This is a genomic window from Myxococcus hansupus (genome assembly GCF_000280925.3).
GTDB lineage: Bacteria > Myxococcota > Myxococcia > Myxococcales > Myxococcaceae > Myxococcus > Myxococcus hansupus.
Genome location: NZ_CP012109.1, coordinates 286,750 through 342,622 on the forward strand (window position 1 = coordinate 286,750; position 55,873 = coordinate 342,622).

Here is a 55,873-nt window from a genome sequence, read left to right on the forward strand (position 1 = left end):
CGAGCCACAGGATGGCGTGGACCTGGGGTGGCGTGAACTGGAGCTGCTCGCACATGCTGGCGATGGGGTCACGGAGCGAACGGCGCCGGCCCAACGCGAGGAGCAGGCCTTGGAGCTTCTCCAGGTCCTCGGAGACGTCATCATCCTCTTTGTGGAATTTCCGTGACACGGAGTATCCCATAGCGGCCCCGCCAGAGCGGGTCAATCTGTTGTCTGGACGTCCGCAGACCTGACGACAATGCGGCGCGGATTGTCGGGATATGCGAGGAGCTACGCCATGCGTCATCTGACCCTGCTCTGTGCCGTCGTCACGTTGTTGGCGGGCTCGCTCGCTCGGGCCGACAAGGCGCTGGTGTTCGCGGCCGTGAGCACCACCGACGCGCTCCAGGAGTTGGCTCCGGCCTTCACGAAGGCCACGGGGCACACGGTGGAATTCTCGCTGGGGGCCTCCAGTGACCTGGCGCGTCAGGTCATCGCGGGGGCCCCGGCGGATGTCTTCCTCTCCGCGGACGAAGCGCAGATGGATGCGGTGGAGAAGGCGGGGCTCATCGCGCCAGCGACCCGCGTGGACCTGTTGTCCAACCGGCTGGTGGTGGTGGTGCCGGCGGATGCGAAGACGAAGCTGTCCACACCCTCCGCGTTGCGAGGGCTCAAGCGGCTGTCGCTGGCGGACCCGGAGGCGGTGCCCGCGGGCGTGTACGCGAAGGCCTGGCTGGTGAAGGTGGGGCTCTGGAAGGAGCTGGCGCCGAAGGTCATCCCGGCGTTGGACGTGCGCGCGGCGCTGGCGGCGGTGGAGACGGGGCGCGTGGACGCGGGCGTGGTGTATTCCACGGACGCGGCGCATTCGAAGCGCGTGCGCGTGGCCTTCCAGGTGCCCGAGCAAGACGTGCCGCGCATCGCGTATCCCGCCGCCGTGCTGACGCGCGGTGACGCGACGGAGGCGGGCCGCGCCTTCGTGCGCTTCCTTCAGTCCGACGCGGCCCGGAAGGTCTTCGCGCGGCATGGCTTCGGTACTCCCGCCGTGGCGCCGGGGACGCGGGCTCCTTGATGGAGGGCGTCACCGAGCTGGTGCTGTTCACGGTGTGGGTGGCGGTGCTGGCCACGCTGCTCATCCTTCCGTTCGGTGTGGCGGCGGCGTACGCCCTGGCGCGGTGGGACGGTCCAGGCAAGGGCGTGGTGGAGACGGTGCTCACCCTGCCGTTGGTGCTGCCGCCCACGGCGGTGGGCCTGGTGCTGTTGGAGTTACTCGGCCGCCATGGCCCCGTGGGGCGTGTGTTGGATGCGTGGGACGTGGAGGTCGTCTTCACGCCCAGGGCGGTGGTGCTGGCGAGCGCGGTGATGGCGTTCCCGTTGCTGGTGCGCTCCGCCCGCTCCGGCTTCGAGGAGGTGGACCCCCGGCTGGTCGCGGTGGCGCGCACGCTGGGCGATTCACGCATGCGGGCCTTCTTCCGCGTGACGCTGCCGCTGGCGTGGCGCGGGGTGCTGGTGGGCGCGCTGCTGGCATTCTCGCGCGCGCTCGGTGAGTTCGGCGCCACGGTGCTGGTGGCGGGCAACATCCCGGGCCGCACGCAGACGTTGTCGCTGGCCATCTTCCAGCGCACGCAGTTGGGGCGGGACGCGGAGGCGTTGCAGTTGGCGGGCGTGGCCGCGTTGCTCGCGTTCGTGGCGGTGTTCGCGACCGAGGCCGTGACGCGGCGGCGCGGGCGGCGGGTGCGCGCGTGAGCCTGGACCTGGACCTCCGGCTGCCGCTGGCGCGCTTCACGTTGGAGGTGAAGACGCGGCTGGAGGGCACCTCCGTGGCGGTGATGGGCCGCTCGGGCTCCGGCAAGACGTCGCTGTTGGAGGTGCTCGCGGGCCTGCGGCGCGGCGCGCGCGGCCGGGTGGAGGTGAAGGGACGCGTGTTGTTGGACAGCGCGGCCCGGCGCGACGTGCCCCCCGAGCAACGCCGCATGGGCTACGTGCCGCAGGACGCGCTGCTCTTCCCGCACCTCACGGCGGCGCAGAACGTGCGCTTCGGGGTGCGGCCGGGACGTGCATCTCGCGTGGATGAAGCCGTGGAGATTCTGGAGCTGTCGCCGCTGCTGCACCGCTATCCCGCCACGCTGTCCGGCGGCGAGAAGCAGCGCGTGGCCCTGGCGCGCGCGCTGGCCACGGACCCGGCGCTGTTGCTGCTGGACGAGCCGCTCGCGGCGCTGGATGTGGCGCTGAAGGAGCGGGTGCTGCCGTACCTGCTGCGCGTGCGCGACGAGGCCCGCGTGCCGATGCTGTACGTGACGCACCAACTGGGCGAGGCGCGCGTGCTGGCCCAGGAGGCGCTGCTGCTGGAGCAGGGCCAGATTCGCGCGGCGGGGCCCGCGGCCGAGGTGCTGGGCACGGCGGCGCGAGGGCTGCTCGGGGCCGGCGAGGAAGGCGAGGAGAACATCCTCGAAGGGGTCCTGGACCGGCCCGAAGGCGGCGGCCTGCGGCTGACGCTGACGGGGGGCCTCTCGCTGTGGGTGCCGGACGCGCCGGAGCTGGCCACGGGCCTGCGCGCGGCCTACGCGGTGCCCGCCTCTGACATCCTGCTGTCCATCCACGCGCTGACGGGCATCTCCGCCCGGAACGTCATGGCGGGCACGGTGGTGAAGGTGGAGCCGCTGCCCGTGGGTGAGGCCGCGGCCACGGTGGAGGTGGACGGCGTGCGCTGGGTGGTGTGGCTCACGTCCGCGTCGGTGCGGGAGCTGGGCGTGGTGCCCGGTGCGCGCGTGTTCCTGGCGGTGAAGTCCTCCGCGTGCCGGCGGCTGCGCTGACGACGCCTCAGAGGCCGCGCTTGCCGTCGGCCCAGTAGGCCTTGCTGCGCACGTCTCGCTTCGCGAAGCCCCGTCGCTCGAGCAGCTCCTTGCGCAGCATGACGATGGAGCCCGCATGGCCCGACAGGTACGCCGTGGTGCCGGTGCTGCCCTCGAGGCCGCTCGACTCCAGCCAGGTCAGCAGCGCCATGCCGCGCGGCGTGGGACCCGTGCGCGGGACGGCGGTCAACGGAAGGCCCACCAGCCCGGGCCAGTCCTCGGCGCCGGGTGACACCTCGACGGCGCCGCTCACGTTCGCGGATGGGGGCAACGCCCGCAGCAGCGCGACGAACAGCCCCAGGCAGGTCTCGTCACCCAGGAGCACATGGTGCTGGGCCTCGCGGTTGAGCACGAAGCGTCCACCAGGGCCCAGGATGTCCACCAGGGCGCCGGGTTGGAGCGCCTCCGCCCACGCGCTGCCAGGCCCCTGGCCATGCAGGAAGAAGACGACCTCCAGGGCGCCGGTCGCCACGTCCACATGCGTGGGCGTGTAGTGCCGGAACGCGGTGGGGCCGACGCGAAACTCCACCTCATGGCCGGGCTCGAAGTGCGCGCCCTTGAGTGCGTCGCCCACGAAGCGCACGCGACGAAGTCGAGGGGCCAGCGACTCGATGGTGGTGACGCGCGTGGGCTTCGCGAACCACGGCACCAACGTGTTTGCGAGGAGTGCGGGCATTTCCGGCATGGGGCGTCCTTCGAATGACGATTCCAAAGGTCAAAGTATTGAATATGAGAATCGTTATCAACTAGGGTGCGCGGCGTGGAAGCCGGAAGGGCACAACGCCGTGCGCGTCCTGCCCTGGCCGTGGGTGGCCACCGGCTCCGCATCCTCCGAGGGAGAGCTGCTGATGAAGAGTCACGCCGAACAAGTGATGCAGAGGGACGCCGGGAAGCAGGGACTTTGGGTGCTGGCCGCCGTGGCCATGGCGCTGGTCCTGCTGGTGAACTGTGGTTCGTCCGAAGAGGACCCCACCCCGGTGCCTGACGCGGGCCAGACGGATTCGGGGACTCCGCCGGCTGACTCGGGCACGGATCCGGTCCCGGACTCTGGAACCGACCCGGAGCCGGACGCTGGCACGGAGCCCGAGCCGGACGCGGGGACGGAGCCTGAGCCGGACGCGGGCACGGAGCCTGAGCCGGACGCGGGGACGGACCCGGAGCCCGCGTGCACCAACGCGGTGCCGTGCAGCGAGCAGAGCATCGACCGGCTGAACCTGCTCACGACGCCGTCGACGACGGAGATGTACGAGGAGGAGGCGCCGGCGGGCGAGTTCCATTCGTACGTCGACGCCCGGGCGGGTGGCCTGAACGTGAACCAGTCCTACACCTACGCTCGCTTCACGCAGACCGGTCTGTCCCGCGTCAGCATCGATGACCAGAGCGCGCTGGGCGCGCATGACTGGGACATCGCCTTCCGCCGTTACTACATCCGGGTGAACAGCGGCACGTCCGGCCCGTCCTGCGTCACCGTGGCGCGGCTGCCCGAGGGCACCCGCTTCGAGGACGTGACGTCCGTGGCCGAGGGCCTGAGCTTCCAGAAGGACGCCTGGTACACCGAGACGTGTGAGTTCATCCCGGACAACTCCGGCCTGTCCGGTCCGACGATGGCGCTCAGCGGCTTCTGGAGCTACACGGGCTGCATCAAGATGTCGGGCGACGTCTACGTCATCCGCCTGGCGGACGGGCGTCACGTGAAGTTCGAGGTGACGTCGTACTACGACCTGCCGGTGCAGCAGCACTGCAACGCGAACGACAGCCTGCCGTCGGGTGTTCCGAGCGGCGCGGCGCAGCTCCGCGTGAAGTGGGCCTTCCTGCCATGAGGCTCCGGGCGCTGCTCCTGCTCCTCCCTTTCGGGTGTGGACCTGTCCAGCAGGCTCCGCGTGAACCGCACGAGCGGCACGATGCGTTCGTGACGTGGGAAGCGGGACTGCAAGCGGGAGTGCGCCCCACCTCGCCCTCGTCGATGCCACCGCGCTTCGACGAGGGTGAGGCCGTGGAGTCGGTCGCGTCCCCTGGGGGGCGCTTCCGAATCCACTTCTCCCGTGCCGGGTCCAACGCGGTGCCGCCGGCGGACGCGGATGGCAATGGCGTGCCGGACGCGGTGGACACCGTCGCGGCCGCGTATGACCGCGTCGCGGACTTCTACGAAAGCCTGGGCTTCCGCCTGCCGCCGGATGACGGCTGGGTGGCGGGCGACAACGGCGGTGATGACCGCTTCGACGTGTACCTGGTGGACTTCGGCGGCGTCGCGGACGGCGCGTTCCGGCTGGACGGCTGCCTGGAGGAGACGTCGCGCTGCACCGGGCACATGCTCCAGGAGAACGACTTCGCGGGGTACAACTACCCCTCCTATGGCGAGGCGGTGGACATCCTCGCCAGCCACGAGTTCTTCCACGCGGTGCAGGCCGCCTATCACCCCGGGCTGGGCAGCGTGGCGTCCGAGGGCACCGCGGTCTGGGCCAGCGAGCGCTACCGGCCCGCGCTGGATGACCTGGAGCGCTTCACCGCCGCGTACCTGTCGCGTCCGGACCGCACCCTGGTGCTGGACCCGGAGGGGCCGGCGGTGTCCTTCAGCTACGGCACGAGCATCTACTTCCAGTTCCTGGGCGAGCGCTTCGGGGACGAGGTGGTGCGCGCGCTGTGGGAAGAGAGCGTGGTGACGCCGTCGGTCCGCTGGCCGGTGCTGGTGGAGACGGTGCTGCGGCGTGACTGGGGCGCGGACTTCAACACCGCCTTCGCCGAGTTCGCCCTGTGGAACATGGCCACCGGGCCGCGCCGGGCGCTGGACGCGGGCTATGCGCGCGGCGAGGGCTACGCGCGACTGACGGTCGCTCCGCGCACCCTGCCGGTGTCGGAGCCGTCCGTCCGGGTGGCCGTCGCGTCGACGCGCTACTTCGAGGTGGAGGGGGGCACGCCTTTCGTCACGGCGTCCTTCACGCCCGCCGAGGGGGAGGCTTCCCCCGCCCTGCATCTGCTGGTGGCCGCGGTGACGCCGACGCAGATGCTGCGCGTGGCCCGCGCGGAGGGAACCGGCACGCTGTCCGCGCAGGTGGCGGCGTCGGACGCCAGCCACGTCATCGTCGCCGTGGTGGACGGGCGGCTCGAGGGCGTCGGCCGGTACGGGCGGCTGTGCGTTTCGGGGGAGGACTCCGGGGCGCCCTGCCTCGACGTGCCACCTCCCGGCCCCGATGGTGGCACCGGGGGCGACCCGGACGGTGGGGCGGATGGTGGCACCGGCACCGACCCTGACGGTGGCGTGGACGCGGGCACCGGGAGCGACCCGGACGGTGGCGTGGACGCCGGAACCGACGCGGGAGGTCCGAGCGAACCTGCGCCGCCGCGTGACGAGGGCGGCTGTTCGTCGGCGCCGGGCGGGTTGACCTGGGCGGTCCTCCTGCTGCTCGTGGGCGTGTTCCTCCGGCGCTGAGGAAGGTTCGTTCAACCCTTGTGCAGGGGCGCGGGCGGCTTTCCTCGACAGGGGGGCCGCCCGTGTGCGTCATCCGCGTGACACTCCCGTGCGCGCGGTGTGCGGGCAACACTCCAGCAGGCACATCCCAGATCGCGTTGGACGCTGTCTCCGATTAAGCGTCAACTCTGGACCGACGCGAATGCCCCGGGAATGCCATGCACAGTGCCACAGGCCAGGACCGCTCGCCGTTCATTCGTACGGTGGGACGTGCGCTTCCGCCGCACTACGCCAGTCAGGAGCAGCTCATCGCCGCGTTTCGCGAGCTGTGGGCGACACGCCACTTCAACCTGGAGCGCTTGGAGGACCTCCACCGCGCGGTGCAGGTTGGCGGCCGACACCTGGCGCTGCCGTTGGAGGACTATCCGCCGCTGGTGACGTTCCAGCAGCGCAACGACGCCTGGATTCGCTCGGCCACGGCGCTGAGTGAGACGGTGGTGCGCCAGTCGTTGGACGCGGCGGGGCTCACGCCCTCGGACGTGGACCACGTCTTCTTCGTCACCGTGACGGGCATCGCCACGCCCAGCATCGACGCGCGGCTGGCCAACCGGGTGCGCTTCCGCGAGGACATCAAGCGCACGCCGCTCTTCGGGCTCGGCTGCGTGGCGGGCGCGGCGGGGGTGGCGCGCGCGGCGGATTACCTGCGGGGCTTCCCCACGCACACGGCGCTGCTCATCGCCGTGGAGCTGTGCTCGCTGACGTTGCAGCGCGAGGACCTGTCCATCCCCAACATCATCGCCTCCGGCCTCTTTGGTGACGGCGCCGCCTGCGCGGTGCTCCGAGGCGCGGAGGTGCCCGGCGCGAAGGGGCCTCGCGTGGTGGCGTCGCGCGCGGTGTTCTACCCGGACACCGAGCGCATCATGGGGTGGGACGTGGTGGACTCCGGCTTCAAGGTGGTGCTGTCCGCCAAGGTGCCCGGGTTGGTGAAGGACCACATCCGGGGCAACGTGGATGGCTTCCTCGCGCAGCATGGGCTCACGCGCGGGGACATCCGGCACTGGGTGGCGCACACCGGCGGGCCCAAGGTGCTGGAGGCCTTCGAGGAGGCGCTGGAGCTGCCGGCCGCGTCGCTGGAGCGCTCGTGGGCGTCGCTGCGCGAGGTGGGCAACCTCTCCTCCGCGTCGGTGCTCTTCGTGCTGGGCGAGACGCTGGAGCAGGTCGACGCGCGGCCCGGGGACTGGGGTGTGATGATGGCCATGGGTCCGGGCTTCGGCGCGGAGATGGTGCTGCTGCGATGGTGACCTTCACGCAGGCCGTGTTCCTGGCCTTCATGGGCGTGCTCGTCGCCGAGCGCGTGTTGGAGTTGGCGCTCTCCAAGCGCAACGCCGCGCTGGCCTTCGCGCAAGGCGGCGTGGAGACGGGGCAGAAGCACTACCGCTTCATGGTGGTGTTCCACACGCTCTTCCTGGGCGCGTGCGTAGCGGAGGTGTTCCTGCTCCAGCGCGCGTTTCCGGGCGTCTGGGGTTGGGTGGCGCTCTGCGGCGCGGTGTTGGCGCAGGGGCTGCGGTACTGGGCCATCATCACCCTGGGGAACCGGTGGAACTCGCGCATCATCGTGGTGCCGAAGCTGGCGCCGGTGACGGGCGGTCCCTATCGCTTCCTGCGCCACCCCAACTACGTCGCGGTGGTGTTGGAGCTGGCGTGTGTGCCGCTCATCCACGGAGCCTGGTGGACGGCGGTGGTCTTCACGGTGGGCAATGCGGCGCTGCTCTACGTACGAATCCGCGCGGAGGAAGCGGCGTTGGGTGAGGTGTACGCGCGGGAGTTCTCTCACCGTCCCCGCTTCATTCCGGAGGTGCCACGTGGTTGAGCGCGAATTGGAGGTCATTACCGAGATTCACCGCATCGTCGCCGATGAGCTGGAGTGGAAGGGCACCGTGGAGCCCGCGCAGGATTTGGTGCGCGACCTCCAGTTGGACAGCCTGGGGCTCACGGTGCTCGCGGTGGGGCTGGAGAACCGCTTCCGCATCCGCCTGTCCGAAGAGGACGCGCAAGGCGTGCGCACGGTGGGAGACCTGGCGAAGCTGGTGGCCCGGCGAGTCGCGGCGCCCCCGGACGCGGTGACCGAGGTCGGCACGTGAAAGGCCCCGCGTTGCCCGCGTCGAGACACCCGACGGTGAACGCGGCGCTCGCGGCGACCGCGCGCTCCTCGCCGCTGGGGCTCACCTTCGTGGACGCGGCCGAGCGTGAAGTGACGATGCCCTGGTCGGAGGTGTACGCCCGCGCGAAGCGCACCGCCGCGGGGCTGGGGAGATTGGGCGTGAGCGAAGGGGACCGGGTGGCCTTGCTGCTGCCCACGTCGCCCGCCTTCATGGATGCCTTCTTCGGCACGCTGCTCGCGGGCGCGGTGCCGGTGCCGCTGTACCCGCCGGTGCGGCTGGGGCGGCTGGAGGAGTATCACCGGTCCACCTCACGGATGCTCCAGGTCACCGGCGCGGTGATGGTGCTGACGGACGCCAAGGTGCGGCTGCTCCTGGGCCCGAGCGTGGAGAAGGCGCGTCCCCGGCTGGGCTGTCACACGGTGGAAGCCGTCTCTCGGGGCGAGGACACGCGGGAGGTCGCCGTGCGGCCCGATGCCCTGGGGCTCATTCAGTTTTCGTCTGGCTCCACGGTGGACCCGAAGCCGGTGGCGCTCACGCACGAGGCGCTGCTCGCGCAGGTGTCGGCGCTGGAGCTGGCCATGCCCCTGGGGGACGGCGTGCCGCGCGTGGGCGTGAGCTGGCTGCCGCTGTACCACGACATGGGGCTCATCGGCTGTCTGCTGTCGGCCATGTACTACCCGGGGCACCTGGTGCTGATTCCCCCCGAGGTCTTCCTCGCGAGGCCCGCGCTGTGGCTGCGCGCGTTGTCCCGGCACCAGGCCTACATCTCGCCCGCGCCCAACTTCGCCTATGGGCTGTGCTTGAAGCGGGTGAAGGACGAGGACCTGGGCGGCGTGGACCTGTCCGCCTGGAAGCACGCGCTCAACGGCGCGGAGCCCGTGTCCTCGGACACGCTGCACCGCTTCGCCCAGCGCTTCGAGCGGTGGGGCTTCTCCGCGCGGGCACTTCGTCCGGTGTATGGCCTGTCCGAGGCGTCGCTCGCCGTCACCTTCCCGCCGGAGGGCCGAGGTCCCCGCGTGCTGGGCGTGGACGCGGGCCTGCTCGCGCGCGAGGGGCGGGTCGAGGCGGGCTCGCGTGAGCTGGTGAGCGTGGGCCAGCCCGTGGCGGGCTTCGAGGTGGAGGTGCGCGGCGAGACCGGCGAGGTGCTCCTGGAGCGTCAGGTGGGCCGGGTCTTCGCGCGGGGGCCTTCGCTGATGTCTGGCTATTTCGCGGACGCGCAGGCCACCCACCGGGTGCTGACGCCGGAGGGCTGGTTGGACACGGGAGACCTGGGCTTCCTCGCGGACGGCGAGCTGTACCTCACCGGCCGCGCGAAGGACGTGGTCATCATCCGCGGCGCCAACCACGCGCCACAGGCCTTCGAGGACCCCCTCCAAGGCGTGGACGGCGTGCGCACGGGTTGCGCGGTGGCGTTGGGCTTCACCCCGGAGGGGGGCGGGGACGAGGCGCTGCTCATCCTCGCCGAGCGCGCGGGGTCGGAGGCGGACGCCGGCGTCGAGGAGCGCATCCGCACCGTGGTGGTGGAGGCCACGGGCGTGCGTCCGCACACGGTGCGTCTGTTGGAGCCAGGGACGTTGCCGCGGACCTCGAGCGGCAAGCTGCGCCGCGCCGAGGCCCTGCGGCGGTTCCTCGCGGAAGAGCTGGCGCCGCCCAAGCGCGTGGGCCCGGTGGGGCTCGCCGTGGAGATGGCCAAGAGCGCGCTAGCGATGGTGCGCGCGGAGAGTGATTCGTGAGGCGTTCCCCGCGCGCGCAATGGCTTGCGCGACCCAGGTGCCGGAATACCCAGACCTTCCTGGGGGGCGGCGTCGAGTGTTATGGGGTTGAAAGGCATTGAGCGCCGGGGAGGGGTCCACGCCGTGAAGCGGTACGACGTTGCCGTGGTCGGGGGCGGACCCGCTGGGCTCTCGGTGGCCATCACCACCACGCTGCGTGGGTTGAACACCGTGGTGCTGGAGCGCGCCAGCGCGCCCGTGGACAAGGCCTGCGGCGAAGGCTTGCTGCCCGCGGGGCTGGCCGTCCTGGAGCGGCTGGGCGTGCGGCCACTCCTGGATGACGAAGGGAGCTTTCCCTTCAAGGGGGTCCGCTACGTCCAGGAGGACGGCAGCACGGCGGAGGGCCTCTTTCCTGGCGGTGGCGCGCTGGGCGTGCGGCGTGTGGCGTTGGCCTCGGCGCTGGTGTCGCGGGCGCGCGCGGTGGGCGCGGAGCTCCGTGAGCGCACGCAGGTGTTGTCGCACCAGCGCAGCGGTGACGGCGTGGTGCTGCACACGGCCGAAGGCCCCGTGGAGGCCGCGATGTTGGTGGCGGCGGACGGTCTGGCTTCGCCGCTGCGCCACGCCGAAGGGCTGGATGTGGAGCCCGTGGGGCCGCGCCGCTTCGGGCTGCGTCGGCACTTCCAGCTCGCGCCGTGGACGCCCTATGTGGAGATCTACTTCGCGCCGGGTGTGGAGGCGTACGTGACGCCCACGGGCGTGAAGCGCGTGGGGCTGGCCTTTCTGTGGGAAGACGGCCGGGTGGACGGGCGAGTGAGCTTCGAGTCGCTGCTGTCCCGCTTCCCTGTGTTGGAGGCGCGTTTGTCGGGCGCGGCGCCGGACTCCCAGCCACGCGGCGCGGGGCCGCTGGCGCGTGTGTCACGGGCGCGAATCGCGGACCGCTTCGCGCTGGTGGGCGACGCGGCGGGCTACGTGGACGCCATCACGGGCGAAGGCATGTCGCTGGCCTTCGTGTGCGCGGAGGCGTTGGGCAACCTGCTCCCGGATGCGCTCGCCCGAGGCGCTACGCGCGAGTCCCTGGCGCCATACGAGGACTGCTTCCAGCGCGTCTTCCGCAAGTACTCCTGGTCCACGGGCGCGCTGCTCATGCTGGCGCGTCGTCCCTGGCTCCGCCGCCCCGTGGTGCGGCTGCTGGGCAAGACGCCTTGGGCGTTCGAGCGCATCCTGCACGGCATCGTGACGTGAGCGCGCGGGCGTTTGCGCCGCCCGTCACCGGGGTGTGACACCCGCCGTGCAGAGTGAGGGCCCGAAGTGCGTTCCCGGTTGCCGGGCGGGCGCAAACCCGGTCCACTCTCACGCCGAGACAAGGACTCCGGGCCCGGGCCGAGCGGGCGTCTTCACCGTCCTGTCTGGATGGAGCGCCACACCCATGTCCCTGGACCGACCTTCTCGGCCCGTGTCGAAGCTTTTGTCGCTGGTGTTGTTGATGGCGGCGCCGTGGCTCGGAGGCTGTCTCTTCGCGGGGCCCCGCCATCAAGGGCCGGTGACGGACCACTTCGATGGTGAGCGCTTCGAGAACCTGGAGCCCGTCAAACGCCTGAGCGCGGACGAGGTCTACAAGGCGCTGAGCAAGGGGTATCGCGGCCCGTGGCGGGACTACGAGGAGACGCCTCCAGGCAATCCGCCGCCGGAGCGCGTGGGGCCAGGAAAGCTCCGAGTGACGTTCATCAACCACGCCACCGTGCTCATCCAGGCGGACGGGCTCAACGTGCTGACGGACCCCATCTATTCGGACCGTCCCAGCCCGGTGCCCTTTGTCGGCCCCAAGCGCGTGCGGCCCCCGGGCATTCGCTTCGAGGACCTGCCGCCCATCGACGTGGTGGTGGTGAGCCACAACCACTACGACCACATGGACATGCCGACGCTGCGGCGGCTGGAGGAGGCGCACCACCCGCGCTTCATCGTGGGGTTGGGCAACAAGGCCCTGCTGGAGGGCGAGGGCTTCCAGCGCGTGGTGGAACTGGACTGGTGGCAGTCCACGGAGGTGGCGCCCGGCCAGACGGTGACGGCGGTCCCCGCGCAGCACCGCTCCAACCGAGGGCTCACGGATGTCTCGGCGACGCTCTGGGCGGGCTACGTCGTCTCCACGTCCGGCGGCCCCGTGCTCTTCGCGGGGGACACGGGCTTTGGTCCCCACTTCGCGATGATGGCCGAGCGCTTCGGGCCCATGCGGCTGTCGGTGCTGCCCATTGGCGCGTACCGGCCCACGGCGTTCAGGCCGGTGCACATGGGGCCGGTGGAGGCCCTCCAGGCGCACAAGGTGCTGCGCTCCTCCACGTCGGTGGCCATGCACTACGGCACCTTCGCGCTCGCGCTGGATGGCCAGGACGAGGCGAAGTACCACCTGCTGTGGCTGCTCGCGCGTGAGCCCCAGCGCCCGCGCTTCTGGGCCCTGGGCTTTGGTGAGGGCCGCGACGTGCCCGTGCTCGACGTGAAGTCCGGACGGTAGGGCGGGCCCGCCAGCGTGGCTCGGCCCCACCCACGGGTCCGGCTCCAGCCGCGCTCCAGGTTCGCGGTCAGACGTTCTTGAAGAGCGCGTGCGCCAGCGCCGCGGCGCCGAAGCACAGCAGTCCGAAGATGGAGGTGATGATGGGGCCAGCCCATGGTCCCAGCCCGGCGAAGTGCACCTTCCGCGTGCGGGGGTCCATTCGCAGTTCCACGGCCTCTCCCTGCCGGTCCTGGACGCTCGTCCGGTCCATCTCCACCGGCGCCTCATGCGAGACACCGTCGGCTTCGTACCGGACCAGGTACTGGTAGCAGGTGTAGGAGGTGGACCGTTTCTTGTCGTCCGTCTTGCTGCACTGCTGTGGCAGGTGGCCGATGATGACACCGGATACGTCCACCGCGTGCGAGTCGAAGTCATAGGCCGACCGCGCCAGGAACGCGGTGAGGGCGAACAGCGCCACCCCGAACGACCCGAAAACCGCCAATGGCCCGAACAGCTTGGACCTCACCCAACGCATGCCGGCTCCCGTTTCGACTGTCACGTGCCGGGCAAGCCTACTTCGGACCGTGGGGGACTGAACCCTTCATGCCGCCCGCTTCCAGCCTGGAGGCGGCGTAAGCGCAGGATGCGCGCCGGTTCTCTCCACCGAGGTCACGACCATGGGCGACGCGAAGTTCGAACTGTTCTACTGGCCCGGCATCCCCGGCCGGGGCGAGTTCGTGCGGTTGGTGTTGGAAGAGGCGGGCGCGGACTGGGTGGACGTGGGCCTGCTGCCCGAAGGGAAGGGCGGCGGCGCCAAGGCCGTGATGCAACTGCTGGGCAAGGGGCCCGTGCCCGCGTACGCGCCCCCCGTGCTCAAGGTGGGCGACGTCGTCATCTCCCAGGCGTCCAACATCTGCTCGTACCTGGGAGAGCGCTTCGGCCTCGTGCCCCAGGATGAAGCCTCGCGCCTGCATGCCCGCCAATTCCAGCTCACCGTCGCGGACGTGGTGGCGGAAGCCCATGACACGCACCACCCCGTCGCCGTGATGAAGTACTTCGAGGACCAGAAGGACGCGGCGAAGCAGCGCGCGGAGGACTTCCGCGCCACCCGCATCCCCAAGTACCTGGGCTACTTCGAGAGCGTCCTCAAGGCCAACCCACACGGCGGCGGCACGTTCCTGCTGGGCAAGGACTTCAGCTACCCGGAGCTGGCGCTCTACCAGTTGGTGAATGGCCTGCGGTATGCCTTCCCCAATGCCATGCGCCGCATCGCCCCCCAGGTGCCGGGCGTGATGGCGCTGCGCCAGCGCATCTCGGAGCGCCCGCGCATCGCCGCGTATGCGCGCTCACCGCGCGCCCAGCCCTTCAACGAGCAGGGCATCTTCCGCCACTACCCGGAGCTGGACGACCTGAAGTCCGCGTAGCGGGCCTGGGGCACCCGCCACCACCCCCGGTGCTGGCTGCGCCGAGGCGCGCGCTCAGAGCTTCATGCGCTTGAACACCGTCTCCGGAATGGTCCGGATGATGAGCATGATGATCGCCCAGATGCCGGGGACGTAGACCTCGTTCTTCCGAGCGTCCGCGGCGCTCAGCAGGCCGCGCGCCACCTTCTCCGGTGAGGCGAAGAGCTTGTTCTTCGGCAGGTGCGCCGTCATCGGCGTGTCGACGAAGCCCGGCTTCACCGTCACCACCGCCACGTTGGACTTCGCCAGGCGGTTGCGCAGGCCCTGGAGGAACACGTTGAGCGCGCCCTTCGACGCGCCGTACACGTAGTTGCTCTGCCGGCCGCGGTCACCCGCCACCGACGAAATCACCACCAGCGTGCCAGCCTTCTGCGCCTCGAAGCGGTTGGCCAGCACCGTCAGCAGCGACACCGCGCTCAGGAAGTTGGTGCGCAGCACCGCCTCCGTGGCCTCCCAGGAGCGCTGCGCCTCCGCCTGGTCTCCCAGCACGCCGTGCGCCAGCACCACGCCGTCCAGCCCGCCCAGCGCCGTGTACGCGGCCTCCACGAGGCCCTCGTGGCTGTTGAAGTCGTTCAGGTCCACCACCTGCGACTCCACCTTCGCCGAGCCCCTCGTGGCGGCGTCCTTCGTCACCGCCTCGAGGTTCGCCGCGTTGCGGCCAGTCAGGTACAGCGAGGCGCCGCGCGCGGCCAAGAGCCGCACCGTCGCCTGGGCAATGGCGCTGGTGGCGCCGAGGACGAGCACTTTCTTCATGGGGAGCGAATCTCGGAAAGAAGGTCAGCGGATGGCAAGCAGGGACTGCGGCGGGGGCGCCGCCGACGCACCTCGCTCCGCGGCCAGGGAGAAGGGCAGGGACACCGGGTTCACCCGCCGCCAGAACGACGAGGAGAACGACGGGTCCACGTACGGCATGAAGCGCTCGCGCTGCGGGAAGTACGCCGCGAAGTTCTCCGGACTCATCCGCGCGTCCTTCGCTGGGTACACCGCGCCGCCCGCCTGTCGCGTCAGCCGGTCCAGGTCCTCCACCAGCTTCCACGTCTTCTCGCCGCGGTTGGCGAAGTCCATGGCCAGTGTCACGCCCTCGCGCGGGAAGGACAGCCAGCCCGGAGAGGGGATGTCACCGAAAGTCTTGAGCACGGAGAGGAAGCTGGGCAGGCCGCCGCGCGAGCTGCGCTCCAGGATTTCCTTCAGCGCGTCGCGCGCCGTCGAATAGGGCACCACGCACTGGAACTGGAGGAAGCCGCGCCGGCCATAGATGCGGTTCCACGCGTAGATGGCGTCCAGCGGATAGAAGAACGGGTCGTAGTGCGTGAGCCGCTGCTTCGGCTTGCCGTTCTGCCGGTGGTAGTAGAGCCAGTTGAAGGCGGACACCGACAGCCGGTTGAGGCAGAAGGCCGGCATGTCCATGGGCACCGCCAGCCCCACGCCATGGGACAGGTGGCTCTTGGCCAGCGGCAGCCCGTCGAACTGCGGCGGCGCGAAGTTGCCCCGGTACAGCAGGCCGCGCCCCAGCTTCTTGCCCCGGGCCAGGCAGTCCACCCAGGCCATGGTGAACTCGTAGTCCTTCTCGGACGCGCGGGCCACCTCGAGGAACCCGTCCAGGTTCCCGAAGGGCACCGTCTCCTGGAGCACGTACGGGTTGCTGATGGGCTTGAGCTGCACCTCCGCCCAGGTGACGAGCCCGGTGAGGCCCAGGCCGCCAATGGTGGCGCCGTACCAGTCCGGGTTCTCATCCGGCGCGCACACGCGGCGGCTGCCGTCCGAGCGCAGCAGCTCGAAGCGCCGCACGAAGCGGCCGAAGGTGCCGCCGCGGTGGTGGTTCTTCCCGTGGACGTCGTTGGCGATGGCGCCGCCCACCGTCACGAACTTGGTGCCCGGCGTCACCGGCAGGAACCAGCCGCGCGGGGCCGCCAGCCGCAGAATCGTGTCCAGCGACACGCCCGCTTCGCAGCGCACCACGCCGGTGGCCGGGTCGAAGGCGATGAAGCGGTCCAGCCCGGAGGTGAGCAGCAGCGTGCCCCCGGCGTTCAGGCACGAATCCCCGTAGCTGCGCCCCAGCCCGTGGGGCAGCACGCTGCCGTCCTTCGACGGCAATCCGTCCGTGCGCCACACCAGCGTGTGCGCCTGCTGTTCGACTTGGGGATAGCGCCCCCAGGACTCCCATGCCTTCATCGCGCCAGACCTCTCACGTGGCGGCCCATAGCACCAACGCGCACACGAGGCCCACTGCGTAGCTCACCCGGTCCCTCAGGGCGAAGACGAGCGGATCCTCGTTCACCAGCCCGCGGTGGGCCAGCAGCCACACCCGGCCGACCCAGTACAGCATCACCGGGCAGATGAGCCACAGCCGCTCCGGATGTGAGTACAGCGCCGTCACCTCGTCGGAGGTGATGTAGAGCGCCAGCACCAGCACGGACACCTGTCCGGAGGCCGCACCCAGGCTGGCGAGCTGCTCGTAGTCCTGCGCCAGGTAGCCGCGCCCGTGGGCGGACGTCTCGTTGGAGAGCCGCAGCCGCCGCACCTCGCTCAGCCGCTTCACCAGCGCGAGCGAGAGGAAGATGAACATGCTGAACATCATCAGCCAGCTCGACGTGGGCACGTTCACCGCCAACGCGCCGCCGAAAATGCGCACCGTGTACAGCCCGGCCAGCACCAGCACGTCCAGCATCACCACCTGCTTGAGCCGCAGCGAGTAGGCGAGCGTCAGCACGTAGTAGGCGGTCAGCAGGGCGGCGAAGGCGGGCGGCAGCAGCAGGCACACCGCCGCGCCCGCCAGCAGCAGCACGGGCGCCAGCACCACGCCGGTGCTCACCGGCAGCGTGCAGGCCGCGAAGGGCCGCTTCTTCTTCGTCGGGTGTCGCCGGTCCGAGTCCAGGTCCAGCAAGTCATTCAGCACGTACACGCTGGAGGCGCACAGGCTGAAGGCCGCGAAGCCCAGCACCGCCTGGACCATCATGGCGGTGTCGGTGGCCTTGTGCGCCGCGAAGAGCGGCACGAAGACGAGCGCGTTCTTCGCCCACTGGTGGACGCGCAGCGCCTTCACCCAGACGCGGAGGCTGGTGGCCGGGCGCTCGAAGACGCGGTGGACGTCGCGGCCCAGGCCCTGGGCCTGCTTCAGCACGCCAGCGGGCGCGTGGACCACGACGATGCGGCGGCACTCGCGCCACAAGGGCAGGTCCACCGTGTCGTTGCCCGCGTAGTCGAAGGTGCCCAGCAGCTCCTTCAGCTTCGCCAGCTTGCGCGCGCCGGACAGGTTCACCGTCGCCTCGCTGGCGACGACGTCGGAGAAGATTCCCAGGTGCGCGGCCACCGCGTCGGCGATGCGCCGGTCCGCGGCGGTAGCGAGGACGAGGCGGCGGCCCCGGGCCTTCTCCTCGTGGAGCCAGGCCAGGAGCTCCTCGTGGTAGGGCAGGCTCGCCGCGTCCAGGGACGCGCGCCGGGCCACCTCCGCCTTGAAGAAGGCCTTGCCCTTGAGCACCCACAGCGGCGCCAGCAGCAGCAGCCACGGCGCGTGCTTGAAGAGGACGAGCAGGTTCTCGTGCAGCGTGTCCGTGCGCACCAGCGTCCCGTCCAGGTCGACGGCGAGCGGAACGTCCGGGGAATCCTCGGGCAGTGGGGTTTCGGGAAGCATGGGCAGCGAAGTGACGGAGGCCATCGAAAGGCGGGCAGGGTAGCGCAGAGCCGCCCCGCGTGGACACACCACGTCATGGCAGGCACGGCAGGTCAGCGGCCGGGTGGACGACGTTCAGTCCAGCCGGGCCACCAGGAGCGTCTGCAGGGGGAGGTGCCGGATGGGGCGGCTGTGCTCGATGCGGAAGCCCGCGTCGTCGAGGAAGCCCTCGACCTCGGCGGGGGTGTAGGCGGCCGCGCCCGAGGTGAGGAAGTAGTGCAGGCCAATCAGTGGCGCCGCGCTGGCCGGGGCGTCCCGGTCCTCGCGCAGGTACTCCAGCACCGCCAGCGTCCCCTTGGGGGCCAGCGAGCCGCGCACCCGGCGCAGCAGGGCCACGTTCTGCGCGGGCGACAGGTGGTGCATCACCTGGAAGAGCATCACCCCGTCGTACGGGCCGCCCAGCTCCGCGGTGAGGATGTCGCCCTCTCGGTGGGTGACCAGGTGGGTCAGCCCCGCCGAGGCGATGATTTCACGGCCCACGCGGGCGCTGCCCTCCAGGTCCAGCACCGTGGCCTTCAAGCCCTTGTTGCGCAGACACAGCTCGGCGGCGAACCAGCCATGCGCCCCGCCCAGGTCCAACACATGCTTCGCCCCGCGGGGCAGGGGGATGGCCCCCGCGACTTCGGGCGCCGCCAGCCGAGCGAGCTGGTGCATGGCGTGGATGTAGTCGCGCCAGCGCGCGTCGTCCGGCGCGAAGCCGTGGATGTCCACCGCCTCGCCGGTGCGGACGGTGCCCTCCAGCTTGTTCCACCAGTCCCACTGCGCGTAGTTGAACTCGAGGAAGGCGCCCACGTAGTTCGGAGAGCGGGGGTCCAGCCAGCGTCTGGCGCGCGGGGCCAGCCGGTAGCGTCCGCCGCGCTGGCGCTCCACCGCCTCGCAGGCGACCAGCGCCTCCAGCAGCGTGCGCGTGCCTTCCTGGGACAGCTTCAGCCGCGCCGCCAGCGTCTCCGCCGACACGGGGCCGTCCGTCAGCGCTTCGTAGACGCCCAGCCGCACGCCCGCCATCAGCGTGCGCGACGCCATCATCCCGAAGAAGGCATGGGCCACCGGCTGCGGGGCCAGGTTGAGCCAGCCCGCCACGCGCTCCAGCAGATTGTCCGCCTTGAGCCCCAGCCTCATGCGAGTGCTCCTAACGCCTGCGCTTGTACCCACCCACGGCGGCCAGGCCCACGATGACGAGCGCCGCCTCGGCGCCGAGCACGCAGCCTTGCTGGTCCACCTTGCGCACGCCAGTGTACTGGCACAGTCCGTTGTCGCAGGAGAAGCGGGGGGAACAATCCCGGGTGCTGCGACAAGAGGTATTCACCCTGCCTGTACTGTCGTCCCCTTCGGGGTTGTCCCGGTCGGCGCCGCCCTCACCCACGGAGGCGTCGGGGAGGCCGGCGTCGAGCCCTCCATCCGATTGGGCCAGGGCCGCGGCGGGCAACAGAAGAGGAAGGCAGGCCACCAGGCACTGCAGACGGGAACGGAGGACGGAGCGGGAGGGGAACATCGGGGCCATCACCCTAACCGCCTGGAAGGGCGGATGCATCCACGGCGGAGCCAGGAGCACCCGGGGGCAGATTGTCTGACCCTTCCCGTGGCATCTGGTACGGTACGCCCCGCGATGGCACCCCGAATCCTCGTCGTCGATGACAATCAGGAGCTGTTGTCCCTCCTCACGCAGCTCTTCGAGGAGGCGGGCTACGAGGTCATTGGCGCGAACCGCGGCAAGCAAGCGTTGGAAGTGGCGAAGGCGAACGCCCCCGCGGCGGCCGTGCTCGACATCCTGCTGCCCGACATGATGGGTTACCACCTGGCGGACGCGCTGCGGAAGGACAACCCCCAGCTCCCGCTCCTCTTCATCACGGGTGTCTTCAAGGGGGGCAAGCACGCCGTCGAGTCGCGCACCAAGTACCAGGCCGCGGGCTACTTCGAGAAGCCCTTCGAGGCGCAGAAGCTGCTGGAGGCCATGACGAAGGTGCTGCCGCCGGAGAAGCCCCTGGCAGCGGCCGCGTCGCTCCAGGACGCCTTCGAGGTGGAGCTGGACATCGACGTGGAGGAGGAAGGCCCGCAGGACGCCATGGAGCTGACCGGCCGCATCAAGGTGACGGGCGGCGGCAACATCACGGCGGAGATTCGCGGCGCCAACCTCACGGCCAGCCCCATGCAGAAGGTGCCGGCCACGCACGTGCGGCCGCCCACGCCGGGCCGTCCCCCGGACCCGCCTCCCGCGGGCGCGCCCGGCAGCCGCCGCGGCGAACTCAAGGACAACCTCCCCTCGCTGCTCACCGCCTTCTATCTCTCCCGCGAGACGGGCGAGCTGGGCGTGCAGAAGGGCAAGGTGAAGAAGGTCCTCTACTTCGAGAAGGGCACGCCGGTGTTCGCCCTCTCCAACCTGCTCGCGGACCGCTTCGGCCAGTTCCTGGTGCGCGTGGGGAAGATCAAACCCGAGCAGCTCCAGGACGCCTCCGCGGTGGCCGCGCAGAGCAACCGCCGCACCGGTGACGTGCTGGTGGAGCGCGGCCTGCTCAAGGACACCGAGCGCCTGTACTACGTGGGCCAGCAGGTGAAGGCCGTCATCTACTCGCTCTTCGCGTGGGAAGAGGGCTCCTACCTGCTGAGCTTCAAGGAGAAGGCGAGCGCGGAGTCCATCAAGCTGGACGTCCACCCCGCCAACCTCATCGTCCGGGGCATCAAGAAGCTCTACAAGCCGGAGCGCCTGCGCCGCCTGCTCCAGCCGGAGGACCGGCTCATCCCCGCCGTGGCCCCGGCGTACCAGCTCAACGAAGTGGAGCTGGAGCGGTGGGAGGCGGAGCTGCTGCCCAAGGTGGACGGCAACCGCACCGTGGCGGAGCTGCTGGCCTTCGCCAACCGCCCCGAGCACGTCGTCTACGGCTTCCTGGTGTCGATGATGTCGCTGGGCATCCTGGACAAGCGCTCGTAGGCGCTGCGCCCCGCTACCTTGGCGGCGGGGCCACCTGCGTCCGGGGCTATTCGCCCATCAGCCGCGAGCCCATCCAGAACAGGCCCAGCGCGGCGGAGCCCACGGCCACCGTGCGCTGCACCCACAGGGTGATTTGCGCGTTCAGGCGGGCGATGCCCTCCGCGAAAATCAGGCCCACCACGCCCATGCCGATGAGGATGCCCAGCGCGAAGCCGGGCAGGTACATCCACGCGGCCGCGCTCATGCTGCCGCCCACCAGCAGCGGCGGCAGGGCGAGCAACAGGGAGCGCACGCCGCTGACGGCCATCAGCGCGCCCGCGGTGGTGCTCACCGTGTGGACGTGCTGGTGCGGCTCCTGCGTGTGGCCGGGCAGGTGAGGGTGGCCATGGCCCAGGCTGCTGGGGAAGATGAGCGCGGCCACCGCGAGCGCCACCAGCACCGCGCCGCCGAAGATTTCGGCCCAGCGCTCGAAGGTCTCCGACAGGCCCACGCCCGCCAGGATGCAGACCGCGGCGATGCCGCCGAGCATGGCCGCGTGGCCCAAGGCGAAACGCACGGCGGTGGCGATGGCGGCGCGGCGCCGGCCTCCCCCCAGGGTTCCGAGGGTGGCCATGGCGGCGCAGTGGTCGGGCCCCACGGCGTGAAGCATGCCTTGGGACAGGCCGAGCAGGAAGGCGAGGAGAATGGGCTGCACGACGGAACACCCTAGCCGTGCTTCAATCGCGAGGCCAGCAGGAGAGGAGAACCTACCCCGCATGAGGATGACCACCCGACGGCTGTCCGCCGTCATTCCGCTCGCGCTCTGTTTGCTTCTGTCGCCCGGCTGCGACAAGGGGCCCGACCAGCTCCGGGACGCCGAGGCGACGTACCGTGAGCTCATTGACCGCCGCGTCTCACCCATGGATCCGGCGTGGGACCCCGTCATCGCCGCCTTCGATGCGATCGCCAAGGACTCCAAGGCGCGCCCGGCCGCGGACCAGCGCATCGCCGCCATCCGGGGGCTCCGCGGAAAGCTCCCGCCGCGTCCGCTCGCCACGCCAGGTGCCACCGGCGCCGGGACGACGGAGGCGGACGCCAAGCGCGCCGCCTGCGAGGCCCTGGCCATCCGGTTGGGGCAGACGCCGGAGGGCCCCGAGCGCGAGCCCCTGCACGCCGCGCTGGAGACGTGCCACAACGAGCTGGTCCGGTTGGAGGCGCACAGCCATCCGCCGGGCGAGCACGCCCATGACCACGGCGGTGAGCCGGGCCATCCCGCCCCGCAGGGCCAGCCCTGACCTGATGGGTTGGTGACGGAGGCGTTGAGTGGCGAGGGCATGTTGGCTAATGAGCCCGCATGCCCATGCCCCAAGCAGGTGACCAGGCCCCCGCCTTCCAGGTGCCCGACCAGGACGGAAACACGGTGACGCTCGCGCGGTTCGCGGGTCGCAGTGTCGTCCTCTACTTCTATCCGAAGGACAACACGCCCGGATGCACCGTGGAGGCGTGTGACTTCCGGGATGAGCACTCGGCGCTGGAGGCCGCCGGCGCGGTGGTGCTGGGCGTGTCCACCGACAGCACCGCGAGCCACCAGAAGTTCGCGGCCAAGTTCAACCTGCCCTTCCCGCTGCTGGCGGACGTGGACCACGCGCTGTCCGAGGCCTACGGCGTCTGGGGCGAGAAGTCGCTCTATGGTCGCAAGTTCCTGGGCATCACCCGCGCGACCTTCCTCATCGGACCGGACGGCCGCGTGAAGCAGGTGTGGCCCAAGGTGAAGGTGATCGGCCACGTGGCCGAGGTGCTGGCCGCGCTGAAGGGTGGCGATTCGGCCGGAGCCTCGGGGACTCCCGCGGCGAAGAAGGCGTCCGCTGGGAAGAAGGTGGCCGCCGCGAAGAAGGCTCCCGCCGGGAAGAGCGCGGTGGCGAAGTCGTCCGGCGCGCAGGCTGCTCCGGTCGGCAAGAGGGCGCCCGCGTCGAAGAAGGCCCCGGTCGGCAAGAAGGCTCCCGCGTCGAAGAAGGCCCCTGTGAGCAAGGCCGCCCCCGCGTCGAAGAAGGCCGCTGTGAGCAAGGCCGCCTCGGCGTCGAAGAAGGCCCCTGCGAGCAAGGCCGCCCCGGCGTCGAAGAAGGCCGCTGCGGGCAAGAAGCCCACTGCCAAGAAGGCTTCTGCGGCGGCGAAGAAGGCCTCCACGGCGCGGAAGGCCCCGGCGGCGAAGAAGGCTGCTCGCCCTCGCCGCTGAGGCTATAGGGAGAGGCACGGGCGGTTCGTCGTCCTTCGGACGTCGCGCCGCCCGGTGGTCTGTACGACCGGCGTGCCCCATCTTCGGGATGCATCAACAATCAGATTTGAAGGGACCGAAAGGAATCGACATGCGCGAGCGGAATATTCGGTGGTGGGGGACGGCGGTGGCGGTGGTGGCGGGCACGATGGTGAGCGTGGGCTGCGGCCCCCTGCCGGAGACGGGCGGCAGCCAGCCGGATGAGACGCGGGGCAGCTTCGTCGGCCAGCGTGGCGATCAGGCCGAGGCCATGAAGAACATCGAGGGTGGCAACACCAACGCGGCGCTGCCGCCTTGGACGATGCCCTCGAACCGTGGCTACAACGCGACCATCGGCCAGATTGGCTCCAGCATCGACCCGCGCACGCCGCAGAACGACGGTGCGCAGAACAAGTCCATCCAGGACGACGCCGGGAAGATGATGCAGAGCCAGTACGCGGTTCAGGGCGGCGCGGCGTACGCCCCGACGGCCCAGGGTCTGGGCGGTGAGGATGGCGCGGCGCTGGGCGGCAACCGGCGCGGCCACTCCAGTGGCTATGCCCCGTTGGGCTGGCAGGACCGCAGCGGCCCCTACCGCCGCTGAGTCTTGGCAGGGGCATGCATATCTCGCCCCGCTGGGCTGGCAGGACCGCAGCGGCCCCTACCGCCGCTGAGCCTTGGCAGGGGCGTGCTTCGCCCCTCCCACCGCGCCCGGTGGATTCCCCCGGCCGCCCGCGCTTCAGCGGGTGGCCAGCATCACCTCGGTCGGGTCCTTGCCCGTGAAGGTGCTGACGAGCCCCTCGGCGAGCGCGCGGTGTTCGCCGCTGTCCAGCGTGGCGAGCCGGTCCTCCGCCGGGTGCGCGAAGCGGGCGCTGAGCGCGTCGAGCCGGCGGTGGGCCTGGGCAATCCGCTCGCGCGGGACGCGCCCGGACTCCACGGCCTGCACCAGCGCCTCAATGGCCCGGCGCTGCACGTCCGCGTTGTGGCACACCAGGAACAGGTCCACACCCGCGAGCGTGCCCTGCACCGTGGCCTCCTCCACGGAGTAGTGGCCGGCGATGGCCTTCATCTCCAGGTCATCGCTGACGAGCACGCCATCGAAGCCCAGCTCCTCGCGCAGCACGCCCTGGAGCACGCGCGGGCTCATGGTGGCGGGCACGCCCGGGTCCAGCGCGTCGAAGAGCACGTGCGCCGTCATCAACGACGCCAGCCCCGCCTGCGCGAAGGCCCGGAAGGGCACCAGCTCCACGCTGCGCAGCCGCTCCAGCGTGTGCGGCAGCCGCGGCAGCGTCAGGTGGCTGTCGGTGGTGGTGTCGCCGTGCCCCGGGAAGTGCTTGCCACACGAAGCCACGCCGCCCGTCTCCAGCCCCCGCGCGAGCGCCACGCCCAGCCGCGCCACCTCCTCCGCCTCGCGACTGAAGCTGCGGTCACCGATGACGGGGTTGGCCGGGTTGGTGTCCACGTCCAACACGGGCGCGAAGTCCCAGTCGAAGCCCAGCGCGCGCAGCTCGTACGCCAGCAGCCGGCCCACCCGCTCCACCAGGGCGATGTCGCCGCGCTGTCCCAGCTCGCGCATGGGCGGCAGCGCGGTGAAGGGCGCGCCGCGAATCCGGGCCACGCGTCCACCCTCCTGGTCCACCGACAAGATGAAGGGCCGGCCCGCGCGGGTCTTCAAGGCGTGGCACAGCGCGGCCGTGTCCGCGGCGGTGCCCACGTTGCGCTTGAAGAGGATGGCCCCGTAGATGCCGTCATCCATCAGCGAGGCGAGCTCGCGGTCGATGTCGGTGCCGGGGAAGCCCACCATGAAGAGGCGGGCGCAGTCGCGGTAGAGGGCGGAGGTCGTCACGGCGCGCAGTCTGGCAGAAGCCGGGCCGGGGACGCTCGGGCGGCGCGCCGTTTTCACGGGAGCGTCGGCTGCCTGTCAGGCGGTGGGCCGAAGGGGCGCGTTACTGCAGGATGGCGCCCTGGGCGAAGCGCTTCACCACCACCAGCAGGTCATCCAGGGAGAAGGGCTTGGGCAGGAAGGCCGCGCAGCGCAGGTCCTTCCAGTAGTCCGGAGGGCTGGCGCTCATCATCACCACGGGGATGTCCCGCAGCAGGGGGCTGCGCTCCATGGCCTCCAACAGCGCGGGGCCGTTCATGACGGGCATCATGTAGTCGAGCAGCACCATGCAGGGGCGCTCCTCGGCCATGCGCTCCAAGGCCTCCTTGCCGTTGAGGGCGATGGCGGTCCGGTAGCCCTCATCGCTCAGGAGGTCTCGCATGGCTTCGACGATGCCGAATTCGTCATCGACGATGAGGATGGGGCCCATGACTACTTCCCCCGGTGCCCGCTGTCGGGATGTCGGGGCGCGCTCTTCCGCGGCAGGCCGGTCATCATCATCTCGACCTCCGCGAAGGTGCCTGTCACCTCCATGCCCTTGGCGCTGATGTTCAGCTCCCGCAACGCCTGGTCGTGACTGCTGTTGCGCAGCTTCAGCACCGCGATGAAGCGGTGCAGTCGGGCGTCCAATTCGGCGTGGCGCACGTAGAGGACGTTCTCCGCCACCATGGAGATGCCCTTCATCGGGAAGCGCACCTCCGGGCCGAAGGAGGACGTGGATTCGACGGAGTAGAGCAGCGTCACGCCGCGCATGCGGCATTCGTTGACCAGCGCGGCCAGGAAGCGGGCCACCCGGGACTGCCGGACGGCCGCCCTGCGAAGCGCGTCATAGCCGTCCAGGAAGATGCGGCGCACGCCGTGGGTCCGGATGATGTCCAGCAACTGCACGCCGAGCTTGTCCAGCAGGTTCTCGGTGGGCGGCCGGAAGCTGACCTCGAAGTCCCCCCGGTCGATGAAGGGCTTCAAGTCGAGCCCGATGCCCGCCGCTTGCGACACCATCCGCTCCGGCGAGTCATAGAAGGCGAAGTAGTGCACGCGCTCGCCCTGGCGGGCGCCCTCCGCGAGGAAGTTCAGCCCCAGCAGCGTCTTCCCGCTGCCGGACGGCCCCAGCAGGATGGTCGTGGAGCCGCGGGCCACGCCCCCGTTCAACATGGCGTCCAGGCCGGGCACGCCCATCTCGCATTTCGCCGACAAGGGCGGGCTTGGCGGTGGGCCTGACTGCGCGAGCGTCTCCAGGCGGGGATAGATGACGATGCCGTCCTGGGTGATTTCGAAGCTGTGCTTGCCGAGCAGGTAGGGACTGCCCCGGAACTTACGCACGAACAGCTCGCGCACGGCGCGCGCGCCGAACATGCGCTGGCGCAGCAGCAGCAGACCGTCCACCATGGTGTGCTCGGCGCGCAGGCCCTGGCCCCGGCCGGTGGTGAGGATCAGCGTCGTGCAGCCCATCAGGCCCGTGACGACCTGGAGGCCGTGGATGAACTTCTTGATGGCCTGCTGGGAGGACGCCACTTCCTCCGCCGCCACCAGTCCGTCGAGGACGAGCAGCGTGGCCTGATGCGACTTGGTCTCCTTGCGGATGAGGTCCGCCAGGGCGTCCAGCCCGCCCTGCTCGAGCACGGTGAACGCGCTCAGGTAGGTGATGGAGTTGGGCAGCAGGTTGGAGTCGAAGAACGACAGCGAGCTGAGGTTGCCGACGAGCTCCGTGTGCGACTCAGCCAGCAGCGTCATGTACAGCACGCGCCCGCCCTGGTTGCGCGCGTGGTGGAAGCACACCTGGTTGGCGAAGATGGTCTTCCCGGAGCCCGGCAACCCCAGCAACATGTAGGTGCGGGCCTTGCGGAAGCCGCCGTGCAGCACGGTGTCGAGACCAGGGATGCCAGTGGGAATCCGTTCCGCCACGCGTGGAGTGCTATCGGTCATTTCGCGTTCCCTTTCCTGGGCCCCGGCCCGGGGTTGGCCCCGCTGGAATGGAGCAAAGCGCTCGCCTTCATATGGGAACACCTCATGCCGCAGCGCCTCTTCCGAGTTGCCGCTGAAGCGCGGGGCTTCAGCGGCGTGTTCGCGGTAACCCGTGTCAGAAGCTGCGCTGCACGGTGCGCGCGGCGCCACCCGAGGGGCCCGCGTCGTTCGCGATGCGATACCAGCTCACGCCGTCCGTTGAATACCGGAACCCGAATGCATACGCGTTCCACGGCGTATACGCGAGCGGCTCGGACGCGAGGTTCCAGCGGTAGCGGTAGTTGTTGCCCACTCGACCCTGGAAGGCGAGCGGCTTGTGCTGCGTGGCGGCCCCGTCCACGCTGAACTCCACCTGCGCGTGGATGAGCTCGGGCCGCGCGGTGGCGGCGTCCGTCACGCCCGGCACGTACACGTCCGCGTCCACGAACCTGCAGGCGCGCTCCATGACGTAGCTGTCGATGACGATGGGGTCCACCAGTCCGTCGCGGTGCTCGCAGTCGCGCGCGAAGCTGCCGCCCCAGTCACCGGCCCACGCCACCGCGGCCGGCGACTGCGCCTCCACGGGGAAGGCGTAGTTCATGCCGTAGTTGCTGTCGTAGCGCTGCGTGCACGTGCGGCCGGAGGTGAGGAACCACGTCTCCACGCTGGTGGCGTCCGACGGCACTGTGACCTCAAAGGGCTTGCTCACGAACGAGGTGCTGCCCGTGGCCTGCTTCACGCTGCCGCTGAAGAGCTGGCCGCTGGGGAGGAAGCGGACGTAGGCCAGCGTGTCCCAGACCTGCACCCCGTTGTAGGTGCTCAGGTGGCAGTCCGTCATCCGGTACAAGTCATAGTCGACGACGAGCTGGCCGCCGCGGACGATGGCGCCCTGCTGCGAGTGCGTCCAGCCCGTGAGGAAGCGCACGGTGGCCGTGGGCGCGGTGAGCGGCGCCTGCTGCGCCTCCAGGGGCGCGCCGTCCGCAGCGTCGTCCTGCTGCGGAGCGCCGCCACAGGCCGCCAGCAGCGGCAGTGCGAGGGCCAGGGACTTCCAGGCAGACTTCTTCATGCGGGGTATCTCCAGAAGGAGGGGAGCCCGCCACTTACCAGGACTTCCCGACACATGCTCCCTTGCTGGGTTCCCCCGTCTGGAGCCGAGCGCCTTCAGGGCGGGACGCTGCCCGGGCGAGCGGGCTCGGGGGTGGGGAAGGGCAGCCGGGTGGAGGTGGTGGCCATCGCGAGGTTGCCCGCGTCGTCCTTGCCCAGCGCGTAGAGCTTGATGGCGCCGCGCACCGCGGGCATGCGCACCTGCCAGGTGCCCGGCGTGGGCCCGGGGCGCGCGTCCAGCCGGCGCACCTCGTCGCGCTCGTGACGGGTGGCGGCGCCCCGGAAGTTGTAGGCGAAGAAGAGGCCGTGGAGCTTCGGGTCCGTGGCGTCCACGTCCACCTGGACCTGGGCCCAGGTGCTGGGGCCCTCGCGCACCGCGCCCTGCACGGCGACGGCGGCAATCCGGGGCAGGGGCGTGGCGGGCTTCTGTCCCGTGTAGGCCTCGCGCACCGCGTGCCACGCGGGCCGGGTGGACGTGCCCGACAGCATGCCCAGCCAGAGGTTGGTGTGGTCGAACGACGACGAATAGTTGAACACGAACAAGCCCAGGCACCGCCCCTCCTTCACGTGGGGCGCCAGGGCGGTGTTCCAGCCGTCGACGATGGCGGCGTACTTCTCCGCGTCGGTGGGCTCGCGGGGCACGCCGTGGGCGTCCTTGGGTGCGTCCCATTCGCCCTGCGCGCCGAACTCGGTGATGAACCAGGGCTTCTTCACGCCGGCCTTCGCCAGCTCCGCGGGCAGCACGTGGATGCCGCCGCCGTAGACGTTGAGCCCATACGCGTCGAGCGACGGCACGTGTTTCTCCCACCAGGGGACCGCCATCGTCCAGGCGTCCACGGAGATGACGGGGTGGTCCGCGTCCACCTTCTTGACGGCGCGGACGACCTTCTCCAGGAAGCGCGCGTAGGCCTCCTTCGCCGCGTCGTGGGGGCTGTTGAGGATGACCTCGTTGCCCACGCCCCAGGCCAGCACGGCGGGGTGGTCCTTGAAGCCGCGCACGTGCTTCAGCGTTTCCTCGAGCTGCTGCTTCATTCCGCCCGTGTCGCGCGTGTAGTCGAAGTTGTCGTCGCCCTCCATGCCGGGCTGGCCATGCCGCATCCAGAGGCCCACGAGCACCTTCAGGCCATGTTTGTGCGCGGCGTCGAGCAGCAGTCGCGTCTCCGAGTTGATGCCCCACGTGCGCAGGGTGTTCACCCCCAGCGCCGCGAGCCGCGCGCAATCCGCGTCGTAGGCGGTGCTGTTGCTGCTGCCGCTGAAGCCGACGCCTCGGGCGATGTACGCCCGCCCGTCCACCTGCAACTGCCACTGGCCATCCTTCTGGAGGATGGCGGTCCGAGCCGAAGCTGCCGTGGGCAGCAGCACGAGCGCGCCGATGAGGAGCGCGCAGCCGAGGAAGGTGGAGCGGGCGGGGTGCATGGCGAGGCCTTTCTCAGCTAGCTGCAGTCCGCGGCATAGAAGTCAGCCCAGAAGCTCGTCGTCTGGGCGCAACCCTGGCGCGAGGCCGTCACGTCCAGGGTGAACCATCCCACCGAGGTGGCGGAGAGGTTCACGCCCGTGCCCGTGTTCCAGTGCAGGTTCGCGTAGTTGCTCGTCCACGTGTACAGCACCCCGCTTTCGGGGGAGTTGATGTGGTAGCGCCCGAAGGGGTGGCTCGACGGATAGCACACGCCGATGCCCTGCCGGATGGTCCGCACCAGGGGCGCGCAGGAGCACGTCCGCGTCTCGCCATCACACGTGACGGACGTGCTGGTGGAGGAGCAGCTCCCCACGGCGCTCGAGCACTGGAGTGTCGAGCCATTGCCGCAGTCGAGCGTCACGGTGCAGGCGCTGAAGGCCTCCACCTCGCCCCCCACGTCGGAGGACTCGAGCACCGGCGCGGGGCCCTCCTCGGAAAAGGGCTCCTCGGCGCCTCCGCAGGCGGTGACGAGCAGGACGGCGGATAGCAGCGACAGGTGGCGACGGAGTGAAGACATGAGGGCTCCTGGCGTGAGTGGGGTGGTGCTTCCCTGCAAAGCGAGATTTACGCAGAAAATCTGACAGGCAATCCAGTGGGGGCGGCCAGGCGGCGTGCGCGGCTCCACTTGTCCTGGCTTCGCTGGGTGTGACATGGGGCCTGCAGAACCCGAGGCTCCTTCCGTGCCTCCGCTCTTCGAGGCTCTGAATGGAATTTTCCGCGCTCGCGCTATCTCCCCCGCTGCTCCAGGTGTTGGAGGAGCTCGACTTCAAGACGGCCACGCCCATCCAGGCGCAGAGCATCCCGGTATTGCTCCAGGGCAAGGACCTGGTGGGCCAGGCGCAGACGGGAAGCGGCAAGACGGCGGCCTTCGCGCTGCCGCTGCTCCAGAAGGTCCACTTGCCGCACCGCCGGGTGCAGGCGCTGGTGCTGTGTCCCACGCGCGAGCTGTGCGCGCAGGTGGCGGGAGAAATCCGTCGGTTGGGGCGGCGGCTGCCGGGGCTCCAGGTGCTGGTGCTCGCGGGAGGGCAGCCCATCCGGCCGCAGTTGGACGCGCTGGAGAAGGGCGCGCACCTGGCGGTGGGGACGCCGGGCCGGGTGATGGACGTGTTGGACCGGGAGGCGCTGGAGACGCGGCAGCTCAACACCGTGGTGCTGGATGAGGCGGACCGGATGCTCGACATGGGCTTCCGCGAGGACATGGAGCGCATCCTCGGGGCCATGCCGCCCCGGCGGCAGACAGTGCTCTTCTCCGCCACCTTCCCGCCGGACATCGAGGCGCTGAGCCGCGACTTCCAGCGCTCGCCCACGCGGGTGACGGTGGAGGCCGCCAACGCGGGGCCCGACATCCAGCAGGTGCGCTACGACTGCAAGCCCGAGGAGAAGTCGGAGCTGCTCCTGCGCATCCTCCGTCACCACCAGCCCGCGTCCGCCATCGTCTTCTGCAACCTCAAGGCGACGGTGGTGGAGTTGAAGAAGTCGCTCTCCGCGGCGGGCGTCAGCGTGGACGGGCTCCAGGGGGATTTGGAGCAGTTCGAGCGCGACCGGGTGATGGCGAAGTTCCGCAACCAGAGCACGCGGGTGCTCATCGCCACGGACGTGGCGGGGCGGGGCATCGACGTGGAGGCGCTGGACGCGGTGGTGAACTTCGACCTGCCCATGCAGGCCGAGCCCTACGTGCACCGCATTGGCCGCACCGGCCGGGCGGGCCGCGCGGGTCTGGCCATCTCCATCGTCACGCCGCGCGACGGCCGCAAGGTGGACGACATCCAGTTGGCCACCGGCGTGAAGCTGGAGGCGGGCGACGTGGAGGCCCTGCCGTCCGCGGACCCGCGCAACGCGGTGTCGTTGGAGTCCAACTGGGACACGCTCTACATCTCCGCGGGCCGCAAGGACAAGCTGCGGCCCGGCGACGTCCTGGGCGCGCTCACGGGCGAGGCGGGCGGGCTCCAGTCCTCCGACGTGGGGAAGATTGAAATCCAGGACCGTGTGGCCTACGTGGCCGTGGCGCGGCGCGTGTCGCGCGTGGCCTTCCAGCGCTTGAGCGAGGGCCGCATCAAGGGTCGCCGCTACAAAATCGAGCGCGTGAAGTAGCGCGCGGCCTCACGCGGCGCCGCGCAGGGACATCTCCTCGCGGAAGGCCTGGATGACCTCCTCCTCCGTGGGCAGCTCACCGCTGCGCTTCTCCATCAGCTTGGAGAGGACGGCGATGTACGCCTCGCCGAACACCGTGGTGAGCGCGGTGGCGGTGGTGGCGGAGATGAGCGCGCCAATCGCCGTGCCCGGGCCGGGGATGAGCTTCAGCAGCCCGGACACGATGGACTGGCCGGTGAAGGTCGCGCCCAGGCCGGTGATGCTCGCGCCCACCAGCGTGGACAGGAAGGCCTCCGTCATGGGGAGGCCGAAGACGCTACTCACCCCCGCCAGCATTCCGACCTGCGTGGGGACGAGCAGGGCGGCGTCGGCGAAAGGGATGGGGACCGCTCCAATGAGTCCGGCGGCGGCCGCGGCGCTGGCGACGATGCCGTGCGCGCGCTTGCGCTTCTGGCCAATGCTCACGCGCTGGGCGGCGGCGAAGGCGTTGCGCTGGGCTTCGGGGACCAGCTCCATGGTGAGTTCGACCAGCTCCACCAGGCCCTTGGGTTGGAGCGTGTGGCCCTCGTCGTCCGTCTCCTGGAGCGCGCGCACGCGCATGACGTTGCGGGCCAGGGGAAGCAGCTTCTGCACCTCCGCGCGGAAGCCCTGGTCGCTGCGCGCCTTGGTGACCACGACGACCACCGGCATGTGGCGCGCGAGCATTTCCGCCGCCTTCATGTCGCCGTCCTCCACGCGGCGCGAGTCCTCGCTGATGCACAGCCAGGCGCAGTGCAGATGACGGGTGGCGTCGGCCTCCTTCGCGCGCGTGGCGACCAGCTCCTCCAGGAGCTTCAGCGTCTCCGTGAAGGCGCCCATCTCCAGGCCCCGGGTGTCGAGGATGCTGACGGGGATGCCGTCCTTCGTGTACTCGCGCGTCTCCTTCGTGACGGGGCGCCCCTGCCCGGTGTCCGCGATGCGGCCGTGGAACACCGCGTTGACGAGCGTGCTCTTGCCCACGCCGCTGCGCCCCGCGATGACGATGTTGACCCGGCCGCGCTTGCGGAAGGCCTCTTCGACCTGCTTCCGGATTTCGTCCGCCAGTTGGATGTCCATGGGCTGCCGCCGCCTCCGCCGGTGAGACCTCCCGCGTCGTGGGAGGCGTTGTCAGCGTAGCGGAAACACCCACGCGAGGCGGCCACGGACACACCAGGAAGGCCGCTCTCCAGACGAGGGCCGGACGGGCATCCGTGCGAGCGCGCGCTCATCCTCGCCGCGCTCGCATGCGCTCCTCGCACCTGGGCCCAGGGATGGCGCGGAGCACGCGGGCGCGCACTTCACGCACAAGGGCCCTCCGGCGTTCACGGGCAGGACGCGCTTCGGCGCGGGAGGCGCTGAGTCCACCTCCCGCCCGGCTACTTGCGCAGCAGCGTGCCTTCGAAGAAGAACGCCAGACATGCGGCCAGGATGAGCCACGTCCACAGCGGCACGGAGGGCTTGTCCGAGTCCCCCGTGGAGGCCTTCACCGTCTCCTCGCCAAAGTAGGCGGTGAGCGTGTCCATGGGCACGCGGCCCAGGTCGCTCTCGGACGGGTCGAGCACGGCGGCGAAGGAGAGGTCCGGCTGCACCTTCCCATCCGCGCCCAGCACCGAGTACACGCCCGGCTCCATCACGGGGCCCGCCACCAGCGAGCCATCCGGCTGCTCCTTCACCGTGACTTCGGCGCCGTCCGGCGCGCGCACCGCGGACACCTTCTGCGCGCCTTCGGGGCGGAGCGTCGCGCCTTCACCCACGCGAACACGGACCTCCTCGCGCTCGTCCAGCGAGCCGGTGAGGTACGCGGCGAAGCGCTGCATCAGCGGCAGGAAGGACGTGCGGATGGCGAAGTCGCTCCAGTCGCGGTCCACCGTGCTGGTGAGCATCGCCACGCGCCCCTTGCCCTTGCGCGCCACCGCCACCGCGGGCGCGCCGTCCTCGTACGTGGCCAGCACCTGACTGGCGCCAGCGGCCCCGGGGCCGTCCGCCGCCTCCAGCAGCATGTACTTGTAGAAGCGCGCGCCCACGAGCCCTTCCTCCGCCTGCCCCGTGAAGGGCGAGAAGAGGACGTGCTCCACGGACACCTGCGCCAGCCGCGCGCTCTTGGTGTCGGCGTCCGGGTCGTCGCGCTCGGCGCTGGTGCGCACCAGCCGCAGCGGACGCGGCAGCACCGCGCCCAGCCGCTGGTTGTACGTGTCCGGGTTCACCCGGTCGCCCATGCTGATGAAGAGGCCGCCGCCGTTCTCCACGAAGGCCGCCAGCTTCTGCGCTTCTTCCGCGCTGGGCGCGGGCACGTTGAGCAGCAGCACCAGGTCGTAGGTGGCGAAGTCCTCGCGCAGGCCCACCTCCGCGTCGCGCGTGGCCACCTCCACCGGTGAGCCCGGCGCGGTGAGGGCCGCGTCCACGAAGAAGGCCTCGTCCCGGTAGCGCGTCGCGTGGGGCGAGCCATTCACCACCAGCGCCTTCAGCGCGCGCGGCACCGGCAGCACGAACGAGCGCCGGTCATCCTCCACCAACGCGTCTGGCGCCAGCGTCACCTGTCCCAGCACCGTGCCGCCCTGCGGGAAGCGCACCGTGAGCGCCTTCTGCGTCGTGCCGCCGGGCGGAATGTCCACGAAGCCCTTGGCCAGCGTGGACTCGCCCACGCGCACCGCGGCCTCCAGGTCTTTCACCGGCTCGGTGCCGAAGTTGCGCACCGTGAAGGTGAACTGGAACGTGCGCGGGCCGGCCTGGAGCGCGGGCTCCACCTTGAGGTCGACGATGGCGCGGTTGCCCAGCACGTCCTTGCCCTCGGCCGCGTCGCGGAGCACCACCTCCGGCTTCACCGGCGCGCCCGTGAGGCCCTTCACCGTGGGCGGCGGCGCCTCCAGCCGGAAGGCCGAGGACGTCATGTCGGAGACCAGCACCAGCCGCTTGGCTGGCATCGGATTCTCCTCCAGCGCGCGCGCCGCCATGTCCAGGCAGCGTGACAGGTCCGCCGTGCCATAGGTGGCGCGGGCCTCGTCCACCATGGAGCGCAGGCGGCCCCGGTCGAAGCCGGGCGGCGGGGGCGCGACGGGGCTCTGCGTGCAGACGAGCACCGTGGCGGGCTCCTCCGGCAGCAAATCTTTCAGCGCGTCACGGGCCTCGTCGCGGGCGCGCTCGAAGTTGGACGTGCCATCCGACCAACGCATGGACAGGGACGCGTCCAGGATGACGGCGGTGGCCGCGGGGCCCTTCACCACCTGCGCGGCGGCGGCGTCACGGGACAGCTCGGGACGGGCCAGCGCGATGGGGATGGCCAGCAGGATGAGCGTGCGCAGCGCGTACAGCAGCAGGCGCTTGAGCTTGAGGCGGCTGGCGGTGCGCTTCTGGCTGCGCATCACGAAGGCCAACGGCCCGAAGGGGTGCGGCCGGGGACGGCGCCGGTCGAACAGGTGCACCAGCAAGGGGATGAAGGCGCCCAGCGCGCCCAGCAGCATCCACGGATTGCCGAAGGTCACCGGCGCCTCCCGCGCCGCGACAGGTACCGCAGCAGCACGTCATCCAACTTGTCGTCCGTGCGCACCAGGTCGTAGTCCACGTCCGCCTCGGCGCACGCGGCCTTCACGTTCGCCAGGAAGGCGTTGAACTCCTCCAGGTAGCTCTCCTTGATTTCGCGCGGGTTCACCTCGACGCGGCCCTGACCCTCCATGTCGAGGAAGAGCGTGGGGTCGTCGAAGGGGAACGTCAGCTCCGCGGGGTCCACCAGGTGGAACACGGACACGTCGTTCTTCCGCTGCCGCAGCGCGAGGATGCGGCGCAGCGCGTCCTGGTTCTCGTCCAGCAGGTCCGACAGGACGATGACGCTGGAGCGCCGGGGCAGCACCTCCGCCAGGTGGTCCGCCGCGCTGCCCAGGTCCGTGGCGCCGGTGGGCTGGGTGTGCTCCAGCGTGTCCAGCAGCACGTTGAGGTGACCGGCCGACGCGCGCGGCGGCACGTCCTTCCACTTGCCGCCCGCCATCAGCGCCAGGCCCGCCGCGTCCTGCTGGCGCACCAGCAGGTAGCACAGCGCGCCGGCCAGCGTGGTGGCCACGTCCAGCTTGCTAAGCGCGCCGCTGCGGTAGCCCATGGAGGCGGAGGCATCCACCACCATCACCGCGCGCAGGTTCGTCTCGTGCTCGAAGCGCTTGACGTAGTACTTGTCGAACTTGCCGTAGGCCTTCCAGTCCAGGTGGCGGAGCTCGTCGCCGGGGGCGTACTCCTTGTGCTCCGCGAACTCCACGCTCTGCCCCTGATGGGGGCTCTTGTGGAGGCCGGACAGCACGCCCTCCATCACCGCGCGGGCGCGCAGCTTCACTCCCTGGAGGCGGGCCAGTGTCTGGGCGTCGAGCAGCATGCGCGGGCGTTAGCCCTTCACCACCGTGAGGAGCTGGTCGATGAGCTTCACGGAGGTGATGCCCTCGCTCTCCGCGGTGAAGTTGGGCAGCACGCGGTGGCGGAGGACGGGGCGGGCCAGGGCGCGCACGTCCTCGACGGTGGCCACGAAGCGGCCGTGCAGGATGGCGCGCGCCTTCGCGGCCACCACCAGGTACTGGCTGGCGCGAGGGCCCGCGCCCCAGGACGCGTTCTTCGCGATGAACTCCGGCGCGCCCGGCTCCTTGGGACGGGTGTGGCGCACCAGCTCCACCGCGTAGCGCACCACGTGGTCGGGCACCGGCACGCGGCGCACCAGCTCCTGGAGCGCGAGGATGCGCTCGGGGGACAGAATCTTCTCCAGCTTCGGCTGCGGACCGCCGGTGGTGCTCTTGACGATCTGCACCTCTTCCTCGGCGGTGGGGTAGCCCACGTCCACCAGGAACATGAAGCGGTCGAGCTGGGCCTCGGGCAGCGGATAGGTGCCCTCCTGCTCGATGGGGTTCTGTGTGGCGAAGACGAGGAAGGGCAGCTCCAGCGGGTACGTGCGGCCACCGGCGGTGACGCGGTACTCCTGCATGGCCTGGAGCAGCGCGGCCTGCGTCTTCGGCGGCGTGCGGTTCACCTCGTCCGCGAGGATGATGTTCGCGAACAGCGGACCCTGGAGGAAGCGGAAGGTGCGCCGGCCGGTGGTGCGGTCCTCTTCCAGGATGTCCGTGCCGGTGATGTCCGACGGCATCAGGTCCGGCGTGAACTGGATGCGGTTGAAGGACAGGTTGAGGACGTCCGCCAGCGTGGAGATGAGCAGCGTCTTGGCGAGGCCCGGCACGCCCACGAAGAGGCAGTGGCCGCGGCTGAAGAGGGAGATGAGCAGGTGCTCCACCACCTCGCGCTGGCCAACGACGCGCTTTTCAATCTGGGCGACGATTTCGTTGCGGGCCTGGGCGAGCTCCTCGACGGCACGGAGGTCGTCGCTCGAGGCGTCGGGCACGGGCAGAGAGTCGGGGGCGGCGCTTTCCATGGAAGGGTTCTCTTAATTCGTGGGCGGCGCTGGGACCAAAGGATTCCGCCACCCTTGCGCCCGGGCGTGCGCTGCCAACCGTTCGGGGGGTGACCTATTCCGCTGCCACACACCCCGGTACGCTGGGGCACATGTGCGGGCTGATCGGCTGCATGCCCCCCGGCCATGTGACAGTGCCCCCGGGCTAGGGGGGAATGCCGGGGGCTGGACACGCTGCTTAGGTTCCCAGGGCCTCGCTTCCGGTGGACGGGAGCAGGCTCCTTGGAGCGTGTCATGGGGACTTTTCGGCGTGGTGGGCGTGGCAACCTCTGGACGGGGCTTCTTCCGGTGGCCCTGTTGTGGGTCGCGGGTGGGTGCGGCGGAGACGGGGGAGCTCCGTCCGAAGGGCCGCCCACCGGGGACGAAGCCGCACCCAGCGTCTCCGTGGCCCCCACGGCGCCGGAGGTCGTCAGCGGGATTCCGAAGCGGCCCACGCAGGCCGCCTCCCCCTGGAACCAGGTGGCGGGCGGACCTCAGGATGACATCGGGACGGGCGTCTCGGCGGCCCCTTCCGGGGACGTGGCGGTGGTCGTGTACAGCACCCCGCGCCAGGACGAGGACCGGGAGCCGGTGGAGGGCGAGAAGCTCTCGCTGACGCTGGCGCGCTACACGGCGACGGGCGCGCCGCGCTGGTCTCGTGAGTGGGTGCGCAACCGCTTCTCGGATACGCGCGTGGCGGCGGGTGACGCGGCGACGTTCCTGTCGGGCAACGCGTTCCTCTACTCGGCGGACTTCGGACTGGGCGAGGCGCAGGACGGCTTCCTGGTGAAGTTCGACGGGGAGGGCAACCCCGTGTGGCAGCACCGCGTGGGGCAGAAGGTCTACGCCATCGCCGCGGACGCGCGGGGCGGCGTGCTGGCCGCGGGCGAGGAGTGGGAAGGGGAGTTCGTGGAGGACCCCGTGCTCACGCGCTACGCCGCGGATGGCTCCGTGCTTTGGACGCGGCGCTTCGAGGGCGCGAACATGGAATCGGCGCTGCACGCGGCGGCGCTGACGCCGTCGGGTGAGGCGATCCTCGCGGGCCAGCTCGTGGACACGCTGGAGGTGGATGGCCAGACGTTCGGCACGCCCGGTGTCCGCGGCTTCGTGGTGCTCGCGTTCGACACGGCGGGCCGGTTGCTGTGGGGCAAGGAAGTGCCGGGCGCGAAGGGCCGCATCACGTCGGTGACGGTGGGGGCGGATGGCACGGTCGTGGCGGCGGGTGACTTCATCGGCCTGCTGGTGTGGGGCCAGGCGTCGCTGGGGTCGTCGGGCGCCTTCGTGCTGACGGCGGGCCCGGATGGGACGGAGCGTTGGGTCCGGCAGCCCGTCTGCGGGCCGGTGACGGAGCTGGGCGCGTCCGTCGCGGTGGAGGACTCGGGCGCGGTGGCGGTGACGTGTGGCAGCGCACTGACGCGCTACGACGCCTCGGGGGCGCGGCTGGGCGAGCAGACGCTGACCGCGCAGCCGTGCGCCAGTGGGGTGTGCTCGCTCAACACGGCGGGCGTGGCGGCGGTGCCCGGGCGCGGGCTGGCCGTCACGGGCTGGCAGCGCGATGGGGCGGGGGACACCTGGAACCAGGACGCCTTCCTCCGGCTCGTGGTGCCGTAGGCGCGCGGGGCCGCTACAGTGCGCGGCCATGTCCGCTCCTGTCGCCGAGGTTCTTCTCGAGGTGGAGGGTGCCGTCGCCACCCTCACCCTCAACGACACCGCCCGCCGTAACGTGATGACGCCCGAGCTGGGCGACGCGCTCCGTGCGCGGGTCGATGCGTTGAAGGTTCGCGGGGACGTCCGCGCCGTGGTGCTCACCGGCGCGGGCGGGGCCTTCTCCGCGGGCGGCGACTTGAAGATGCTGGAGCGTTTGCGCCAGGCGTCTTTCGAGGAGGCGCGCGTCTTCATGTTGGGCTTCTACGCGCGATATCTCAGCGTGCTGGAGCTCCCGGTGCCGGTCATCGCGGCGGTGGAGGGGCCGGCGATTGGCGCGGGGTTGTGCGTGGCGCTGGCGTGTGACGTGTGCCTCGTGGCCGAGGACTCGAAGCTGGCGCTCAACTTCGTCCAGTTGGGGCTGCACCCGGGCATGGGGGCCACGTATCTGGCGCCGCTCCGGGCCGGGGCGCAGGCGGGCGCGGAGCTGTTGCTCACGGGCCGCCGCTTCGATGGCAAGGAGGCGGTGCGGCTCGGGCTGGCGTTGGAGTCTGCGCCGTCAGGGCAGGTGCTCGCGCGGGCGCGGGAGGTGGCGGGGCGCATCGCCGCGAACGCGCCGCTCGCCGTGCGCGCGTTGAAGACGCGGTTGGGCGTCGACAGGGCGCAGCTTTTGCGGGCGCTGGAGGCCGAGGCGCGCTTCCAGGCGGAGAGCTACGGCAGCGCGGACCTGGGCGAGGGACTGGCGGCGGCGGCCGAGCGTCGCGCGCCGGTGTTCAAGGGGCGCTGAGCCGGGGCGCGGCCGCACTGTCGAAGCGTCGCGGCCGCGGGGCAGGGGCACTGCGCCGATACGCGGCCCTGCGGCCGGTGTCTCGCGCATGGCGGCACTCCGCCTCGTCACTGAAACGGCGCGCCTCGGTGTTCCGAAGCGCGCCGCGTCTTAGCCTCAGTACACGTTGTACTTGCGGCGAAGCGCCTCGTGCTCCTCGGCATTGCGCGAGGGGCGGAGGATGCGCTGCGCGTCGTGCAGGTAGTACCAGTACTCGCTCGGCTTGGGCGCCATCGCGGCCTGGAGCGACGCCACGGTCGGCGCGCCGATGGGGCCGGGAGGCAGGCCCTTCTTGTGCCGGGTGTTGTACGGGTCCTGCGGATCGCGCAGGCGCTTGAGGAAGGCGCCGCGGTCATTCCACTGTGCCAGCTCATACCGGGACGTCGCGTCCACGCCGAGCGGGAAGCCCTTGTCCACGCGCTTCCACAGGATGCCGGCGACGAGGGGGCGCTGATCGGGCAGCGGCTCCTCGCGCTCCAGCATGGAGGCCATCACCACCACCTCGTGCAGCGTCCGTCCGCTCTTCGTGATGCCGTCGCGGTTGGGCGCGTAGAAGCGCTGCGCGAAGGCGTCAATCTGGCGCTGGATGAGCGCCTTCACATCGAACTTGCCCGGAATCACGCCGTAGGTCTCCGGGTACAGGTAGCCCTCCAGCGTGCCCGTGGAGGGCAGGGGGAAGGGCGCGGTGAAGTCCTGGGGCTTGCTGGCCGCGGCGATGTACGCGCCCGCCTTGATGTGGCCCGCCGCCGCGAGCGCCGCGTCCGTGTCGCGCAGGCGCCAGCCCTCGACGACGACGAAGGGGACGTCCTCCGGAATCGGGTTGTCTTCCAGCTCGGTGGCCAGCTCGGCCAGCGTCATGGAGGGGCTGATTTCGTGGCGGCCCGCCTTGGGCGCGAAGCCGCCGCGCCGGAAGAGGTGCCAGCGCCAGACCCGTGCGTCACGGATGAGGCCCTGCGACGCGAGCAGCGTGCCCAGGCCACGCCCGGTGGCGCCCTTGGGCACGGTGAACTCCACCACGTCCGCGCCAGGAGGCGCCGCGGCGGCATGTGCCTGCTGCTCGAACCAGAAGAAGGCGCCCGCGCCGGACGCCGCCAGCAGCACGAAGGCTGCACCCAGGACCCAGAGAATCCGCTTCATTCGCGGCGCACGCTATCACCGGTTTCGGGCCGCGCCTGGGTTCTGACGGTGAGATGTCACCTCCTGGGCGGCAAGCGGGCTGCCGGTCAGGCGGCTGGAGACGTCCCGAGCTTCAAATCCCGGTTCAGCCCCGTATCCCGGCTCACGCGCCAGATTTTTTGATCCAGGTAGTAGTGGTGCAGCGCGAAGCCCCAGATGAAGCACTCCATCAGGTTGCGCAGCGTCAGGCCCGCGCCCAACTGCGCCTTCGCGTCGAACACGCCGCATCCCGGATGCGCACCGAAGCCGCATCCCAGGCCCCGGTACAGCAGCGTGAACACGACGCCGCACGCCGCGTAGATGACGAAGCGCTGGCTCACCTTGGGCGCCCAGCCAAAGGGCGCGGGGTCCACGCCCGCCGCGTGGTAGCGGTTGCGGTGATAGAACCAGACGATGCCGTGGTACTGCACGTTGTGGAACGCGGTCACCGCCACGGCGAACATGATGAAGTCCATGCGCGCGGACAGCGGAGGCCAGAACACCACGGCCGTCAGCGCCAGCGCCGCGCCCATCATCAGCAGCTTGGGGCCATTCACCTTCAAGCCCGCGCGGTGCCGCTGCACCTGCCGGCCCGCGTGGAACACCACCAGCGCGAGCACGACGGTGAAGCACGCGCCCGCCACCACGGGCTCCCACGTGGGCGGGCCCAACAGGCCCAACTGCTTGCGTGCTCCCGGATGCGTCACCGCGAACGCGACGAAGGGCGCGATGAGCCCCGTGTACAACGTCACGCTGTCCAGCCGCCGGTCGAACGGCTGCGTCTCACCGCCCTTGCGCTGATACAGCGTCATGATGCCGTAGTGCTGCCGCACCACGTGCCAGTACGCCCACAAGGCCGCCAGCGTCATGAAGAGGGCGAAGGGCAGCTTCGTCCCCAGCGCCGCCGATAGCGCGAACGACGTAGGACCCGCCGCGAACCAGGCGAGGCTGCCCAGGAGCAGGCGCCGCCGTGACTGCCATTCGCGGGCATCCAGGTAGGTGCGGGACACGGTGGCGAACAGGTGCGGCCCATCCAACGCGAGCACCCAGGCCCACCACAGCACCAGGCTGCTGACGCCACCCCAGACATGGAGTCCGACCAACGACAGGCTCACCGCGAAACCACCCACGGTGGAAAGCAGGTCGTGCCGTCGGTCAACGAGCCAGCCCGCACGCGCGGGGGCGGGAACTGCGAGGGGAATCGCGTTCATGAGGGCTCCCGTTCAGAGGGACACCGCGCGAGGATATAGGAAGGTGCAGGTAGTCAGTCTGCCCACCTGGCGGTGGCCATTCGCCGAGCAGGAAGCCAAGGGGTCAAAACCTACTTGAGCGGCGAGGCGCGTACCGCGATTGTCCTCGCCATGGATCAAGGCAGGCGCACCACGGACAGGAAGGCAGTTGGCCTGCTGGTGAAGCTGAAACATGAGACGGTGGGGAGCTTCGCGGAGGAGTTCGCCACCAACCTGAGCCCGGGTGGGATGTTCATCCGCTCGCGCACCCCACAGCCGGTGGGGACCCCCGTGAAGTTCGAGGTGCAGATCGCCAGTGGCGTGCGCGTGCTCCGTGGCACCGCGATGGTCCGCTGGGTCCGTGAGGTGAATGACCCCGCGGGGCCTCCAGGCATGGGTCTCCAGTTCGAGGAGCTGGACACGGCGAGCCGCGCGCTCGTCGACATGATGATGCTGAGCAAGCCCACCGCGGGCTCCTCGGCGCCTGGCATCCAGCCCCTGCCCGCGATTGCGCCGTCCGTGGCGCCGTCGATTGCGCCGTCCATCGCGCCCGCCGTGGCGCCCGCGATTGCGCCCGCCGTGGCGCCGTTGCACCGTCCGGCGCCCGTTCCTCCCGTGCAGGCCCGTCCCGCGCCCGTGCCGCCTCGGCCCGCCGCGCCGGTCGCGCCCGTTGACGCGGGAGGCATGGCGCTCGACTCCCTGTTCGATGACATCGAGCCCGCGGGAGGCAGCCCGGCGCCGGCGCTGGACGAGCCGTTCGACTTCTCGCTGTCCGTGGACGAACCGAAGACGCCGCCACCCAGCCGGGTGCCGGTGTCGTACTCGCCGCCTCCGCCCTCGGCCTCGGATGACGTGGACATTCCGCTCGACGAGCTCATCGCGAGCACGCCACCTCCGCCCATCGCGGGGCTGGAGGTGGACGAGCCACTTCCTGGCTTCGAATTCGAAATCGAGACCCCATCCACCGATGCCCCCGTGGCCATGGGCTTGCCGCTCGACGAGCCGCCCATCGAGGTCGGCATCTCGCTGGAGGTCGAACCGTCCTCCGGCTCCGTGGGTGGAAGTTCGCTGGAGTTCGAGCTGGACCTGGGCGACGCGGTGGCCCCTCCGCCGCGCGCGCCGGCCCCTCCGCCGCGCGTGGCGCCACCTCCGGCCTCAGCCTCGGGCGGAAGCGCGTTCGATTTCGACCTGGACCTGGGCGACGCGGTGCCCGAGCCGCCGCGTGCGCCACCTCCGCCTCCGCGCGCGCCGCCACCTCCGGCGCCTGCCGCGGGTGGAAGCGCGTTCGATTTCGACCTGGACCTGGGCGATGCGGAACCCGCGGCGCCCATGTCTCCGCCGCCGCAGCGTCGTGCGCCCGCGCCGCCCGCGCCCGCGCCGGTGTCGGGTGGTGCGTTCGAGTTCGACCTGGACCTGAGCGACGCCGAGCCCGCTGCTCCGGTGGCGCCGCCTCCTCCCGCGAGGCCACGTGCTCCCGCGGTGCCGCCGCCGGCACCTGCCAGGCCCCAGTCCGGGGGCGCGTTCGAATTCGACCTGGACCTGTCCGAAGACGTCAGCGATGCGCCGCCGCCTCCTCCTCCGCGAGCCCCCGTCGCGCCGCCGCCCGCCCCGGCCCCTGTCCGAGCACCACCTCCGCCCGCGCGGGGTGGCGCCATCGACGATTTCGACCTGGACCTGAGCGAGGACGTCACCGAAGCGCCGCCTGTCGCGCCTCCGCCTCCGCCGCGCGCGGCACCGATGCCGCCGCCCGCGCCCGTGCCGCCGCCCGCGGCGGTCCGGCCCCCGCCACCTCCGCCCGCCGTCGCGGCGCCGCCGCAGGGACTCCCCCAGGTTCGCCGCGAGGCGCCCCGGGCCCCCGAGCCGGTGGGGACACCCACGGTGCTCGCTCCCGTGGCCGCGAAGGCCGTCGCCCAGGCCCCCGCGCTCGACGCGAACGGTCTGCCCAAGACGGTGTTCCTGCCTCCGCCCGGGCCCCTGAGTGGCACGGGCCCGGTCATCGGCATCGACCTGGGGACCACCAACTCCTGCGTGGCGTTGCTCTCTAACGGCCGGCCGCTCGTGCTGCGCTCGCGCGAGGGCTACAACACCATCCCCTCCGTCATCTCGCTCAACGCGCAGAACAAGCTGCTCGTCAGCCACCGCGCGAAGAACCAGTTGGTGCTGCGTCCCCAGCACACCATCTACGGCGCGAAGCGGCTCGTGGGCCGTCCCTATGACAGCGCGGTGGTGAACCAGGTCCGCGAGCGCTTCCACTACGACATCGTCCCCGACTCCGCGGGCCGCGCGGCCGTGCGTCTGGCGGACACGGCGCTGTCGTTGGAAGAGGTGCAGGCCATCATCCTGCGCGAGTGCAAGGAGATGGCGGAGGCCCACCTCAACCAGAAGGTGGAGCGCGCGGTGGTGACGGTGCCCGCGTACTACTCCGAGCCGCAGCGTGAGGCGGTGCGCAAGTCCGGCGTCCTCGCGGGCCTCAAGGTGGAGCGCATCCTCAACGAGCCCACGTCCGCGGCGCTCGCCTATGGCCTCAACCGCGAGCTGAACAAGAAGGTCCTCGTCTACGACCTGGGCGGCGGTACCTTCGACGCCACGATCCTCAAAATCGAGAAGAACGTCTTCGAGGTGCTCGGCACCGGCGGCGACATCTTCCTGGGCGGTATCGACTTCGACAACCTCATCGTCGACTTCCTGTTGGCGCGCTTCCAGCAGACGGAGGGCATCGCCTTCACGGGAGATGGCATCGCCCTGTCGCGCGTGAGCGACGCGGCCGAGCGCGCGAAGATGGCGCTGTCCGAGCGCAGCACCTTCGAGGTCCACATCCCCATGTTGATGATGGACGACTCGGGCCGACCGCGTGACTTGCGCGTCGTCATGAACCGGCAGGAGCTGGAGAAGATTTGCGAGCCGTTGCTCAGCCGCACCATCGACGTGGTGCGCGACGTGCTCCTGGACGCGAAGCTGAAGGCCGCCGAGGTGGACGACATCATCCTCGTGGGTGGCATGAGCCGCATGCCGCTGGTGCGCGACAAGCTCAAGGCGCTCTTCGGCAAGGGCCCGCAGGCCAGCGTCAACGCGGATGAGGCGGTGGCCCTGGGCGCGGCGCTCTACTCGGGCTCGGTGGACAAGGTGAGCAGCGTGGTGCTCATCGACGTGTTGCCCATGACGGTGGGCGTGGCCATGCCCGGCGGCGTCTTCAAGCGCGTCATCGAGCGCAACAGCCCGTTGCCCGCGCAGCGCTCCTTCGCCATCAACACGACGAAGGACAACGAAGAGGCGCTCGAGCTGTCCGTCTTCCAGGGCGAGGACAACCACATCTCCGCCAACGAGTACCTGGGCACCGTGCGCATCGAGGGCCTGCCCAAGGGGCCCAAGGGGGCCGTGCGCGTGGCGGTGACCCTCAAGCTCGACTCCGAATGCGTGCTGCACGTGGAGGCGCGCGAGTACTCCACGCGCAAGGAAGTGAAGGCCACGCTGGCCACGCGCTACTCGCCCGAGGAGCTCCAGAAGCAGCTCCAGGTCAGCAAGGAGTCCGTGAAGGCCGCCGAGGAGCGCCGTGGCGCCGACCTCAAGGAGCGCGCCGGTGGCTTCTGGGGCTTCGTGAAGAAGGCGCTGGGCCGGAAGTAACGTTCCGCCATGACCGCCACCGCGCCCCGATACATGACGCGCTTCAGGTGCCTCGCGCAGGACTGCGAGGACACCTGCTGCGCGGGGCTCGTGGTGCCGGTCAGCGAGGACCGATTGAAGCGCCTGCGCGACGCGGTGGCCGGTGGTCCGGACGCGGAGCGGGTGGACGCCTTCATTCGCCAAGAGCCCGGCGCCGCGCCCGGAGACGAGGCGGTCATCGCCAAGCGGGAAGACGGGCACTGCGTCTTCCTGGATGCGCGAAAGACGTGCTCCCTGCACCGGGCCTACGGTGAGCCCGCGCTTCCGGACGCCTGCGCCACGTTTCCACGCGTCGCCACGCGCTGGTCGCAAGGCTTGGAGGTGACGGGCTCACTCGCGTGTCCCGAAGTGGCCCGCCTGTGCCTGTTGCCGGAAGACGCCTTGGAGCCGGTGTCTGTCTCGGAGGACCTCGCGCTGAGGCCGGAGCTGGCGCGGCCTGTCGATGGTGACGAGGACAACGCCTGGACGCGGCATGCGCCGGCCGTGCGCGCCACCGCGCTGGCGTTGCTCCAACACCGTGAGCTGCCCTTCGCCGCGCGGCTGTTCGCGCTGGGCCAGTTGGGGCTTCGCCTGGATGGCTTCTACTTCCAGGGCACGGAGGTGTTTCGCGGTGCCGCGCGCGAGGGCGCCGACACGTTGCTGTCGGAGCTGCTGCAGACGTTCTCCTCGCCGGAGACGCTGACCGCGCTGCACGGGGGCTTCTCGTCCCTGGCCTTGCCCGGCGGTCCCTGGGCGGGCATCTGCGCCACCGTGCTCAAGGCGCGGCGGGGCGCGGTCCGGAGCGAACGGTTCCTCACGCTGGTGGACCAGGTGCTCGCGTCCTACGGCGGCGAGGACCTGATTCCCGAAGACGCCTGGCGGATTCACGAGGAGCGTCGCGCGCGGCTGTCGCCCGCCCTGGCCGAGCGGGTGGAGCAGTACTTCCGCCACCACGCGGTGAACCACTGGCTGCGCCACGCCTTCACGGACGCGCCCCGGGTGTTGGACTACGTGTTCCGCATGGTGCTCCGCGAGGCGGTCCTCTGCTGGACGCTCTTCGGCCACCCCACGGTGGTGGCGCTCTGCGCGGAGCCTCCGAGTGACACCGAGGCCGCGCGCTCGCGCTTGGACGCCGCCGCGGTGGAGTGCTTCCAAATCATCGCCAAGCACGTGGAGCAGGCGCCCCAGCTCCACTCCCTCGCGCAGGGGTTGGCGGGGAGTGGGGGCGGCGAGACGCTCGGCCGGATGCTCGTGTTGCTCAAGGGGCTCTGAGCCCCCTGGGCCTGCTGCTCAGGGCTGTGCGCGAGGCGTCGCGCCCAGGCGCCGCATGGCCTCCTGGAACACGGGGTACTCCTGCGCGCCCTGGAGGCCGAAGCGCTCCCCGAGGACGAAGGTGGGCACCGCGCTGACGCCCATGGCGCGCGCCTCCTGGATGGAGTCCTCCACGACTTGCGTGTAGCGGCCGCCCTCCACGGCGCGTTGCAGTGCGTCCGGGTCCAGGCCCGCTTCCTGCGCGGCGCCTCGGAGCGTGTCCCACTGCCAGAGGTCCTGGCCCTCAATCCAGTAGCGGCGCAGCACGGCGGCGTGGAACGGCTCCTGCCGGCCCTGCTCCCGGGCGAACTCGGTCGCCTCGTGGGCGCGGCGGGTGGAGGGGATGACGTCCCGCATCACCAGGGCGAGCCCGGCTGCCTGGGCCCGGAGCTTCAGCGGGTTGTTCGGGTCCTTCATCTTCTCGCGGACGTAGTCGGGCAGGGGCAGGCCCTCGGGGGGCGTCTCCGGGCGGAGGTAGAAGGGACGCCAGTCCACTTGGACGTCGTACTCCTTCTTCAGCTTCTGGACCTCGACCTGACCGACGTAGCACCAGGGACAGACGTAATCGGACCAGACGCGGAGGGTGATGGGCTCGCTCATGGGCCCGTGTCTAACCGCGTCGAAGCGCCGCGTCATGCCGGAGTGCGCCTCAGGATGCGTGTGGAGGGCACCCCGGGTACGCGAGGGTGGACAGGGCGGGCCGTAGCAGGCAGCGTCCACCCCCGACAACCCAGCCCGTGACGCACCCCGCAGGTGGGGTGACGGCGGTGCGACTGAACCAGGAGACTCCCTTGTCGCTGTCGCTACTCGCGGCCCTTGCCCTGAGCGCCACTCCGGCGCCGGCGGCCCGGCCCCAGCCGTTCACCCATCACGACATGATTTCCATGCGCCGGCTGAGCAGCCCGCGCGTCTCCCCGGACGGCAAGCAGGTGGCCTACGTCCTGCGCACCACGGACATGGAGGCCAACCGGGGCCGCACCGACTTGTGGCTCGTGGGCGTGGATGGAAACGCCGCGCCGCGTCAGCTCACCTCGCACCCGGACGCGGACTCCGAGCCCACCTGGGCGCCGGACGGCAAGAGCCTCTTCTTCCTGTCCTCGCGCGGCGGCTCCTCGCAGGTGTGGCGGCTGCCCGTGGACGGCGGCGAGGCCGTGGCGGTGACGAAGCTGCCGCTGGACGTGGCCTCCTACCGCCTGTCGCCGGACGGCACGCGGCTGGCCGTGGCGCTGGAGGTCTTCCCGGATTGCCCCACGCTGGAGTGCACGCCGCAGCGTGAAGAGGAGCGCGCCAAGCGCAAGGCCACCGGCCGCAGCTACGACAAGCTCTTCGCCCGTCACTGGGACACGTGGAAGGACGGGCGGCGCTCGCACGTCTTCGTCGTCCCCGTGGCCGGCGGCGCGCCCGTGGACGTGATGAAGGGCATGGACGCGGACAGCCCCTCCAAGCCCTTCGGCGGCGCGGAGGAGTTCACCTTCACGCCGGACAACAAGAGCATCGTCTTCGCCGCGCGCGACGTGGGCCGCGCCGAGGCGTGGTCCACGGACTTGGACCTCTTCGTCGCGCCGATTGACGGCAAGGCGAAGCCGCGCAAGCTGACGGAGAAGAACCGCGCCACCGACACCAGCCCCGTGTTCAGCCCGGACGGCAAGACGCTGGCCTACCTGGCCATGTCGCGCCCTGGCTTCGAGGCGGACCGCTACCGCGTCATCCTGCGCACGTGGCCGGGTGGCCAGGAGCGCGTGCTCGCCGAGGAGTGGGATCGCTCCGTCGGCGGCCTCGCGTGGAGCGCGGACGGGAAGTCGCTCATCGTGAGCGCCGGGGACGTGGGGCAGCACCCCATCTTCGCGTTGGACGTGGACACGGGGAAGCCCACCCGGTTGCTCAAGGACGGCTTCGCGGATGGCGCGCAGCCCGCGGCGGGTGGCCGCATCGTCTATGTCTACGACGACCTGGATTCGCCCGCGGACCTGCACGTGATGAACGCGGACGGTTCGGGTTCGCGTCAGCTCACGCAGGTGAACCAGGACACGCTGGCGCGCGTGCGCTTCGGTGACTTCGAGCAGTTCTCGTTCCCGGGTTGGAACAACGAGACGGTCCACGCGTACGTCGTGAAGCCGGTGAACTTCGACCCGAAGAAGAAGTACCCGCTGGCGTTCCTCATCCACGGCGGGCCGCAGGGCTCGTTCGGCAACCACTTCCATTACCGGTGGAACCCGCAGGTGTACGCGGGCCGTGGCTACGTGGCCGTGATGGTCGACTTCCACGGCTCCACCGGCTACGGGCAGGGCTTCACGGACTCCATCTCCGACGACTGGGGTGGCAAGCCGTTCGAGGACCTCCAGAAGGGCCTGGCCGCGGCGCTCAAGCGCTACAGCTTCATCAACCAGGACAAGATGTGCGCGCTGGGGGCCAGCTACGGCGGGTACATGATCAACTGGATCGCCGGTAACTGGCCGGACGGCTTCAAGTGCCTCGTGAACCACGACGGCATCCTCGACGAGCGCATGGGCTACTTCGACACCGAGGAGCTGTGGTTCCCGGAGTGGGAGCACAAGGGCACGCCGTGGGAGAACCCGGAGGGCTACCGCAAGCACAACCCGGTGGACCACGTGGCCAAGTGGAAGACGCCGATGATGGTCATCCACGGCGGCCAGGACTTCCGGGTGGTGGAGACGCAGGGCCTGGGCACCTTCACGGCGCTCCAGCGGAAGGGGATTCCCTCCAAGCTGCTCTACTTCCCGGAAGAGAACCACTGGGTGCTGCGCCCGGCCAACAGCGTGCAGTGGCACGACGAGGTCCTGGGCTGGCTGGACCAGTGGACGCGCAAGTAATCGCGTGACGGTGTGACGTCATGCCCGGGGCCCGCATCGGAAGATGCGGGCCCCGGTGCGTTTGGAGGCTCAGGGGACGCTGACGCAGGCGCCAATGCACTCGGTGCGAATCTGCGCGCAGGTCCGGCGGTCCAGGCAGTCCGCGCACTGGGCGAGCCGGTCCCTGCGGCGGTCCTTGTCCCGGTCATCCGCCCAGTCATCGAGTTCGTCCGCGCAGCGGTTGACGTTGATGGAGTTGGAGAAGCACTCCTTGCGCTTCTCGCAAATGGCTTCCGCGTTGTTGAAGCAGCCGCTCAGCAGCGCACTCGCGGTGACGAGGACAGTCAAGGTCAGCGTACGAGTCATCATGGAGCCCATCATGCACCGCGAGCGCGCCTGGCTCATCAACCGGATGCGTGTGTGAGCAGGGCGTGAAAGTGAACCGTGCCTCGAATCACGGCTTCGGATGCGGTGGGGGGTGCGCGGGCCCCGAGCCGCCCACGCCCGTGTCGCCTCCCAGCTTGCCCAGCATGCTCCACGCCTGATGCCGGTGCGCGGGCACTTGCTTGCTCAGGTCCATGAGCATCGCGGCCAGCTCGGGCGAGGCCTTGGGCATCGCCTTCTGGGCGGTGTGCACCATGCCCAGGACGGAGTCGTGTCCCGCCACCTGCGAGGAGAGATAGACGGAGTCGAAGGGCGCGCCGCGGATGACCTCGAGCTGGTCCAGGGTCGCCTTCGCCGTGGCCTGCGCGGTCTCCTCGGCGTCGTTCATGGCCTTGGGGGTGTCCGCCAGCTTCAGGCCCTTGCTGCGCGCGTAGGACGTGAGCTTCTGGTCCAGCGCGGTGTGCGCCTTCATCATGATGGCGCCAAAGGCCTTCACGTCCGGATTCTGCGAGCGCTGCTGCGCGAGCTGGCCCGCCTTGATTTCCTGTTGGTTCGCGTGGTGCAGCCGGTCGAGCAGCGCCTTCTCGTCCGTGGGCGCGGTGTAGCCGCGGTACGTCGCCATGCCCTTCTGCACGGACACGGTGTCCTGCGGGGGCGGGGGGCTGTCAGGCATGCCGGACTGCGCGAGCGGCGCGCTCTGGGCGAACAGCGAGGCGGCGAGGACGAGCCCCGGGAGGGGATGCTTCATGGGGTGGTGCTCCTTGTGCGTGGGGAAAGCGGGCGCGCACGTTGGAGCGGCGTTGGCGCGGGATGCACGGCGACAGGTGCCGCGTCCGTGCGCCACTTCACGCGAGGGGAGGGCAGGGTGTGGCGGATGACGGTGCCGCTGCCCACGCGTCCGACCCGCTGCGTTCAGTGCTTCACCGGACGTGGTGCGTCGGGTGGCGGCGGTGCGGGGTGGTGCGGGGAAGCCGGAGGCGAGGTGGGGGGCGCCGGGGCCGTGGATTCCTCCTCACGGGGCTGCCAGGGCCAGCGCCCCTCCAGCTCCACGGTGAGCGTGAAGCTGAGGAAGGTCCGGATGAGGACGATGAGCCCGAGCACCAGCACGCCTTCCAGCGTGGGCCGCTGGCTCACGGTGCGGATGATGTCGGCGGCGACGAGGAACTCCAGGCCGAGCAGGATGGCGCGGCCCAGGTTGAGGCGGAAGCGGCGGTAGGTCTCACCGCCGGGAAGCCGCTTGCCCGTGGCGAGCATCCACAGCGCGAAGAGGGCGCCCAGCACCATGCTGCCCACGCCTGCCCACTCCATCAGTTCGGCGGCAAGCGAGACGAGGAACCGTGCTTCCATCGAGCCTCCCGTGCGGGAAGCTAGACATGGGAGGACGTGGGGTCAGCGGGTCGCCGTCGCGGCGGCTGTCGGCATGGCTGCTGGTGACGTTGTGTCACCTCGGCAGATGCACGGTGAACGTGGTGCCTGCCGCCGTGGAGGACATCAACTCCACGCGGCCGTGGTGGGCCTCCACCACATGCTTCACGATGAAGAGGCCCAGCCCCACGCTGCGACTGGCCATGTCCCGCTCGCCCTGGCCTCGCTCCAGCGGCTGGAAGAGGTGGGCCTGCTGTTCCTCGGGGATGGGGGTGCCGTGGTTGTGGACCTCCAGGACGACTTCCTGAGGTTCGCCCCTCAGGCGCACGTCCACGGCCGAGTCAGGAGGGCTGTACTTGAGCGCGTTGAACACGAGGTTGCCCACCACCTGGGCCATCCGGTCCGGATCCACGGGGGCGTGGCCGTCCCCCTGGACCTGGATGTTCACGTCCCGCAGCGGAAAGGCGGCTCGCACCTCCTCCACCCAGCCCGCTATCGCCGCCGAGAGGTCCAGGGGCCTCGGGTAGATGGGGATGCCTTTGCCCAGCCGCGCCTGGGTGAAGTCGAGCAGGTCCTTCACCATGCGGTTGGCGCGTTCGGCCGCCGAGGAGATGCGCAGCACGCTCTTGGCGCTTCGCTCGTCCAGGGCGGCGTTGGCCGCCATGGCCGAAGTGGCGAAGAGGATGGCCGCCAGGGGGTTGCGCAGGTCGTGGCTGACGATGCCGATGAGCTGCTGCTCGAAGGCCGAGCGCTCCTCGGCGAGCCGCTTGAGTTCCTCCTCACGCTGGCGCAGGCGGACCTGGGAGGTGACCTCGAAGCCGAAGATGTCCACCCCCTCGACCTGCCCAGCGGGATTGTGGACGGGCTGGAACGCGAGGTTGAAGTAGACCTCCTCCAGCTCACCATTGCCTTGCCGGTCCAGTCTCGCGGGCACTGCCTCCGCGGCATAGGGCTCTCCCGTGCGGTAGACGGTGTCGAAGAGCTGGATATAGCCCTGGGCAATCACCTCTGGCGCCGCCTCGGCCATGGCCCGCCCCAGCAGCGGACGGTGCGTGCCCATCAGCTCGTGGTACTTCGGGTTCACCATCTCGAAGACGTGGTGAGGCCCCCGCACGGAGCCCATGGCGGAAGGGGCGGTTTCGACGAACTTCGCGAGCTGGGCTCGCGCGGACTCCGCCTCGGCACGGGCCGTCGCCTCGCGCTGCAGCAGCACGTCTCGCTCACGCTGCAAGCGGTTCTGAAGAGAGACGTCCTGGAGCATGGCCACGTAGCCGTCGGGCTGGCCCGCGTCGTCGTACAGCGGCGTGAAGGACACCCGCACATCCCGCGTGCCGCCCAGGCGGTAGGGCACCCCGTGCTGCTCGAAGGTGAAGTGTTCGCCTGCGAGGCCCCGTTTCACGTAGGGGCCCAGGACCGCATACGCGGCCGGCCCGATGACTTCGATCAAGGTGCGGCCCAGCAACGCCTCGCGGGGCAGCCCGAACCACTCCTCGTAGGCCTTGTTGACGAAGCCGTAGCGCTCCTGGGCGTCCACGAAGGAGATGAGCACCGGCAGCGCATCCATGACGAGGCGCAAGTGCGCTTCGCTGGTGCGCACCTGCCGCGTGAGTTCCTCCTTCTCGGACTGGACGATGCTGGCCAGGCGCATCGTCTCTTCCGCCTCCGCCGCGGTCCGGGCGGCGCTCACCCGTGACTCCTGCCGGGCGGCGATCCCCTCCTGCACCGCGGCCTCACGAATGGCCTGGTCCACGGCGGCATGGAGGCGGCGCAGGGTCCGCGGGGCGATGCGTCCCCGGGCCTCCAGGGTCTCCACCAGCACTTCCCGCAGGACCTGGTACTCGAAGATGACCTGGTCGAGTGTGCAGCCCGAGGCACGGGCACCTTCGCCCTCGTGTTCGCGCGCCACCCCGGCCGTCCGCTGCGGGGGAAGCGCATTCGCTTCCACCGTGACGGCCAGGTACTCGAGGAACCCTGGCAGGGCGTCCATGAGGGAGGGACGGTCCCGCTCACCCGCCGCGTAGACGTCGCGCAGCACCCGTTGCCGCCAGCGCTGGAGGACGAGCTCCTTCTCCTCGCGCACGAGTGCGGCGGTCGCGGAGCCAGTGAGTTCCTGAAGGGGAGACGTCATGGGCGTGGAGGCTCTCTTCTAGGAGACGGCGCAATGCGGGGCCATCGCCGTGAGCAGTTCGGCGATATCGACGGGTTTGCGCAGCAGGCCCACCGTGCCCTCCGGGGCCTCGACGGAAAAGTGGGCGGTGAGCATCAGCACCGGCACGCCCTGGTAACGGGCATCCGCCCGAAGGTGGCGGACGAGTTCGTGCCCGTCCATCACCGGCATCATCAGGTCCAGGAGAATCAGGGTCGGGCGGGGCATGGTGCCCAACAGGTCCAGGGCCACCTGGCCATTGGCGGCCTGCACCACCTGGTAGTCCGACAGCTCCAGCAATTCCGCCAACATCTCGCGGAGGTCTGGCTCGTCTTCGACGAGAAGAATGGTGGGGCGCACGGACATTTTCAGGAGCGAGACGAGCAAGTGGAGGGTGAGTCTGGCCCGTTTCGTTGACGGATTGACGATGCGGCCCGCGTCTTCGTTGCGGCCACTCGCGCGTACTCGGCTGGACTGACGTCGCCCAGGGACGAGTCGTGACGCTTCCGGTTGTAGACCACCTCGATGGATTCGAACAGCGCCCCCTTCGCCGTCGTGCGCGGCTCGGAGTAGGGGCGGTACGCCCGTTGTCTCGCCCACCCACGCCCGACGCGGAGTGCAGCGCTTGTGCTTTGCCTCGCTGGACGGCCATGCTCGTTCCCGACACGCACGAGAACCGCGCTTGGCTCAACGTTCGGACAAGAAGAACAGTCGGAGTCGTAAGGCCGCCGTCACGCCGTTGGCCGTCGAGGCGATGGAGCGGGCCTGGAACCTGGAGACCGTGCCGGAGTCCTCCCGCGAAGCCATGGCCCATGCCTATCTGATGGCGGCTCGGGCCGGCAGGATGGAGGCCATGACGAACGTCGCGCTCCATCTCGAGCACGGAGACGGTATTCGCCAGGACGTGCCAGAAGCCATGCGTTGGATGCGGAAGGCCGCGGGCCTGGGAGACGACGTCGCCGCGTTCAACCTGGCGCTCTGCTACGAGAAGGGAAAGGGCCCGAGCGGGCGGCCGAACCTGCGACTCGCGGAGCGGTGGTATCGGCGCTCCCTGGCGTTGGGCTTCCCTCCCGCCCGAGCGAACCTCGCCACCGTGCTCGCCAAGAGCCCCCGCGGGGCGCGGATGAAGGAGGCCATCGCGCTGTTTCTGGCGGATGTGCGGCGAGGGGACCTGAAGAACCTTCGCTACGTCGCCGAGTGCTTCGAGCTTGGCCGAGGCGTTCGGAAGAACCTGAAGCGCGCCATCCAGCTCTACAAGCAGGCCGCGGAAGCCGGGGACGCGGGGGCGCAATGCGTCCTGGGATGGATGTGTCTCGGTGGCGTCGGAGGCCCCGTGGACCTGCTGGGGGCCTTCAAGTGGTACCAGCTCTCCGCGAAGCAGGGCGACGCCAGCGCCCTCTACAGCCTGGGCGGGATGTACCTGGACGGCGAGGGCGCGCCGAAGTCGAAGGCGCGCGCGATTCAATGCTTCAAGAAGGCCGCCGAGCAGGGACATGCCAAATCCATGGCGTCCCTGAAGGCGCTGGGCGTCGAGGTGTAGCCGACGCCCGCTTCAGTTCCCCGCGTCTGTCTTCACCGGCTGCGCCGCTTCCTTCGGCGCCTCCGTGTCCGACGTGCCGGAGACGTTCATCTCCGACAGGCCGCTCTCGTCCTTCAGGAACTGCTGCGCCACGCGGTCCACCTCTTCGGCCTTGAGGCCCGTGAGCAGGGCGCTCGCCTGACGTGCGCGTCCGGCCAGGGCCGTCTCGCCCATGGAGCCGTGGATGCGCGTGAGGGCCAGGTGAATCTCCGGGTCGAACGGGTCCGAGGCCAGCGCCTCCAGATAGGCCGTCTTCGCCTTCGGGTAGTCCTTCCGGTACAGCAGGATGCGGCCCAGGTGGACGTTGGTGGACGGTGAGCCCGGGTGGACGCGCAGGCTGCCGCGCAGCACGCTCTCCGCTTCGTCCAGCCGCCGCAGCTCCAGCAGGGCCAGCGCGTACTTGTTGGACACCGACTCGTACTTGTCGCCCACCAGCTTGTGCGCCTTGGCGTACTCCTCCGCCGCGGCCTTCACGCGGTTGCGCTCGCGGAGCAGCTCACCCAGGTGCGCGAACTTGCGCGCGGGCACCTCCGTCACCTCCTGGAAGTCACCGAACGAGATTTCGCGCCCCTTCTTCTCGTTCTCATCCTTCACCTTGCCCTTGGCGTTCTCCTTGAGCACCACGCGGTCCTCGCGGGGAATCAGCTCGGTGGGGAAGGGCTGCTTCTTGATGTGGGCCAGCCAGGACTTCTCGAAGAGGGCGAAGGGCATGCCCATGGCCACCTCCACCGCCTTGCGGTCCTTCTGCCCGGCCTTCAGCTCCTGGATGATGGCGCGCAGGCCCGCGGTGCCCTTCACGCTGTGCACGTAGTCGATGGCGTAGAACACCTCCGCGAACGCGGTGGCCGCGTCCTCCGCCGTGGGCAGCAGGGCAATCGACGGGTGCATCTTCTCGAAGGGGATGAGCGTGTCCGCCTTCACGCGCTTGCCCAGCAGCGCCTGCGTGGACGGCGTCATCGCCAGGCCCGCCTTGCCGCGCCAGCGCGACTCCAGGAACTTGG

At 70.3% G+C, this 55,873-nt stretch carries 51 protein-coding genes (2 of these 51 running past the window's edge); 23 read left to right on the top strand and 28 right to left on the bottom strand.

What is annotated here, in order from left to right; translation table 11 throughout:
* A protein-coding gene (locus A176_RS01180) for a MarR family winged helix-turn-helix transcriptional regulator (protein WP_002633313.1) crosses the window boundary here: on the bottom strand, nt 1–181 show its start. The gene continues 332 nt to the left of window position 1, outside the view; only the first 181 of its 513 coding nucleotides appear in the window; its start codon is at nt 179–181; its stop codon lies beyond the left edge, outside the window.
* A gap of 96 nt (nt 182–277) precedes the next feature.
* Here A176_RS01180 and modA point away from each other — a divergent pair, with 96 nt between their 5' ends.
* Genes modA through modC form a run of 3 tightly spaced genes read left to right on the top strand, consistent with a single transcriptional unit; the run spans nt 278 to nt 2,789 of the window.
* A complete protein-coding gene (gene modA, locus A176_RS01185) occupies nt 278–1,048 on the top strand; it encodes a molybdate ABC transporter substrate-binding protein (protein ID WP_002633312.1) in 771 nt (256 codons plus the stop codon).
* Nucleotides 1,048–1,722, top strand: a complete 675-nt coding sequence (modB, locus tag A176_RS01190) for a molybdate ABC transporter permease subunit (RefSeq protein WP_002633311.1) — start codon at nt 1,048–1,050, stop codon at nt 1,720–1,722. Before modA ends, modB begins: the two co-directional genes overlap by 1 nt.
* Nucleotides 1,719–2,789 (top strand): molybdenum ABC transporter ATP-binding protein, encoded by a 1,071-nt coding sequence (gene modC / locus A176_RS01195; RefSeq protein WP_002633310.1) that lies wholly within the window; start codon nt 1,719–1,721, stop codon nt 2,787–2,789. Before modB ends, modC begins: the two co-directional genes overlap by 4 nt.
* Before the next feature lie 7 nt (nt 2,790–2,796).
* Here modC and A176_RS01200 read toward each other — a convergent pair whose 3' ends face one another.
* Nucleotides 2,797–3,504 (bottom strand): siderophore-interacting protein, encoded by a 708-nt coding sequence (locus tag A176_RS01200; RefSeq protein ID WP_226994143.1) that lies wholly within the window; start codon nt 3,502–3,504, stop codon nt 2,797–2,799.
* A 109-nt stretch (nt 3,505–3,613) separates the two neighbouring features.
* Between A176_RS01200 and A176_RS01205 the strand changes: the two genes are divergently transcribed.
* The 8 genes from A176_RS01205 to A176_RS01240 all read left to right on the top strand — a co-directional run bounded on the left by A176_RS01205 (nt 3,614) and on the right by A176_RS01240 (nt 12,614).
* Entirely contained in the window at nt 3,614–4,648 is a 1,035-nt protein-coding gene (locus A176_RS01205) for an HmuY family protein (RefSeq protein ID WP_226994144.1), read from the top strand.
* Nucleotides 4,645–6,255: an MXAN_6640 family putative metalloprotease gene (locus A176_RS01210; protein ID WP_002633307.1), complete on the top strand. Its 1,611-nt coding sequence runs from the start codon at nt 4,645–4,647 to the stop codon at nt 6,253–6,255. The genes A176_RS01205 and A176_RS01210 overlap by 4 nt, the downstream gene beginning before the upstream one ends.
* Before the next feature lie 197 nt (nt 6,256–6,452).
* Entirely contained in the window at nt 6,453–7,535 is a 1,083-nt protein-coding gene (locus tag A176_RS01215; RefSeq protein WP_044890527.1) for a type III polyketide synthase, read from the top strand.
* Nucleotides 7,529–8,104 carry an isoprenylcysteine carboxyl methyltransferase family protein gene (locus A176_RS01220; protein ID WP_021781430.1) on the top strand — a complete coding sequence of 192 codons (576 nt, stop codon included), beginning with the start codon at nt 7,529–7,531 and terminating at the stop codon, nt 8,102–8,104. Before A176_RS01215 ends, A176_RS01220 begins: the two co-directional genes overlap by 7 nt.
* The gene (locus A176_RS01225; RefSeq protein WP_002633304.1) at nt 8,097–8,375 is read left to right on the top strand and encodes an acyl carrier protein; all 279 of its coding nucleotides are present in this window, start codon (nt 8,097–8,099) and stop codon (nt 8,373–8,375) included. The genes A176_RS01220 and A176_RS01225 overlap by 8 nt, the downstream gene beginning before the upstream one ends.
* The gene (locus A176_RS01230) at nt 8,372–10,129 is read left to right on the top strand and encodes a fatty acyl-AMP ligase (RefSeq protein ID WP_044890526.1); all 1,758 of its coding nucleotides are present in this window, start codon (nt 8,372–8,374) and stop codon (nt 10,127–10,129) included. Before A176_RS01225 ends, A176_RS01230 begins: the two co-directional genes overlap by 4 nt.
* Nucleotides 10,130–10,252: 123 nt before the next feature.
* Nucleotides 10,253–11,350 carry an NAD(P)/FAD-dependent oxidoreductase gene (locus A176_RS01235; protein ID WP_002633302.1) on the top strand — a complete coding sequence of 366 codons (1,098 nt, stop codon included), beginning with the start codon at nt 10,253–10,255 and terminating at the stop codon, nt 11,348–11,350.
* Nucleotides 11,351–11,534: 184 nt separating this feature from the next.
* The gene (locus A176_RS01240; protein ID WP_002633301.1) at nt 11,535–12,614 is read left to right on the top strand and encodes an MBL fold metallo-hydrolase; all 1,080 of its coding nucleotides are present in this window, start codon (nt 11,535–11,537) and stop codon (nt 12,612–12,614) included.
* Between the two features lie 67 nt (nt 12,615–12,681).
* Here A176_RS01240 and A176_RS01245 read toward each other — a convergent pair whose 3' ends face one another.
* A complete protein-coding gene (locus A176_RS01245) occupies nt 12,682–13,128 on the bottom strand; it encodes a DUF3592 domain-containing protein (RefSeq protein WP_044890524.1) in 447 nt (148 codons plus the stop codon).
* A gap of 142 nt (nt 13,129–13,270) precedes the next feature.
* On the opposite strand from A176_RS01245, the gene A176_RS01250 reads away from it, so the two are divergent.
* A complete protein-coding gene (locus tag A176_RS01250; RefSeq protein ID WP_002633299.1) occupies nt 13,271–14,017 on the top strand; it encodes a glutathione S-transferase in 747 nt (248 codons plus the stop codon).
* A gap of 54 nt (nt 14,018–14,071) precedes the next feature.
* On the opposite strand, the gene A176_RS01255 is transcribed toward A176_RS01250, so the two are convergent.
* The 5 genes from A176_RS01255 to A176_RS01275 form a co-directional block, all read right to left on the bottom strand.
* Complete coding sequence (locus A176_RS01255; RefSeq protein WP_002633298.1) at nt 14,072–14,809, bottom strand: SDR family oxidoreductase; 738 nt, start codon at nt 14,807–14,809, stop codon at nt 14,072–14,074.
* A 24-nt stretch (nt 14,810–14,833) separates the two neighbouring features.
* Complete coding sequence (locus tag A176_RS01260; RefSeq protein WP_002633297.1) at nt 14,834–16,228, bottom strand: FAD-binding oxidoreductase; 1,395 nt, start codon at nt 16,226–16,228, stop codon at nt 14,834–14,836.
* Nucleotides 16,229–16,241: 13 nt separating this feature from the next.
* Entirely contained in the window at nt 16,242–17,711 is a 1,470-nt protein-coding gene (locus A176_RS01265) for a UbiA family prenyltransferase (RefSeq protein WP_002633296.1), read from the bottom strand.
* Nucleotides 17,712–17,801: 90 nt separating this feature from the next.
* Nucleotides 17,802–18,845 (bottom strand): class I SAM-dependent methyltransferase, encoded by a 1,044-nt coding sequence (locus A176_RS01270; RefSeq protein WP_002633295.1) that lies wholly within the window; start codon nt 18,843–18,845, stop codon nt 17,802–17,804.
* Nucleotides 18,846–18,855: 10 nt separating this feature from the next.
* Entirely contained in the window at nt 18,856–19,257 is a 402-nt protein-coding gene (locus tag A176_RS01275) for an MXAN_6627.5 family MYXO-CTERM protein (RefSeq protein WP_338042807.1), read from the bottom strand.
* Nucleotides 19,258–19,332: 75 nt separating this feature from the next.
* Here A176_RS01275 and A176_RS01280 point away from each other — a divergent pair, with 75 nt between their 5' ends.
* On the top strand, nt 19,333–20,652 hold the full coding sequence (locus tag A176_RS01280; RefSeq protein ID WP_002633293.1) for a response regulator: 1,320 nt from the start codon (nt 19,333–19,335) through the stop codon (nt 20,650–20,652).
* Between the two features lie 46 nt (nt 20,653–20,698).
* Here the strand turns inward: A176_RS01280 and A176_RS01285 are convergent, their stop codons facing one another.
* Nucleotides 20,699–21,346: a hypothetical protein gene (locus A176_RS01285; protein WP_002633292.1), complete on the bottom strand. Its 648-nt coding sequence runs from the start codon at nt 21,344–21,346 to the stop codon at nt 20,699–20,701.
* Between the two features lie 61 nt (nt 21,347–21,407).
* On the opposite strand from A176_RS01285, the gene A176_RS01290 reads away from it, so the two are divergent.
* The 3 genes from A176_RS01290 (at nt 21,408) to A176_RS01300 (ending at nt 23,486) form a co-directional block, all read left to right on the top strand.
* The gene (locus tag A176_RS01290) at nt 21,408–21,926 is read left to right on the top strand and encodes a hypothetical protein (protein WP_002633291.1); all 519 of its coding nucleotides are present in this window, start codon (nt 21,408–21,410) and stop codon (nt 21,924–21,926) included.
* Nucleotides 21,927–21,991: 65 nt separating this feature from the next.
* Nucleotides 21,992–22,864, top strand: a complete 873-nt coding sequence (gene bcp, locus A176_RS01295) for a thioredoxin-dependent thiol peroxidase (protein ID WP_226994146.1) — start codon at nt 21,992–21,994, stop codon at nt 22,862–22,864.
* 130 nt (nt 22,865–22,994) lie between these two features.
* Nucleotides 22,995–23,486 (top strand): hypothetical protein, encoded by a 492-nt coding sequence (locus A176_RS01300; RefSeq protein WP_002633289.1) that lies wholly within the window; start codon nt 22,995–22,997, stop codon nt 23,484–23,486.
* A 135-nt stretch (nt 23,487–23,621) separates the two neighbouring features.
* On the opposite strand, the gene nagZ is transcribed toward A176_RS01300, so the two are convergent.
* The 6 genes from nagZ to A176_RS01330 form a co-directional block, all read right to left on the bottom strand.
* Nucleotides 23,622–24,686 (bottom strand): beta-N-acetylhexosaminidase, encoded by a 1,065-nt coding sequence (gene nagZ / locus A176_RS01305; RefSeq protein WP_044890572.1) that lies wholly within the window; start codon nt 24,684–24,686, stop codon nt 23,622–23,624.
* Between the two features lie 142 nt (nt 24,687–24,828).
* Nucleotides 24,829–25,194 carry a response regulator gene (locus tag A176_RS01310; RefSeq protein ID WP_002633287.1) on the bottom strand — a complete coding sequence of 122 codons (366 nt, stop codon included), beginning with the start codon at nt 25,192–25,194 and terminating at the stop codon, nt 24,829–24,831.
* 2 nt (nt 25,195–25,196) lie between these two features.
* Nucleotides 25,197–26,687, bottom strand: a complete 1,491-nt coding sequence (locus A176_RS01315; RefSeq protein WP_021781428.1) for an ATPase domain-containing protein — start codon at nt 26,685–26,687, stop codon at nt 25,197–25,199.
* Between the two features lie 154 nt (nt 26,688–26,841).
* Complete coding sequence (locus tag A176_RS01320; RefSeq protein WP_002633285.1) at nt 26,842–27,771, bottom strand: DUF6209 family protein; 930 nt, start codon at nt 27,769–27,771, stop codon at nt 26,842–26,844.
* Nucleotides 27,772–27,866: 95 nt separating this feature from the next.
* On the bottom strand, nt 27,867–29,225 hold the full coding sequence (locus A176_RS01325; protein WP_002633284.1) for a glycoside hydrolase family 2 TIM barrel-domain containing protein: 1,359 nt from the start codon (nt 29,223–29,225) through the stop codon (nt 27,867–27,869).
* Between the two features lie 17 nt (nt 29,226–29,242).
* Nucleotides 29,243–29,782 carry a hypothetical protein gene (locus A176_RS01330; protein WP_002633283.1) on the bottom strand — a complete coding sequence of 180 codons (540 nt, stop codon included), beginning with the start codon at nt 29,780–29,782 and terminating at the stop codon, nt 29,243–29,245.
* A gap of 188 nt (nt 29,783–29,970) precedes the next feature.
* On the opposite strand from A176_RS01330, the gene dbpA reads away from it, so the two are divergent.
* Nucleotides 29,971–31,356, top strand: a complete 1,386-nt coding sequence (dbpA, locus tag A176_RS01335) for an ATP-dependent RNA helicase DbpA (protein ID WP_002633282.1) — start codon at nt 29,971–29,973, stop codon at nt 31,354–31,356.
* Between the two features lie 9 nt (nt 31,357–31,365).
* Here the strand turns inward: dbpA and A176_RS01340 are convergent, their stop codons facing one another.
* From A176_RS01340 to A176_RS01355, 4 genes are all read right to left on the bottom strand, one after another.
* Entirely contained in the window at nt 31,366–32,451 is a 1,086-nt protein-coding gene (locus tag A176_RS01340) for a YcjF family protein (protein ID WP_002633281.1), read from the bottom strand.
* Nucleotides 32,452–32,750: 299 nt separating this feature from the next.
* Nucleotides 32,751–34,853 (bottom strand): BatA domain-containing protein, encoded by a 2,103-nt coding sequence (locus A176_RS01345; RefSeq protein WP_002633280.1) that lies wholly within the window; start codon nt 34,851–34,853, stop codon nt 32,751–32,753.
* On the bottom strand, nt 34,850–35,728 hold the full coding sequence (locus tag A176_RS01350; protein ID WP_002633279.1) for a DUF58 domain-containing protein: 879 nt from the start codon (nt 35,726–35,728) through the stop codon (nt 34,850–34,852). Before A176_RS01350 ends, A176_RS01345 begins: the two co-directional genes overlap by 4 nt.
* A gap of 9 nt (nt 35,729–35,737) precedes the next feature.
* Nucleotides 35,738–36,766: an AAA family ATPase gene (locus tag A176_RS01355; RefSeq protein WP_002633278.1), complete on the bottom strand. Its 1,029-nt coding sequence runs from the start codon at nt 36,764–36,766 to the stop codon at nt 35,738–35,740.
* Nucleotides 36,767–37,039: 273 nt separating this feature from the next.
* On the opposite strand from A176_RS01355, the gene A176_RS01360 reads away from it, so the two are divergent.
* Nucleotides 37,040–38,395: a hypothetical protein gene (locus A176_RS01360; protein ID WP_002633277.1), complete on the top strand. Its 1,356-nt coding sequence runs from the start codon at nt 37,040–37,042 to the stop codon at nt 38,393–38,395.
* Between the two features lie 28 nt (nt 38,396–38,423).
* Nucleotides 38,424–39,215, top strand: a complete 792-nt coding sequence (locus A176_RS01365; RefSeq protein WP_021781427.1) for an enoyl-CoA hydratase/isomerase family protein — start codon at nt 38,424–38,426, stop codon at nt 39,213–39,215.
* Between the two features lie 156 nt (nt 39,216–39,371).
* Here A176_RS01365 and mltG read toward each other — a convergent pair whose 3' ends face one another.
* Both mltG and A176_RS01375 read right to left on the bottom strand, forming a co-directional pair.
* Nucleotides 39,372–40,391, bottom strand: coding sequence for an endolytic transglycosylase MltG (mltG, locus tag A176_RS01370; RefSeq protein ID WP_002633275.1), 1,020 nt, complete (start codon nt 40,389–40,391; stop codon nt 39,372–39,374).
* Nucleotides 40,392–40,477: 86 nt separating this feature from the next.
* Nucleotides 40,478–41,620, bottom strand: coding sequence for a hypothetical protein (locus A176_RS01375; protein ID WP_002633274.1), 1,143 nt, complete (start codon nt 41,618–41,620; stop codon nt 40,478–40,480).
* A gap of 150 nt (nt 41,621–41,770) precedes the next feature.
* Between A176_RS01375 and A176_RS01380 the strand changes: the two genes are divergently transcribed.
* The gene (locus A176_RS01380) at nt 41,771–45,259 is read left to right on the top strand and encodes a TIGR02266 family protein (protein WP_044890571.1); all 3,489 of its coding nucleotides are present in this window, start codon (nt 41,771–41,773) and stop codon (nt 45,257–45,259) included.
* Nucleotides 45,260–45,268: 9 nt separating this feature from the next.
* On the top strand, nt 45,269–46,549 hold the full coding sequence (gene fliB / locus A176_RS01385; RefSeq protein ID WP_002633272.1) for a flagellin lysine-N-methylase: 1,281 nt from the start codon (nt 45,269–45,271) through the stop codon (nt 46,547–46,549).
* Between the two features lie 18 nt (nt 46,550–46,567).
* Here the strand turns inward: fliB and A176_RS01390 are convergent, their stop codons facing one another.
* Complete coding sequence (locus A176_RS01390) at nt 46,568–47,188, bottom strand: DsbA family oxidoreductase (RefSeq protein ID WP_226994147.1); 621 nt, start codon at nt 47,186–47,188, stop codon at nt 46,568–46,570.
* Nucleotides 47,189–47,379: 191 nt separating this feature from the next.
* Here A176_RS01390 and A176_RS01395 point away from each other — a divergent pair, with 191 nt between their 5' ends.
* Nucleotides 47,380–49,419: a S9 family peptidase gene (locus tag A176_RS01395; RefSeq protein ID WP_002633270.1), complete on the top strand. Its 2,040-nt coding sequence runs from the start codon at nt 47,380–47,382 to the stop codon at nt 49,417–49,419.
* Nucleotides 49,420–49,488: 69 nt separating this feature from the next.
* On the opposite strand, the gene A176_RS01400 is transcribed toward A176_RS01395, so the two are convergent.
* The 5 genes from A176_RS01400 to A176_RS01420 all read right to left on the bottom strand — a co-directional run bounded on the left by A176_RS01400 (nt 49,489) and on the right by A176_RS01420 (nt 53,659).
* Nucleotides 49,489–49,767, bottom strand: a complete 279-nt coding sequence (locus A176_RS01400; RefSeq protein ID WP_226994148.1) for a hypothetical protein — start codon at nt 49,765–49,767, stop codon at nt 49,489–49,491.
* Between the two features lie 85 nt (nt 49,768–49,852).
* Nucleotides 49,853–50,530, bottom strand: coding sequence for a DUF4142 domain-containing protein (locus tag A176_RS01405; RefSeq protein WP_002633268.1), 678 nt, complete (start codon nt 50,528–50,530; stop codon nt 49,853–49,855).
* 164 nt (nt 50,531–50,694) lie between these two features.
* Nucleotides 50,695–51,129 (bottom strand): DUF1622 domain-containing protein, encoded by a 435-nt coding sequence (locus A176_RS01410; RefSeq protein WP_002633267.1) that lies wholly within the window; start codon nt 51,127–51,129, stop codon nt 50,695–50,697.
* A 94-nt stretch (nt 51,130–51,223) separates the two neighbouring features.
* Nucleotides 51,224–53,275 carry a sensor histidine kinase gene (locus tag A176_RS01415; protein ID WP_002633266.1) on the bottom strand — a complete coding sequence of 684 codons (2,052 nt, stop codon included), beginning with the start codon at nt 53,273–53,275 and terminating at the stop codon, nt 51,224–51,226.
* An 18-nt stretch (nt 53,276–53,293) separates the two neighbouring features.
* A complete protein-coding gene (locus A176_RS01420) occupies nt 53,294–53,659 on the bottom strand; it encodes a response regulator (protein WP_044890569.1) in 366 nt (121 codons plus the stop codon).
* 316 nt (nt 53,660–53,975) lie between these two features.
* On the opposite strand from A176_RS01420, the gene A176_RS01425 reads away from it, so the two are divergent.
* Nucleotides 53,976–54,833, top strand: a complete 858-nt coding sequence (locus A176_RS01425) for a tetratricopeptide repeat protein (RefSeq protein WP_226994149.1) — start codon at nt 53,976–53,978, stop codon at nt 54,831–54,833.
* Nucleotides 54,834–54,845: 12 nt separating this feature from the next.
* Here A176_RS01425 and A176_RS01430 read toward each other — a convergent pair whose 3' ends face one another.
* On the bottom strand, nt 54,846–55,873 hold the 3' portion of the coding sequence (locus A176_RS01430; protein ID WP_044890522.1) for a peptidase MA family metallohydrolase. Its footprint extends 742 nt past the window's final position; only the last 1,028 of its 1,770 coding nucleotides appear in the window; its start codon lies beyond the right edge, outside the window; the stop codon is at nt 54,846–54,848.

What these genes read in the sequence shown, in the direction of transcription:
- A176_RS01390 (WP_226994147.1), bottom strand. Translation starts at nt 47,188, where the DNA reads ATGAGCGAGCCCATCACCCTCCGCGTCTGGTCCGATTACGTCTGTCCC.
- A176_RS01350 (WP_002633279.1), bottom strand. Translation starts at nt 35,728, where the DNA reads ATGCTGCTCGACGCCCAGACACTGGCCCGCCTCCAGGGAGTGAAGCTG.
- A176_RS01310 (WP_002633287.1), bottom strand. Translation starts at nt 25,194, where the DNA reads ATGGGCCCCATCCTCATCGTCGATGACGAATTCGGCATCGTCGAAGCC.
- A176_RS01355 (WP_002633278.1), bottom strand. Translation starts at nt 36,766, where the DNA reads ATGGAAAGCGCCGCCCCCGACTCTCTGCCCGTGCCCGACGCCTCGAGC.
- A176_RS01260 (WP_002633297.1), bottom strand. Translation starts at nt 16,228, where the DNA reads ATGAAGGCATGGGAGTCCTGGGGGCGCTATCCCCAAGTCGAACAGCAG.
- A176_RS01410 (WP_002633267.1), bottom strand. Translation starts at nt 51,129, where the DNA reads ATGGAAGCACGGTTCCTCGTCTCGCTTGCCGCCGAACTGATGGAGTGG.
- A176_RS01325 (WP_002633284.1), bottom strand. Translation starts at nt 29,225, where the DNA reads ATGCACCCCGCCCGCTCCACCTTCCTCGGCTGCGCGCTCCTCATCGGC.
- A176_RS01320 (WP_002633285.1), bottom strand. Translation starts at nt 27,771, where the DNA reads ATGAAGAAGTCTGCCTGGAAGTCCCTGGCCCTCGCACTGCCGCTGCTG.
- A176_RS01340 (WP_002633281.1), bottom strand. Translation starts at nt 32,451, where the DNA reads ATGGACATCCAACTGGCGGACGAAATCCGGAAGCAGGTCGAAGAGGCC.
- A176_RS01315 (WP_021781428.1), bottom strand. Translation starts at nt 26,687, where the DNA reads ATGACCGATAGCACTCCACGCGTGGCGGAACGGATTCCCACTGGCATC.
- modA (WP_002633312.1), top strand. Translation starts at nt 278, where the DNA reads ATGCGTCATCTGACCCTGCTCTGTGCCGTCGTCACGTTGTTGGCGGGC.
- A176_RS01405 (WP_002633268.1), bottom strand. Translation starts at nt 50,530, where the DNA reads ATGAAGCATCCCCTCCCGGGGCTCGTCCTCGCCGCCTCGCTGTTCGCC.
- A176_RS01330 (WP_002633283.1), bottom strand. Translation starts at nt 29,782, where the DNA reads ATGTCTTCACTCCGTCGCCACCTGTCGCTGCTATCCGCCGTCCTGCTC.
- A176_RS01360 (WP_002633277.1), top strand. Translation starts at nt 37,040, where the DNA reads ATGGGGACTTTTCGGCGTGGTGGGCGTGGCAACCTCTGGACGGGGCTT.
- dbpA (WP_002633282.1), top strand. Translation starts at nt 29,971, where the DNA reads ATGGAATTTTCCGCGCTCGCGCTATCTCCCCCGCTGCTCCAGGTGTTG.
- A176_RS01380 (WP_044890571.1), top strand. Translation starts at nt 41,771, where the DNA reads ATGGATCAAGGCAGGCGCACCACGGACAGGAAGGCAGTTGGCCTGCTG.
- fliB (WP_002633272.1), top strand. Translation starts at nt 45,269, where the DNA reads ATGACCGCCACCGCGCCCCGATACATGACGCGCTTCAGGTGCCTCGCG.
- bcp (WP_226994146.1), top strand. Translation starts at nt 21,992, where the DNA reads ATGCCCCAAGCAGGTGACCAGGCCCCCGCCTTCCAGGTGCCCGACCAG.
- nagZ (WP_044890572.1), bottom strand. Translation starts at nt 24,686, where the DNA reads ATGGTGGGCTTCCCCGGCACCGACATCGACCGCGAGCTCGCCTCGCTG.
- A176_RS01415 (WP_002633266.1), bottom strand. Translation starts at nt 53,275, where the DNA reads ATGACGTCTCCCCTTCAGGAACTCACTGGCTCCGCGACCGCCGCACTC.
- A176_RS01365 (WP_021781427.1), top strand. Translation starts at nt 38,424, where the DNA reads ATGTCCGCTCCTGTCGCCGAGGTTCTTCTCGAGGTGGAGGGTGCCGTC.
- A176_RS01215 (WP_044890527.1), top strand. Translation starts at nt 6,453, where the DNA reads ATGCACAGTGCCACAGGCCAGGACCGCTCGCCGTTCATTCGTACGGTG.
- mltG (WP_002633275.1), bottom strand. Translation starts at nt 40,391, where the DNA reads ATGAAGCGGATTCTCTGGGTCCTGGGTGCAGCCTTCGTGCTGCTGGCG.
- A176_RS01240 (WP_002633301.1), top strand. Translation starts at nt 11,535, where the DNA reads ATGTCCCTGGACCGACCTTCTCGGCCCGTGTCGAAGCTTTTGTCGCTG.
- A176_RS01265 (WP_002633296.1), bottom strand. Translation starts at nt 17,711, where the DNA reads ATGGCCTCCGTCACTTCGCTGCCCATGCTTCCCGAAACCCCACTGCCC.
- A176_RS01280 (WP_002633293.1), top strand. Translation starts at nt 19,333, where the DNA reads ATGGCACCCCGAATCCTCGTCGTCGATGACAATCAGGAGCTGTTGTCC.
- A176_RS01300 (WP_002633289.1), top strand. Translation starts at nt 22,995, where the DNA reads ATGCGCGAGCGGAATATTCGGTGGTGGGGGACGGCGGTGGCGGTGGTG.
- A176_RS01250 (WP_002633299.1), top strand. Translation starts at nt 13,271, where the DNA reads ATGGGCGACGCGAAGTTCGAACTGTTCTACTGGCCCGGCATCCCCGGC.
- A176_RS01290 (WP_002633291.1), top strand. Translation starts at nt 21,408, where the DNA reads ATGAGGATGACCACCCGACGGCTGTCCGCCGTCATTCCGCTCGCGCTC.
- A176_RS01200 (WP_226994143.1), bottom strand. Translation starts at nt 3,504, where the DNA reads ATGCCCGCACTCCTCGCAAACACGTTGGTGCCGTGGTTCGCGAAGCCC.
- A176_RS01400 (WP_226994148.1), bottom strand. Translation starts at nt 49,767, where the DNA reads ATGATGACTCGTACGCTGACCTTGACTGTCCTCGTCACCGCGAGTGCG.
- A176_RS01210 (WP_002633307.1), top strand. Translation starts at nt 4,645, where the DNA reads ATGAGGCTCCGGGCGCTGCTCCTGCTCCTCCCTTTCGGGTGTGGACCT.
- A176_RS01245 (WP_044890524.1), bottom strand. Translation starts at nt 13,128, where the DNA reads ATGCGTTGGGTGAGGTCCAAGCTGTTCGGGCCATTGGCGGTTTTCGGG.
- A176_RS01220 (WP_021781430.1), top strand. Translation starts at nt 7,529, where the DNA reads ATGGTGACCTTCACGCAGGCCGTGTTCCTGGCCTTCATGGGCGTGCTC.
- A176_RS01275 (WP_338042807.1), bottom strand. Translation starts at nt 19,257, where the DNA reads ATGCATCCGCCCTTCCAGGCGGTTAGGGTGATGGCCCCGATGTTCCCC.
- modB (WP_002633311.1), top strand. Translation starts at nt 1,048, where the DNA reads ATGGAGGGCGTCACCGAGCTGGTGCTGTTCACGGTGTGGGTGGCGGTG.
- A176_RS01255 (WP_002633298.1), bottom strand. Translation starts at nt 14,809, where the DNA reads ATGAAGAAAGTGCTCGTCCTCGGCGCCACCAGCGCCATTGCCCAGGCG.
- A176_RS01375 (WP_002633274.1), bottom strand. Translation starts at nt 41,620, where the DNA reads ATGAACGCGATTCCCCTCGCAGTTCCCGCCCCCGCGCGTGCGGGCTGG.
- A176_RS01420 (WP_044890569.1), bottom strand. Translation starts at nt 53,659, where the DNA reads ATGTCCGTGCGCCCCACCATTCTTCTCGTCGAAGACGAGCCAGACCTC.
- A176_RS01270 (WP_002633295.1), bottom strand. Translation starts at nt 18,845, where the DNA reads ATGAGGCTGGGGCTCAAGGCGGACAATCTGCTGGAGCGCGTGGCGGGC.